Genomic DNA, 55,376 nt, shown 5'->3' with positions numbered 1-55,376 from the left:
GTTTGGTAATCAGTAGCATCATACGGCCTGAGCGGAGCCTGGCCGACGTTTTTGCTGGGAGCCCAGCCATTTCCCGGATGTCGCGTTAAGGAGCGCAGGCGGCAACGGGGCTTCAGTTAACGACACAGTGTGTGACGAGGAAATGAGATGATGCAGATGTTCAAATATCCGCAGGGAGAGGGAGGCCGCTCAGGCCGCATTGGATGCCAGCCAGCTACCGCTTACCGGTCCGTCTTACCCTTTTATCTATGCCTTACCCCTTTGCTAAGCAGGTTTGTCACGCGGACGTTGGGCCCGCAAACTGTTAACAGCAAGGGGGGGATGGGCGATGGCTATTAATCCTCCGGCGCATAACGCCGCTCAGGCGGGCAGACCGCGTCTGCGTAAATCCCTCAAACTCTGGCAAGTGGTGATGATGGGGCTGGCCTATCTGACGCCAATGACGGTGTTTGATACCTTCGGCATCGTCTCCGGCATCAGCAATGGCCACGTTCCGGCGTCTTATCTGCTGGCGCTGGCTGGCGTGCTGTTCACCGCCATCAGCTACGGCAAACTGGTGCGTCAGTTTCCGGAAGCCGGTTCCGCCTATACCTACGCGCAAAAATCCATCAGTCCGCACGTCGGCTTTATGGTTGGCTGGTCGTCGCTGCTGGATTATCTGTTTCTGCCGATGATCAACGTCCTGCTGGCGAAGATCTATCTCTCGGCCTTGTTCCCCGAAGTGCCGCCGTGGGTGTGGGTAGTGACCTTTGTCGCTATTCTGACCGCCGCGAACCTGAAAAGCGTTAACCTGGTGGCCAACTTCAATACCCTGTTCGTGCTGGTGCAGATTTCGATCATGGTGGTGTTTGTCATTCTGGTGGTGCAGGGGCTGCATAAAGGCGAGGGGGTGGGTACCGTCTGGTCGCTGCAGCCGTTTATCAGCCAGAATGCGCATCTGATCCCGATTATTACCGGCGCGACCATTGTCTGCTTCTCGTTTCTCGGTTTCGACGCGGTGACCACCCTGTCGGAAGAGACCCCTGACGCCGCGCGGGTGATCCCGAAGGCAATTTTTCTCACCGCGATGTACGGCGGCATTATCTTTATCGTCGCGTCGTTCTTTATGCAGCTGTTCTTCCCGGATATTCATCGCTTTAAAGACCCCGATGCCGCGCTGCCGGAGATTGCGCTGTACGTGGGCGGCAAGCTGTTCCAGTCGATTTTCCTGTGCACCACCTTTGTTAACACCCTGGCGTCCGGCCTGGCCTCCCATGCCAGCGTCTCCCGTCTGCTGTACGTGATGGGCCGCGACAACGTCTTCCCGGAGCGCATTTTTGGCTATGTGCATCCGAAATGGCGTACCCCGGCGCTGAACGTGATTATGGTGGGCATCGTTGCGCTGTCGGCGCTGTTCTTCGACCTGGTGACCGCCACCGCGTTGATTAATTTCGGCGCGCTGGTGGCCTTCACCTTCGTTAACCTGTCGGTGTTCAACCACTTCTGGCGGCGCAAGGGGTACAACAAAACCTGGAAGGATCGACTGCATTATCTGCTGCTGCCGATGGTCGGGGCGTTGACGGTCGGGGTATTGTGGATCAATCTCGAGGCCACCTCCCTGACGCTCGGCCTGGTGTGGGCGGCGCTTGGTCTGCTGTACCTGACTTATCTGACCCGACGCTTCCGCAAACCGCCGCCGCAGTTTGATGCCGCTAAAGCGGAGCAGGCCTGGGAGTCATAGGTTCTGAGGCATAAACTGAACGAAGGCAGGCCCGCAGGCCTGCCTTCGTGTTGGCTTCGGTAAGGGACAGTACAGGACGGTAAAGAAATCAGCAGAAAACGGTGGGGAACGGAAGGTATTATTTCTTCTTTTTATGGACAGGTAACTGACTGGCGCGCCGCTCTTTGAGGTACGACACCAGGCTGTAGATGGCGACGCCCAGCAGCGCCACCGCGACGATAAAGAGAATAAGACCCGACATAGACCAACCTAATATTCTGTTTGGAAAGGGAAAAAGATACAGGGCTCTGTGTGAAGATAACATCGGGATATGTCTGAAAGATGACGCCTCATCGCGAGAATATCCGGCGGCGGGGTTGTGATAAAATATTTCCCGCAGGGATGTGACCGCCTGGGTTTCACCTGAAATGGCGTAACACTCCGTTAAGTGATTTTACAGAAGTGCGGCCTACAGCGAGTTACGCTGACCGCGAATAAGAACGATCTGAGAGTCAGTCATGTATAAGAAAACCCTCAGCCTGCTGGGCGTAGCGTTGGCGCTGTCTGCCTTCGCCAGTCAGGCTGAAAGTGAACGTCAGGCGAGCCGCGAGCGGATCGTGGAGCAGGTCCTCAAGCCGTGTGAAGGCAAAAAGGCGGGCGATAAGGTGGTGATTACCGATCGCCGCGGCGGCGAGCACGAGGCGATCTGTACCCTGACGGCGGTTCCGCTACCGGAGTAGCGCCCGCCGCACGGTGCCGCTTATCGATACCGCGGCGCAGGCTGTCCGGTTCGCGCGCTGGTAAACAGCGCCAGTCTGGACTGCTCAAAAGTCTCCCACAGTCCCAGGTCATGAACCGGTGGTAAGGTGACCTGTTCCCCCATCTCCAGCCCCCTGAGAGCGGCGTCAACCAGATCCTCGGTGGTCATTACCGTGCCGCTGGGCAGAGCGTCCAGCGCCACGCCGGAGGTCGGCCACAGATCGGTAGCGGTCGCCGCCGGCAATACCGCCTGAATACGCACGCCGCTGTCGGCAAACTCCTCCTGCAGGCCGCGGGTGAAGCTCAACACCCAGGCTTTGCTGGCACTGTAGACTGCGCTGCCCGGCAGCGTATGCAGCGCGAGGATAGAGGCAATATTGATCAGCGTCCCCCGGCGTCGTGGGGTGAAAGCGGCCAGCGCGGCATAGCTCAGACGCAGCAGCGCGGTGGTGTTGAGCGTATGAATCGCCTGGTGCTCGCGTGGCGTACTGGCGAGAAAACCCGCCAATTTCGCGGTGCCGGCGTTGTTAATGAACAGGTCGATGGCGGGATCCTGCTGCAGACGCTGCTCTACGGCGGCAATCCCGTGCTCTTCGCTAAGATCGGCTTTGAGGATGCTTGCCTGGATGGCGTAGCGCGCCTGCAGCTGGTCGGCGAGCGCCTGCAGACGGTCTTCACGACGGGCGGCGAGGATCAGGTTGTAGCCGCGGGCGGCGAGTCGTTCGGCATAGATCGCGCCGATACCTGAGGACGCGCCGGTGATAAAAGCTGTGTGCGATGGTTGGGTCATGAGAAATGCCTCGTAAAAGGTTGCATTATTAAACCAAATTTAGCATGAGATATTAGGTTTAATAATGCAACCATTTTGCCAGGACTTTTTCATTTTTGCCTGTCGCGGGCAGCGTTTAGTCGTTCAGCGGGATAGCGATGGTGATGTCCGCCGGGGCCAGCTCACGGCCATCTGCCGCCTGCAGGACCAGCTTACGCAGGGGCTGGCGCTGCTGGCGGTCAATGAGCCGGGTCGCCGGTTCGTCAGGATCGAACAGATAGTCGTCTGCCCACTGGGAGAGGGCGACCAGCACCGTTTGCAGGGCACGGCCCTTATCGGTCAGGACATACTCCTGCCAGGCGCTGCCGTCGGAGGCCGGCTGCAGGCGCAGGATGCCTTCATCCACCAGCATTTTCAGCCGCCCGGCGAGCATGTTTTTGGCGATACCGAGGTTTTTCTGAAATTCGCTAAAACGGCGCACCCCGCGCAGAGCATCGCGGACGATCAGCAGCGACCACCAGTCGCCGATAACGTCGAGGGAGCGGGCGATAGGGCAACAGCTGTTTTCCAGACGGGTACGTTTCACGAAAGCCTCCAGGTTAATTGTTTCATTATAAAACTCTTTGCCCGGCAGGGGAAATTTTCGGCTACGGTCTAAGTTTGCGAGCGATTACCAGGAAAAATGTCATAAATCCGGCACAATTAACGCGATGATAATAAATGACTAAGGATGAAGGGATGAAAAAACGTCTACTTGCCGCCGCCGTTACCGGCGCGGTGATGTTATCCGCTGGCGCTCAGGCGCAGGACACGGCCGCGCAGGAGGGGTATCAGCTGCAGCAGGTGCTGATCATGAGCCGTCACAACCTGCGTGCGCCGTTGGCCAATAACGGCAGCGTGCTGGAGCAGTCCACCGCCAAGGCCTGGCCGCAGTGGGATGTGCCGGGCGGCCAGCTGACCACCAAAGGCGGTGTGCTGGAGGTGTATATGGGCCACTATATGCGCGAATGGCTGGCGCAGCAGAAGCTGGTGACCAGCGGCGAGTGCCCGCCGGAAAACGCGGTTTATGCCTACGCTAACAGCCTGCAGCGCACCGTCGCCACCGCGCAGTTCTTTATCACCGGCGCGTTCCCGGGCTGCGGCATCCCGGTGCATCACCAGCCGCAGATGGGCACCATGGACCCGACCTTCAACCCGGTTATTACCGACGACTCCCCGGTGTTTCGCGAGAAAGCGCTGCAGGCGATGGAAAAAGAGCGCCAGGGAATGCAGTTGACCGAGAGCTACAAGCTGCTGGAGACGATGATCGATTACCGCAACTCGCCCTCCTGCAAAGAGAAGAAGGTCTGTTCCCTGAGCGAGGGTAAAGATACCTTTAGCGCCGGTTATCAGCAGGAGCCGGGAGTGTCCGGACCGTTGAAGGTTGGCAACTCGCTGGTAGACGCCTTCACCCTGCAATATTATGAAGGCTTCCCGAAAGATCAGGTGGCGTGGGGGGAGATCGCCAGCGATAAGCAGTGGCGAGTGCTGTCGAAGCTGAAAAATGGCTATCAGGATAGTCTGTTTACCTCGGTGGCGGTGGCGCAAAACGTCGCCAAACCGCTGGTTAAATATATCGATAACGCGCTGGTGGGCGAGGGAGCCAGCAAGGCGAAAGTCACGCTGCTGGTGGGACACGACTCGAATATCGCTTCGCTGCTCACCGCCCTGGACTTTAAGCCCTATCAACTGCCCGGCCAGTATGAGCGCACTCCTATCGGCGGCAAACTGCTGTTTCAGCGCTGGCATGACAGCGCCGGCAATCGCGATCTGATGAAGATTGAGTATGTCTATCAAAGTACCGAGCAACTGCGTAACGCCGACGCGTTAACCCTGCAGGCCCCGCCGCAGCGGGTCACTCTGGCGCTTAACGGCTGTCCGGTTGATGACCAGGGATTCTGCCCGCTGGAGACCTTTAAAAAGGTGATCAACGAGGCGGCGAAATAACGAAAAAAACCCGGAGCACTCCGGGTTTTTTTAGCAGGTTAGGGTGAGCCCAGGTGGGGATAAACCTCCTAGACGTTTTTACGCTCAATCGTCTGTTCGCCCCAGAACAGGCTGTCTTTATCGGTTTTGGCAAAGGCCAGCGCCAGCACTTCGTCGCTGCCTTCCTCCCAGATTTGCTCCGCCAGTTTCTCATCGTAGTGGGCGACTTCGAAAATCGCCTCGGCAATTTCCGGTGAGGTGTTACGTAAACTTGCCCATTCGCCGACGCGATGTGCTTTTGCTTCTTGAGTTGGCATAGTGCTCCTCCTGCAGAAGATTAGCCGTGCAGTTTAACGGCCAGTTTGGCGACATGTTCACCCTGATAGCGGGCGATGGCTAACTCTTCCTCGCTCGGCTGCCGCGAGCCGTCGCCGCCAGCGATGGTGGTTGCGCCATAAGGGGTACCGCCGCGTACCTGGGAGATATCGAATAGCTCCTGGGCGCCATAGCCGATCGGGACGATGATCATGCCGTGGTGGGCCAGCGTCGTCCAGGTCGAGGTAATGGTTTGTTCCTGGCCGCCGCCGGTACCGGTTGAGCTAAATACGCTGGCGATTTTGCCATACAGAGCGCCGGACGCCCACAGACCGCCGGTTTGATCGAGGAAAGTACGCATCTGACCGGACATGTTGCCGAAGCGCGTCGGGGTACCAAAGATGATGGCGTCATACTCTGCCAGCTCCTGCGGCGTGGCGACGGGCGCGTTTTGCGTTTTCCCGCCTGCTTTGGCGAATGCTTCAGCCTGCATGGTTTCCGGCACGCGCTTCACAACCACCTCAACGCCGTCCACCCGGTTCGCCCCATCGGCGACGGCGTGAGCCATGGTTTCAATGTGTCCATACATGGAATAATAAAGCACCAGAATTTTAGCCATTTCCATCACTCCTCGGTTGCATTATAAGCCAGCAAAATAGCTGGTACCTTTAAAGATAAAGCCTCCGCCGGAGAGTGCAAATCCAACGGGCATTTGTTTGATTTATAACAAAATGACAAAGCGTTATTTACTTTTCCTTGCACCGCGCGGCCTGAAAGGAAGTGAAGGAGGAAGCGTTGCGTCTGCTATTTTGACCGCTGCGGCGAGGATGTAGCATCAGGATACATTTTTGCTGACTATTTTTTCTTCGACAGCAGAGTCGGTTAGGAGCTGTTGGCGGCGCGAGGAAGCTTTTTTCGCCCGGCTTTGTTTCTGGATATTTCATTCGCCGCCGTCAGCCGTAGTCATTCACTAACCTTATAGATACGCGGCAGGACAGCGGCGTCGCCGCTCCCGCGTAATGCACTATGATGTCTAACCTAATGGAGGTCAGTAATGGCAAACCATCGTGGCGGTTCCGGCAACTTTGCCGAAGACCGTGAAAGAGCATCAGAAGCAGGACGTAAAGGTGGCCAGCATAGCGGGGGGAATTTTAAAAATGACCCTCAGCGCGCCTCAGAGGCTGGCAAAAAAGGGGGTAAAAACAGTCATGGTAGTCGTGAAAGTTAACGCGCGACTCGCACTGTTCTCTTTGATGCGGTGTTAATCTCCCCGACCCAACCGCATCGCCCTCGCCGCCGGCATCTGCCGGCGGTTTTTTTATCTGTCGGTGGTTGCGCTCCCGCCGGGCGGATTGCACACTGGTCGCCCGTTAATCGTCATGGCTGTCTTATGTCTTCGTTAAAATTCTCCGTTAGCCGCCAGGAAGCGCTCCTTATCATGATCACCATGTTCTGGGGAGGGACGTTCCTTGCCGTACAGTACGCGGTGAGCCTCAGCGGGCCGCTGTTTTTTGTCGGTTTGCGTTTTGCGACTGCCGCGCTGGCGGTGGGCCTGCTTTCGCTGCGCACTCTGCGCGGTCTGACGTGGCTGGAGGTGAAGGCCGGGGTAGCGATTGGCGTGGCGATTGCGCTGGGGTATGGCCTGCAGACCTGGGGACTACAGACCATCTCCAGCAGTAAATCTGCCTTTATCACCGCGATGTATCTGCCGCTGGTGCCGCTGCTGCAGTGGCTGTGCCTGGGACGTATGCCGGGGTGATGTCCTGCGTGGGGATTGTGCTGGCCTTTATTGGTTTAATTCTGCTGGCCGGGCCGGAAAATAATCTGCTGGCGCTTGGCGTGGGGGAGATGATCACTCTGGCAAGCGCGGTAGCGATCGCGGCGGAGATTATCCTTATCAGCGCCTGGGCCGGAAAAGTCGATGTCCGCCGGGTGACGGTGGTGCAGCTGGCGACCGCGTCGCTGGTGGCTTTCGCCGCCATGAAGCCGGCGGGTGAATCGGTGCCGTCGTTGACGCCGGCCCTGCTCGGCGTCGCGCTGGGGCTGGGGATTTTCAGCGCGATCATTCAGGTGACCATGAACTGGGCGCAGCGCAGCGTCTCGCCGACGCGGGCCACCCTTATTTATACCGGTGAACCGGTATGGGCCGGTATTTTTGGCCGGCTGGCCGGTGAGCGTCTGCCGCTGCTGGCCCTGCTCGGCTGCGTTTTGATCCTCGCGGGGGTGCTGGTGAGCGAGCTGAAGTGGAAGCGCAAGTCGCCGCCGCAGGTTTCCACAAACGACGATGCGCAGCCGCTCACGGACCTGGCCGATCGCCGCGAGCCATAATATTTTCCTTCTGACCCGACAGCGGCGCTTATCCTGGCTGGTACTCGTCCGGCTCTGATTGTCTCCAGGCCCGCGCAAGCGCAGCGCCGCCGGGCGGTCAGGTTCCGTGCCCGTGGTGGTGCCGGATGGCGGCATAAATGCCTTATCCGGCCTACAGGATCACACCACCCAGGCCCACACCGCACCCTGCGCCAACGCCGCGCTAATGTGGCTTACACCGGCGTTACCCTGGCCTCCTTCGCCTCGCGCGTCCCGCGATGAAGCAGCGCGTGCAGCAGGATCGCCCCGAAGGTGGCCGTGCCAATCCCGCCCAGCGTAAAGCCGCCCAGCGACAGCGCGAAATCGCCGGCGCCCAGCACCAGGGTCACCGACACCATGATCAAATTGCTGTTTTGACTCAGATCCACCCGGTTTTGCACCCAGATCCGCGCCCCGGCGACGGCAATTAAGCCAAAGACCACGATCGAGGCGCCGCCGATCACCGGCCCGGGAATGGTGTGGATTAATGCGCCGAACTTCGGCGAGAAACCCAACAGCATGGAAATCAGCGCCGCGGCGACAAACACCAGCGTTGAGTAGACCTTGGTCACCGCCATGACGCCGATGTTCTCCGCATAGGTAGTGACCCCGCTGCCGCCCACCGAACCGGAGAGCATGGTCGCCAGCCCGTCGCCGACGAAGGCGCGCCCTATGTACGGGTCCATATTGCGCCCGGTCATCCCGGCGACGGCCTTCAGGTGCCCGAGGTTCTCGGCCACCAGGATCACCGCGACCGGCGCAATCAACATCATCGCCTGGCCGTTAAAGGATGGGGTGGTAAAGTGCGGCAGCCCGAACCACGCCGCCTGGGCGAGGGGGGAGAAGTCCAGCGGTTTGCCAAGGCCCAGGCCGTTAGCTAGCAGGGCGTACAGCGCGCAGGCGACGATCAGGCCGACCAGGATCAGCAGTCGCTGCAGCATCCCGCGGGTAAATACCGCCACTATGCCGATGCAGAGCACAGTTAACACCGCCATCCAGCTGTCGAAGGCGCTGGCGGAGACGCTGCGCACGGCAATCGGCGCCAGGTTCAGGCCGATAGCCATCACCACCGCGCCGGTCACCACCGGCGGCATCAGGCGCTCGATCCAGCGGGTGCCGATCTTCATCACCACCAGACCAATCAGGGTGTAGACCAGCCCGCAGGCGATGATCCCGCCAAGGGCGACGCTCAGATGAGGGTTCAGCCCCTGGCCGTTAAAGCCGGTAATGGCGATCACCACCCCGACAAAAGCGGCGCTGGAGCCGAGATAGCTCGGCACCCGTCCGCCGGTAACGACAAAGAACAGCAGGGTGCCGACGCCCGACATCAGAATAGACAGGTTCGGGTCGAGCCCCATCAACAACGGCATCAGCACCGTCGCGCCGAACATCGCAACGGCGTGCTGCACGCCCATCACCAGCGTTTGCCCGGCCGACAAGCGTTCATCGGGGGCGACAACGCCGGATTCGGCGGCAGGAGAGGTCAGCTTCCAGCGAGGAAAATCGAAGAGTGCCATGATGATATCCCGGGTTAAAGGTTAACAAGCGGGTCGCATAAGCGTGTGATAGCCGCGGTCAAACCACATCAGTCCCCGGGGCTCCGGGTGACGGGTAATGGCCACGACGTGACAAAACAGAATGTCGTGCGTCCCGACGCTGACGCGCTGGTCGATGCGGCAGTCAAAGCTGACCAGAGCCGCCTCCAGCCGCGGACAGCCGGTGGCGCCGGTCTGCCAGTCGGCGGCGGCAAAACGCTCGTCCATTGCCGTTTTACCGCCAAACAGCGTCGACAGGGCCTCCTGTCCGGCCGCCAGGGTATTGACGCACAGCGTGTGGTGTTCGCTGAACACCGGCCACACCGAAGCCGAGCGGTTCAGGCAGACCAGCAGGGTCGGCGGCGTGTCGGTAACGCTGCAGACCGCGCTGGCGGTGAATCCCGCCCGGCCCGCCGGGCCATCGGTGGTAATAATGTTAACCGCGGCGCCGACGTGGGCCATGGCGTCACGGAAACTCGTTTTGTCCGTTAACTCCATCGTAAACTCCTTATGCCAGCAGGCAGGCTTCATCAAAGGACAGGCGCGGCAGGCGGCCGTACAGCTTGCCGGGGTCGCCATAGCCGATGTTCACCAGCAGGTTGCTTTTCCAGCCGTTGTCGGCAAAAAATGCCGCGTCGACTTTTTCCCGGTCAAAACCAGACATTGGCCCGGTGTCGAGGCCCAGCGCCCGGCAGGCAAAAATCAGATACGCCGCCTGCAGGGAGCTGTTGCGAAACGCGGTCTCTTCCGCCAGCTGCGGGCTGGAGGTAAACCAGCTGCGGGCGTCACCGTGGGGAAACAGGGTCGGCAGCCGGTCGTAGAAGGCGCTATCCCACGCCACGATGGCGGTCACCGGCGCCTGCATGGTTTTCTGCAGATTGCCGCTGGAGAGCGTCGGGCGAAGTTTCTCTTTGCCTTCCGCGCTGCGCACGAACACGATGCGCGCTGGCGAACAGTTGGCGGAAGTCGGCCCCATTTTCATCAGGTCCCAGACGGCCTGCAGCTGCGCATCGCTCACCGGCTTATCCAGCCAGCCGTTGTGGGTCCGGGCCTGGGTAAACAGCGTCTCGCAGGCCGTGTGGTTTATCGCGTCGTTCATCGGGTCTCCCTGGCGACCGGCAGCATAGCGGACAGCCCGTCGCGTAAAATGGTATTAAAGGTATCGGCGTCGGTGACGTTACAGGCATGGCCGCCCCACGGCATTTCCACGAGCTGGCTGCCGGGGATCGCCGTCTGCAGCACGCGGGAGCAGGAGGCGGGGACCAGCAGGTCGTCAGCGGCGCTGATAATCAGCGTCGGGCAGGCGATGGCCGACGCACGGCGTGAAAAATCAGCCTGCTTCAGGGCCTGCAGCCGCTTCAGCAGATTCTCTTTGCCCTGAAAATGGCTGATGGCAAGCGCATCTTCCGCTTCGAGGCGCGGCAGGCGCGCGGCCATCCATTCCGCCGGGTAGAGAAATAGCGGCTGCGCTTCGACCCACGCCTGCGCGCCGCCGGCATGCAGCAGACGCTCGCGCACCTGGAAGCAGCGGCGGGTATGCGGCGACAGCGACAGCCAGCCGTTGACCAGCGCCAGGGCGCTCACCGCCTCGGGGCGATCGAGCGCCAGCTGCAGGCCAATCAGCGCCCCCAGGGCGTGGCCCACCAGCGCGAAGCGGGCGATCCCCGCCGCCTGCAGAGCGCTGAACAGCTCCCCGGCCATCGTCGCCAGGCTGTAGTCGGCGGGCAGCGGACCGGCGTTCTCCCCGGTCCCGTTATGGTCATAACTCACCAGCTGATACTGTTCCTCCAGCGCCGCGCGCTGCGCCAGCCAGTAGCCGCCGCCCCCGCCCAGACCGGCGCTGAGGACCACCACCGGCGCGCCGGGCCACGGAGCCGGAGCAATATTGAGCCTCATCATGTCGGGGTACCGATATGGGCGACGCTGGCGATTTCCACCAGCGCATCGGGCTTCACCAGTCCGCACTGAATGCAGAAGCGCGCCGGTTTATCGCCGGGGAAGAACTCGGCGTAGACCTCGTTAATCGCGGCGTAATTTGTCCAGTCGGTGATAAAGATGCTGTTGAAAGTCACATCCGCCATACTCCCGCCCGCCGTTTCGATAACGCTCCTGATGGTCTCCAGCACGTGGCGGGTTTGCGCCTTTGGGTCGCCGATGTGCACCACATTGTTTTGCTTATCAAACGGCAGGGTGCCCGAGACGTAGACCACCCCGTCGGCGAGCGTCCCCGGAACAAAGGGGGCAATCGGCGCGGTGGTGCCTGGCGGAATAATCACCTGTTTAGGCATAACGTTTCTCCTTGGCTAAAGCCAGCGGGGCGGCGGGGGAGAGCGCGTGGCAGAAGCTCTCAACGTCGCTGACCCAGCCGAAAAAGGTTTCAATATTGAACAGCGCCGCCTGCTGGGCGAAGGCCGGGCCGGCCTGATGGGTGGCATCCTCCAGCACGATGCCGAAGTATTCGAGAAAGAAGCCATCGCGCAGCGTCGATTCGACGCAGACGTTGGTGGCGATCCCGGTGAACACCAGGTGGCGTATGCCGCGGCTGCGCAAAATGCTGTCGAGCGGGGTGTTAAAGAAGCCGCTGTAGCGCGGTTTCGGCAACACGATATCGCCTTCCTGCGGCGTCAGCTCGTCCACCAGCTGATAATCCCAGCCGCCTTTCGCCAGCAGCTTGCCCTGCAGCTCCGGACGCTGACGCATCGTTTTCAGCGCGTTGGATTTGTGATAGTTCGGCGAGCCCGGGCCGCCGGCTTCAACATACTGGTCATCCCAGCCATTCTGGAACCAGATAATCAACATACCCGCGGCGCGAGCGGCGGCGACGGCGGTATTAATATTGTCGATAACCGGCCGGGTAGCGGAGACGTCAAAGCCGGCGAGATCCAGATAACCGCCCTGGCTGGCGTAGGCGTTCTGCATATCGACCACAATCAGCGCGCTCTGCTGCGGCGCGAAGGTCAGGGATTCCGGGCGAGCGGGAAGGGTAATCATCAGGCCACCTCACGGGTAACAGAAGCAATGTGGTTCCGGCAGCGCATCAGCGGCTGAATGCGTTCGCCAAAGGCGTCAATGCCGGCAAGAAAATCATCAAAGGTCAGCAGCACGCCGTCGGTGCCGGGCACGCTCGCTACTTCATCAAGCATACGGGCGACGCTGGCATACGATCCGACCAGGGTGCCCATGTTAATGTTGACCGCCGAGGTGGGGTCGGCCATCTGGCGCACGTTGGTATCGCTGCCGGAGCGGGTATCTTTCTGACTCTGCTCGGTGAGCCACGCTAGCGCTTCTTCATCGGCGCCCGCTTTGTAATGTTCCCATTTGGCGCGCGCCGCCTCGTCGGTTTCGTCGGCGATCACCATGAACAGCACATAGGACCCCACGTCGCGGCCGGTTTTTTCCGCCGCCTGCATCATGCGTGCGGCGGTCGGGGCAAAGGCCGTTGGCGTGTTGACCCCTTTGCCAAAGCAAAAGTTGTAGTCCGCATGCTGGGCGGAGAAGGCCATCCCGGCATCGCTCTGCCCGGCGCAGATCACCTTCATCGGCTGCGACGGGCGCGGGCTGACCCGGCAGTCGTTCATGGTGAAGTAGTCACCTTTGAAATCGCTGCGCCCGGTGCCCCACAGGTCACGGAGCACCTGGACGTATTCGGTGAGATAGTCATAGCGGCTGGCGAAATAGTCATCTCCCGGCCACATGCCCATCTGGTCATATTCCGGTTTTTGCCAGCCGGTCACCAGATTGACGCCAAACCGGCCGCCGGAGATGGAGTCGATAGTGGAGGCCATCCGGGCGACAATCGCCGGCGGCAGCGTCAGGGTGGCGGCGGTGGCGTAGATCTGGATCTTCGAGGTCACCGCGGCCAGGCCGGCCATCAGGGTGAAGGACTCCAGGTTGTGATCCCAGAATTCAGTTTTCCCGCCGAAGCCGCGCAGTTTGATCATGGAGAGCGCGAAGTCGAAATGGTAGTGCTCGGCCTTCTGCACGATGGCCTTATTCAGTTCAAAGGTCGGCATATACTGCGGGGCATGGGTGGAGATCAGCCAGCCGTTGTTGCCAATGGGAATGAAAACACCAATTTTCATACCTACCTCTCTGCAGTCATGGAAGATGGGTTGCGATGGTGCGGCATCCTGCCTCTCCCTGGACCACCTCGCAGAGAAGGTAAAGCAAAGGCGATGCCAGTTTTATAAATGCTAATGTTATTAATGTGTTACTTTTGAGTTGCTAAAAAGGACGATAAAAAAGTGGACTGGATGGTCAAAATCAGTGCACGAAAAAACGGCAGTCATGCGCAATCAGGGTGCATGGGGTCGTGCCGGCGCAGGGCTTTTGCTATGCTGGTGGCATCAACTGAAGGAGAGGATGTATGGCACAGGGCGCGGTGAAGAAAAGCGGCAAACGTTCACAAGCGGTCAGCGCCAAAAAGGAGGCCATCCTGGCCGCCGCGCTGGAGGCATTTTCGCAATTTGGTATTCACGGTACGCGGCTGGAGCAGGTGGCTGAGCGCGCCGGGGTATCGAAAACCAATCTGCTCTATTACTACCCTTCGAAAGAGGCGCTGTATGTGGCAGTCCTGCAGCAGATCCTCGCCATCTGGCTGGCGCCGCTGAAGGCCTTTCGTGAGGATATCAGCCCGCTGGTGGCGATCCGCGAATATATTCGCCTGAAGCTGGAGGTGTCCCGCGATCACCCCCAGGCCTCGAAGCTCTTCTGCCTCGAGATGCTGCAGGGGGCGCCGCTGCTGATGGGCGAACTGACCGGGGATCTGAAAGCGCTGGTCGACGAAAAATCGGCGATAGTCTCCGGCTGGATCGACCGCGGCAAGCTGGCGCCGGTCGATCCACAGCATTTAATCTTTATGATCTGGGCTACCACCCAGCATTACGCCGACTTCGCCACCCAGGTGGAGGCGGTCACCGGCGCCACGCTGCAGGATGCGGCCTTTTTTGAACAAACGGTCGATAATGTCCAGCGGATGATTATCGAAGGCATTCGCGTCCGTTAATTGGCGGGCGGCAGCGGGCAGCTTTGATCGCCATCCTCGCACTGTAGCAGCGAGGCGAGGAAAGACTCCCGCTCCACGCTCTTATCGGTCATGCACTGGCTGACCAGCATTGGCTGCATGCTGCCGCCTTCGGCGCCGGACGCGAGAAAGGCGCAGTCGGCGTCGCGTAAGGCGATCCATGCCTGCTGCGCCTGCTTCAGTAATGTTTGTTGTTTACCCACCGCCCGCTGCAGGGCCTGCTGCCAGGTGTCGTTCAGTTTTTTATCGGCCGCCTGATACTGCGCAGCCGCGCACTGATTCATTTCGGTTTGGGTGTTGGCGCTGCTGCACTCGTCCGCCAGCGCCGCGCCGCTGGCCAGCAGGGCCATCACGGCAAATAACGTGCGTTTCATTGTTCTGCTCCCATAAAAAAGGCTCCCGTCCGGGAGCCTTAATTAAACACAGCTGACGTCGGCTGTCATTAGCTGATCGCAGCGCAGACTGATTGCCCGGATGGCGGCGCACCGCGCCTTATCCGGGCTACCCTTTGGCGGTGGTAGGTAGCCCCGGTAAGCGCAGCGCCACCGGGGAGCCCGTTTTAGCCGATGGTCATCAGGCTGGCGTTACCGCCTGCCGCCGCGGTGTTAACGCTCAGCGAACGCTCGATATACAGCCGCTCCAGCAGCAGATTGGTTTCGCCGCGGGCGAAGCCCTGCACGGAGACAATCGCCCCGTCGCGCGCCGCCACCTGCTCGCACAGCTCGCGCAGCTGGTCGGAATCGCCGTGGTAGATAACCGCGTCGAAGGCCTGGCCAGGCAACTGCTCCGCTTTGGCAAAGCGAATGCGCTCGCTGACCTCCCGCGGCAGTTTCTTCGCCAGATCGCGCTGCAGGGCGCTGTCCGGCCACAGTACTTCACAACCCACCGCCAGCACAGCCGCCAGCTGGATCAGCGCATCCTGTTCGTTATCCGCTACGCACAGCACGCGCTCGCGCGGCATCAGCGTCAGGGTGTTGCGCTCGCCGGTTGGCCCCGGCAGCAGGCGTTGAGTGCCGCTTTGCGCCTGCTCGCTGTACTGCTGGCACAGCGCCTGCAGCTCAGGACGGCCCGCGGCCCACTGCTGCAGCGCCTGCAGCGGTTTTTCCAGCAGCGTTTTCAGCTGGGCGTCCAGCGGACGCTCCGCATCCTGGCGGGCGAAGGTCACGCCAACCGCGTCCTGCGGACGGCTGGAGAGCAGACGGTACAGATACAGCGGACCGCCGGCTTTCGGACCGGTACCGGACAGCCCTTCGCCGCCGAACGGCTGCACGCCGACCACCGCGCCAACCATATTGCGGTTGACGTACAGGTTGCCCACCTTGGCGCTGCCGGTGACCTGGGCGATGGTTTCGTCGATACGGGTATGCACGCCGAGGGTCAGGCCGTAGCCAGAGGCGTTAATCTGCTCGACCAGTTTGTCCAGCTCGTTACGGTTATAGCGCACCACGTGCAGTACCGGGCCGAAGACCTCTTTTTTCAGCTCGTCGAAGCTGTCGAGCTCGATAAGCGTCGGCGGCACGAAGGTCCCGTGACGCCATTCGCGGGCGTCTTCGCTATTCTCGCGCACCGCCTGGTAGACGGTGCGGCCTTTGGCGCGCATCGCCTGAATATGGCGTTCGATATTCTCTTTCGCTTCCGCATCGATAACCGGACCGATATCGGTGGTCAGGCGCCCCGGATTGCCCATCCGGCACTCGCTCATGGCGCCGCGCAGCATGGTTAAGGTGTGATCGGCGACCTCTTCCTGCAGGCATAGCACGCGCAGGGCGGAGCAGCGCTGGCCGGCGCTGTCGAACGCGGAAGCCAGCACGTCGATCACTACCTGCTCGGTGAGCGCCGACGAATCGACGATCATCGCGTTCATCCCGCCGGTTTCGGCGATCAGCGGCGTCGGGCGGCCCTGGGGATCGAGGCGGCTGGCGATATTGCGCTGCAGCAGGGTGGCCACTTCGGTGGAGCCGGTGAACATCACGCCGCGTACGCGCTCATCGGAGGTTAGCGCGGCGCCCACGGTCTCCCCGCGACCCGGCAGCAGTTGAATTACGCCCGGCGGCACGCCGGCTTCCAGCAGAATCGCCACGCCCTGGGCGGCGATAAGCGGCGTCTGCTCGGCAGGTTTCGCCAGCACGCTGTTGCCGGCCGCCAGCGCGGCGGCAATCTGGCCGGTGAAGATCGCCAGCGGGAAGTTCCACGGGCTGATACAGACCACCGGACCCAGCGGGCGGTGAGTTTCATTATCGAAATCGTCGCGCACCTGGCCGGCGTAATAGTGCAGGAAGTCAACGGCTTCGCGCACTTCAGCGATGGCGTTGCTGAAGGTTTTACCCGCCTCGCGCACCAGGATCCCCATCAGGGTCGGCATCTGGCTTTCCATCAGCACCGCGGCGCGCTCAAGAATGGCGGCGCGCTCCTGCGGCGGAGTGGCGAACCAGATCGGCGCATTGTTGATAGCGCTGGTCAGCGCCTGCTGCACTTCAGCGTCGCTGGCTTCGCGGACGTAGCCGACGATATCTTTCGGCTCTGCCGGGTTAACCACCGGCTGCATTTCGCCTTCGGCCACCGGCTGCTCCAGCATCGGCAATGCCTGCCATTTATGCAGCGCGCTGTTGAGCAGGGAAGAGGAGAGGGAGGCCAGACGGTGCTCGTTCGCCAGATCGAGACCGGCGGAGTTGCTCCGGCCGCTGCCGTAGAGATCGCGCGGCAGAGGGATTTTCGGATGCGGCAGGCCGGCCTGGCCTTCCTGCTGCGCCAGTTTTTCTACCGCGCTGACCGGGTCGGCTACCAGCTCGTCCAGCGGCAGGGTATTGTCCGCGATACGGTTGACGAAAGAGGTATTGGCGCCGTTCTCCAGCAGACGACGCACCAGATACGCCAGCAGCGTCTCGTGGGTGCCCACCGGGGCGTAGATCCGGCACGGACGGTTCAGTTTGCCGTCGGCGACCTTGCCCACCACCTGCTCGTACAGCGGTTCGCCCATGCCGTGCAGGCACTGGAACTCATACTGGCCCGGGTAGTAGTTCTGGCCCGCCAGCTGGTAGATAGCCGCCAGAGTATGGGCGTTATGGGTGGCGAACTGCGGGTAAATCAGGTTCGGCACCGCCAGCAGCTTCTTAGCGCAGGCGAGGTAGGAGACGTCGGTGTAAACCTTGCGGGTGTATACCGGATAGCCTTCGAGACCTTCCATCTGCGCGCGTTTAATTTCGCTATCCCAGTAGGCGCCTTTCACCAGACGGATCATCAGGCGACGGCGGCTGCGGGTGGCGAGGTCAATCAGGTAATCAATGACAAACGGACAGCGCTTCTGGTAGGCCTGAATCACGAAGCCAATCCCGTTCCAGCCGGCCAGTTCCGGCTCGAAGCACAGTTTTTCCAGCAGGTCGAGGGAGATCTCCAGACGGTCTGCCTCTTCGGCGTCAATATTGATGCCGATGTCATACTGGCGCGCCAGCAGGGTCAGCGATTTCAGCCGCGGGTAAAGCTCTTCCATCACCCGGTCATACTGCGCGCGGCTGTAGCGCGGGTGCAGCGCGGAGAGCTTAATGGAGATACCCGGACCTTCATAAATGCCGCGGCCGTTGGAGGCTTTGCCGATGGCATGGATCGCCTGCTGATAAGAAACCATATAGGCCTGGGCGTCAGCGGCGGTCAGGGCGGCTTCGCCGAGCATATCGTAGGAGTAGCGGAACCCTTTTTCTTCCAGCTTGCGGGCGTTGGCCAGCGCTTCGGCGATGGTTTCCCCGGTGACGAACTGCTCGCCCATCAGGCGCATCGCCATATCCACGCCTTTGCGGATCAGCGGTTCGCCGCTCTTGCCGATGATGCGGTTCAGGGAGCGGGAGAGGCTGGTCTCGTTATGGGTCGACACCAGTTTTCCGGTGAACAGCAGCCCCCAGGTGGCGGCGTTGACGAACAGCGACGGGCTGCGGCCGATGTGCGACTGCCAGTTGCCGTTGCTGATTTTGTCGCGGATCAGCGCATCGCGGGTGGCTTTATCTGGAATACGCAGCAGGGCTTCCGCCAGGCACATCAGCGCCACCCCTTCCTGTGAAGAGAGGGAGAACTCCTGCAGCAGGCTCTGCACCATGCCGGCGCGGCCGCTGGCGGTTTTCTGGTTGCGCAGTTTTTCCGCCAGCTGATACGCCAGCTTGTGCGCCTGTTCGCCCAGCGGCTGCGGCAGACGGGCCTGCTCCAGCAGCATCGGTACCGCGTCGGTTTCCGGACGTCGCCAGGCGGCGGTGATCGCCGCGCGGCTCACCGACTGCGGCAGGATCTGCTCGGCGAATTCGAGGAACGGCTGATAGGGCTCTTCCGTTGGTTCGCTGGCGTCATCGCTTTCGTTGGCGGCCCCGGAGAGCAGGGCCGGCAGCTCAGGCAGCGTCTCGTCGTTCTCCAGTTTTTCCAGATAATTAAAGATGGCCTGCTTAATCAGCCAGTGCGGCGTGCGGTCAATACGGCTCGCGGCGGATTTAATGCGCTCGCGGGTTGCGTCGTCAAGCTTAACACCCATGGTGGTGGTGCCCATGCTCAAAACTCCTGTCATTTATCGTTAGGCTTATGCGGTTGCATGGAAATATCCACTATGTTGCAACTTTGTGCAACCTTGTTAATTGTGGCTTGTGACGGAAGCCGTGAAATGGCTAATTTGTTAAAAATAACCCCTAAAATAGCAGAAATTTAACCCCGGGCTCATAGGGTATTTGTATGCGTGAGTTAACACTTTTGTTTGGTGCAACCTTTAAAAACGTGAGAGAGTGCAACCTCTAACAAATTGACGTTTTGCGCCGTCGGTTTTTCGTGTAAATGCTGTGTTAAATCGTTTGTGAAAAACCGAAGCTTCCGTCAGGATACGGTCGCCCAATTAAACAATGCGCCATTACCCCGTTCCGGTAGTGGAAAAAAACGACGAAGTTGGACGCTGTCGATAAAAATTCTGGAGACTTTGCATGGCTATTAGCACACCGATGCTGGTGACATTTATTGTTTATATTTTTGGTATGGTATTGATAGGGTTTATTGCCTGGCGTTCGACCAAAAACTTCGATGATTATATTCTCGGGGGAAGGAGTCTGGGGCCATTTGTGACCGCGCTTTCCGCAGGGGCGTCGGATATGAGCGGCTGGCTGCTGATGGGCCTGCCAGGGGCGATTTTTCTCTCCGGGATTTCCGAAAGCTGGATCGCCATTGGCTTAACGCTGGGGGCGTGGATTAACTGGAAGCTGGTGGCCGGTCGCCTGCGCGTGCATACCGAGGTGAATAATAACGCCCTGACGCTGCCCGATTATTTTACCGGCCGTTTTGAAGATAAAAGCCGGGTGCTGAGAATTATTTCGGCGCTGGTTATTCTGCTGTTCTTTACCATCTATTGCGCTTCAGGAATTGTCGCGGGGGCGCGTCTGTTTGAAAGCACCTTCGGCATGAGTTATGAAACCGCACTGTGGGCCGGGGCGGCGGCGACGATTATCTATACCTTCGTCGGCGGCTTCCTCGCCGTTAGCTGGACCGATACCGTGCAGGCCAGCCTGATGATTTTCGCGCTGATCCTCACCCCGGTGATCGTGATTATTTCCGTCGGCGGCTTTGGCGATTCGCTGGAAGTGATTAAGCAGAAGAGCATCGAAAATATCGACATGCTGAAAGGGCTGAACTTCGTGGCGATTATCTCGCTGATGGGCTGGGGGCTGGGTTATTTCGGTCAGCCGCATATTCTGGCGCGCTTTATGGCGGCGGATTCGCACCACAGTATCGTTCACGCACGTCGCATTAGTATGACCTGGATGATCCTCTGCCTCGGCGGGGCGGTGGCCGTCGGCTTCTTTGGCATCGCCTACTTCAATAACAACCCGAGCCTGGCGGGCGCGGTTAACCAGAACGCCGAGCGCGTGTTTATCGAACTGGCGCAAATCCTGTTTAACCCGTGGATTGCCGGGATCCTGCTGTCGGCGATTCTGGCGGCGGTGATGTCCACCCTGAGCTGTCAGCTGCTGGTCTGCTCGAGCGCAATTACCGAAGACCTGTATAAAGCCTTCCTGCGTAAAAACGCCGGTCAGAAAGAGCTGGTGTGGGTGGGCCGTATGATGGTGCTGGTGGTTGCCTTGGTGGCCATTGCCCTGGCGGCCAATCCGGAAAACCGCGTGCTGGGTCTGGTGAGCTACGCCTGGGCTGGCTTCGGCGCCGCCTTTGGCCCGGTGGTCCTGTTCTCGGTAATGTGGTCGCGCATGACCCGTAACGGCGCGCTGGCCGGGATGGTGATTGGCGCCCTGACCGTGATCGTCTGGAAGCAGTTTGGCTGGCTGGGCCTGTATGAAATTATTCCGGGCTTCGTCTTCGGCAGCATCGGGATTGTGGTCTTTAGCCTGCTGGATAAAGCGCCGTCGGCCAGCATGCAGCAGCGCTTTGCCGAAGCGGATGCCCACTACCATACGCCGCCGCCGGTACGCGCCACGGCTGAGTAAGATCATCTGATGCTCACGAGCCCGCCGCTGGCGGGCTTTTTATTGCCTGGTGCCGTGCCGGAATATTATAACCCTTGCTAATTATCTGAAAATCCGCTGATATTTCCTGACTAATAACAATGAGGATAGCAAAGATGACGTTCAGACAGGGTGCAATGGCGCTGGTGCTGGCAGGGTTACTCAGCGGCTGCGTGGCGGGTGGAAGTTCATCGACCAGCGCGCCGAAGCCCGGCGTCTGCCCGGCGGATAAGTCCATGGTGCAAACCACGCTTTACTTCGGTCTGAGCCGCCCGGCGGGGAAAGACATCACCGCTGAAGAGTGGCAACAGTTTGTCGACCGTGACGTCACGCCGCGCTTTCGCGACGGGCTGACGGTGTTTGATGCCCACGGCCAGTGGCTTGGCCAGAATGGTCAGGTGGTGCGGGAGCAGAGCAAGGCGCTGATGGTGATCCATGGGCATGACGCGCAGAGCGAGGCGGGTATTGAGGCTCTGCGCCAGGGCTATAAATCACGCTTCGCGCAGGAGTCGGTGATGCGTGTCGACCAGCCGGTCTGCGTGCAGTTCTGAGTAAACGGCGGGGGCAGCCCCGCCGTTTGTTTTACAGCACCAGCCCGGCGAAGCTGGCGGAAAGCAGGCTCACCAGCGTGGCGCTATACACCAGCCGCAGGCCGAAGCGGGAGACGATATTGCCCTGCGGTTCATTCAGGCCTTTGATCGCCCCGGCGATAATGCCGATCGAGGCAAAGTTGGCAAACGACACCAGGAATACCGAGAGAATGCCGAGCCCGCGAGGGGTCATGCTGGCGGCAATCTTTTGCAGCTCAATCATCGCCACAAATTCGTTAGCGACCAGTTTGGTGGCCATGATGCTGCCGGCGTTTAGCGCATCGCTCAGCGGGATGCCGATAAGCCACGCCAGCGGATAAAAGACGTAGCCGAGGATCTGCTGGAAGCTGAGACCAAACAGGGTGGCGAATAGCGCGTTAATGGCGCTGATCAGGGCGATAAAACCGATCAGCATCGCCAGAATAATCATCGCCACTTTAAAGCCGGCCAGAATATATTCCCCGAGCATTTCAAAGAAACTCTGCGATTCATGCAGCTTCTCGAGTTTTATTTCCTGCTCGCTGCCCGGCCGCGTCGGGTTAATTACCGACAGCACGATAAAGGTGCTGAACATATTGAGGATCAGCGCTGCGACGACATATTTGGCGTCCAGCATGGTCATATAGGCGCCGACAATCGACAGCGATACGGTCGACATGGCCGTCGCCGCCATAGTGAACAGTCGCCGTGAGGAGAGGTCGCTCAGTACGCCCTTGTAGGCAATGAAGTTCTCCGATTGGCCGAGGATCAGCGAGCTGACGGCGTTGAAAGATTCCAGCTTACCCATGCCGTTTACTTTCGACAGCAGGGTGCCAATCACGCGAATAAAAATCGGCAGGATCCGCCAGTGCTGGAGAATACCAATCAGCGCGGAAATAAACACAATCGGACACAGGACGCCCAGGAAAATAAAGGCTAAGCCTTTTTCGCTCATGCCGCCAAAGACGAAATTGGTCCCTTCGGCGGCAAAGCCTAACAGCGAAGCAAAAAAGCCGGAAATATTTTTTACCAGCCACAGGCCGCTTTCGGCGTGCAGGAAAAAGAAAGCGAGCGCTATTTCGATAATAATCAACTGGAGAATATAATGAATACGAATTTTTTGTCTGTCGTAGCTGACAAGCCAGGCCAGGGCGAGGATCACCGCCAGCGCCAGCAGGAAATGAAAAAATGCAGTCATGTTGTTCTTTTCGCAAGTCAATAAGGCCGCCATTTAGCCATAGCCGCTACGGCGGGTAAATATCTGGCGTAAAAAATCCTTTGTTTATTCTTTCCCTTCATAACAGGCGAATATTTTCATAAGTCATTATTTGTCAGCGATTTATTTACAACTGATCATCATTCTCTGCACATTTCGCTTGTGTTTCTGAGCATTGTAATGATAATCACTATCATAAATATTACCTGTTTTTGCATTCGTTGACGGTGCTTTACATTTAAGGGTGTTGGCATGTTTGTCCCATTTCTCATTATGTTACGCGAAGGCCTGGAGGCGGCGCTGATTGTCAGCCTGATCGCCAGCTATCTGAAACGCACCCAGCGCGGCAACTGGATTGGCGTGATGTGGATTGGCGTGATCCTCGCGGCGGCGCTGTGTCTTGGCTTAGGCATTTTTATCAACGAAACCACCGGCGAATTTCCTCAGCGTGAACAGGAGCTGTTCGAAGGGATCGTCGCGGTCATTGCGGTGGTGATCCTGACGTGGATGGTCTTCTGGATGCGCAATGTCTCACGCAACGTCAAGCAGCAGCTGGAGCAGGCCGTGGACAAGGCGCTGCAGCGCGGTAATCACCACGGCTGGGCGCTGGTGATGATGGTCTTTTTCGCGGTCGCCCGTGAGGGGCTGGAGTCGGTCTTCTTTCTGCTGGCGGCCTTCCAGCAGGATGTTGGCATCTGGCCGCCGCTGGGGGCGCTGCTGGGTCTGGCCACCGCTATCGTGCTGGGCTTCCTGATCTACTGGGGCGGTATCCGCCTTAACCTTGGCGTGTTCTTCAAATGGACCAGCCTGTTTATTCTGCTGGTGGCCGCTGGCCTGGCCGCGGGGGCGATCCGCGCCTTCCACGAGGCGGGCCTGTGGAACCTGTTCCAGGATACCGCCTTCGATCTGAGCAACGTGCTGTCGACGCATACGCTGTTCGGCACGCTGCTGGAAGGGATCTTCGGCTATCAGGAGACGCCGAGCATCAGCGAAGTGGCTGTCTATCTGCTTTATCTGATCCCGGCGCTGGTGCTGTTTGCCCTGCCGCCGCGGAATAATACCACTGCCTCGCGGGCTGCCTGACCGGGCGCTGCGAGCTTATAAGCGACACTCTACTTACCGAAAGGGATGATCATGATGATTCATTTTCGCCGTAATGCGCTGCGGGTGACCGTGGCCGCGCTGCTCAGCTCTGCATTCGGTGCTCAGGCTGCGGATATCCCGCAGGTCAAAGTCACCGTCAACGACAAGCAGTGCGAGCCGATGCAGGTGACCGTTAACGCGGGTAAAACCCAGTTTATTATTCAGAACCACAGCCAGAAAGCGCTGGAGTGGGAGATTCTGAAAGGGGTGATGGTGGTGGAAGAGCGCGAAAACATCGCGCCGGGCTTTACTCAGAAGCTCACCGCGAACCTGCAGCCGGGCGAATATGACATGACCTGTGGCCTGCTCACCAACCCGAAAGGCAAACTGATCGTCACCGGCGCCGCCACCAAAGACGCGGCGAAAGCGGATGCGGTGCTGAGCCTCGGCGACGCGATCACCGCCTATAAAGCCTATGTGACGACGGAAACCGCGCAGCTGGTTAGCGGCACCAAAGCCTTTACCGACGCGGTGAAAGCCGGCGATATCGAAAAAGCGAAAGCGCTGTACGCCCCGACGCGTCAGCATTACGAGCGCATCGAGCCCATTGCCGAGCTGTTCTCTGACCTTGACGGCAGCATCGACGCCCGCGAAGACGACTTCGAGAAAAAAGCGGAAGATCCGAAATTTACCGGTTTCCACCGTCTGGAAAAAGCGCTGTTTGGCGATAACAGCGTCAAGGGGATGGAAAAATATGCCGATCAGCTGAACAGCGATGTGCTGGAGCTGCAAAAGCGTATCAGCGAGCTGGCGTTCCCGCCGTCAAAAGTCGTGGGCGGCGCGGCAGGATTAATTGAGGAAGTCGCGGCCAGCAAGATCAGCGGTGAAGAAGATCGCTACAGCCATACCGATCTGTGGGACTTCCAGGCCAACATTGACGGCGCGCAGAAAATTGTCGACCTGCTGCGCCCGCAGCTGCAAAAAGAGAACAGCGCGCTGCTGGCGAAAGTGGACGCCAACTTTAAGAAAGTGGACAGCATCCTCAGCAAATATCGCACCAAAGACGGTTTCGAAACCTACGATAAGCTGACCACCGCCGACCGTAATGCGCTGAAAGGGCCGATCACCACCCTGGCGGAAGATCTGGCTCAGCTGCGCGGGATCCTGGGGCTGGACTAAGTCGATGGCACAGCAGAAACCCCACGACGTGAACGAGCCGTCACGTCGTCGCTTACTGAAAGGGATCGGCGCGCTTGGCGGCGCGCTGGCCATCACCGGTGGCTGCCCGGTAGCGCATGCGGCAAAAGCGGAAAGTTCCCCGGGGACGCTCACACCCGACGCGCGCCAGGAAAAGCAGCCATTCTATGGCCGGCATCAGGCGGGCATTCTGACGCCGCAGCAGGCTTCGATGATGCTGGTGGCCTTCGATGTGCTGGCGGCTGATAAAGCCGACCTCGAGCGGCTGTTTCGACTGCTGACCCAGCGTATCGCCTTTTTAACCCAGGGCGGCCCGGCGCCGGACACGCCGAATCCGCGGCTGCCGCCGATGGATTCCGGCATCCTGGGGCCGTGGATTGCGCCAGATAACCTGACCATCACCGTCTCGGTCGGCCATTCGCTATTTGATGAGCGCTTTGGCCTGGCGGATAAAGCACCGAAAAAGCTGCAGCCGATGACCCGCTTCCCCAACGATTCGCTGGATGCCGCGCTGTGCCATGGCGACCTGCTGCTGCAGATCTGCGCCAATACTCAGGATACGGTGATCCACGCCCTGCGTGATGTCATCAAACATACGCCGGATCTGCTGAGCGTGCGCTGGAAGCGGGAAGGGTTTATCTCCGACAGCGCGGCGCGCAGTAAAGGCAAAGAGACCCCCATCAACCTGTTGGGGTTTAAGGACGGCACCGCTAACCCGGCGAGCCACGACAGCGCGTTGATGGATAAGGTAGTGTGGGTGACAGCCGATCAGGACGAGCCGGCCTGGACCGTGGGCGGCAGCTATCAGGCGGCGCGAATTATCCAGTTTCACGTGGAGTTCTGGGATCGGACGCCGCTCAAGGAGCAGCAGACGATCTTTGGTCGCGACAAGCACACCGGTGCGCCGCTGGGGATGAAAAACGAACACGATACCCCGGATTACAGTAAAGATCCTAACGGCGAAGTCATTGCGCTGGATAGCCATATTCGTCTGGCCAATCCCCGCACGCCGGAAACCCAGTCCAGCCTGATGATGCGCCGCGGCTACAGCTATTCGCTGGGGTTACTAACGCCGGACAACTGGATATGGGGCTGTTATTCGTTTGCTATCAGCACGATCTGGAAAAGGGTTTTCTGACGGTGCAGAAACGGCTTAACGGCGAGGCGCTGGAGGAGTATGTCAAACCGATCGGCGGGGCTACTTCTTTGTTTTACCCGGCGTAGTGGATGAAAAACACTATCTGGGAGAGTCGCTGCTGCAGGCCTGATACCGACCCTGCCCGTAAGGGCAGGGCGTTTTCTGCTGTTTTTCTCATTTTTCTTATATTTCCTGCCATGTGTTATATTTCTGTAATACAAATGACCGATAGTCTCCTACACTTGCTTAAGAACTATTTGTTGCGTCATTGTGAAAAATAAGTTGCATTAAGAATCTTTTTTGATGTACTTATTACATACGCGGTAGTTCCCGGCAGTGTGACGTTTCACTATGGAGATCGCGAATGGTAAGGTCCCGTACCGGACAACGTAAAACCTCAGACCGTACTCTTCAGCACGGAAGCCCCGCTTCCGGCAGCGATTTTCTTACTCTTTCTCTCTCCGCTTCGCATTATTACAACCTTGGCAGGGTACGCGGTGCGCGTAGCCGCGACTCGTTGTCAGTTCTACCGGCAAGCAATGGCTTACAAGGAAGCCAAACCTCAATCGTTCGTGCGCATAGTCGCGTCGATGTTGACGCGTGTGATGTAAACCAACAACGCAAGGTGCTATCCATGGGAAGACAAAAAGCAGTGATCAAAGCTCGTCGTGAAGCAAAACGTGTGCTGAGACGGGATTCACGCAGCCATAAGCAGCGTGAAGAAGAATCGGTCACATCGCTTGTGCAAATGAGTGGCGTAGAAGCAATTGGCATGGCGCGGGACAGCCGTGATACTTCCCCAATTGAGGCGCGCAATGAGGCTCAGGCGCATTATTTGAATGCCATCGACAATAAGCAGCTGATTTTCGCTACCGGCGAAGCTGGATGCGGCAAGACCTGGATCAGTGCGGCGAAGGCAGCTGAAGCCCTGATCCATAAGGATGTGGACAGAATTATTGTTACCCGTCCCGTTCTGCAGGCCGACGAAGATCTCGGCTTCTTACCGGGAGATATCGCCGAGAAGTTCGCTCCCTATTTCCGACCGGTTTACGATGTGCTGGTGAAAAGGCTGGGGGCTTCCTTTATGCAGTACTGCCTGCGTCCGGAAATCGGCAAGGTGGAAATCGCGCCGTTCGCCTATATGCGCGGACGTACCTTTGAAAATGCGGTGGTGATTCTGGACGAGGCCCAGAACGTGACCGCAGCGCAAATGAAGATGTTTTTAACCCGCCTCGGGGAGAACGTGACGGTCATCGTCAATGGCGATATCACCCAGTGCGACTTGCCCTCTGGCGTGAGATCTGGCCTGAGCGATGCGCTGGCGCGTTTTGAGGAAGACGAGATGATCGGCATTGTGCGTTTCACCACCGATGACTGCGTGCGCTCGGCTCTCTGCCAGCGGACGCTGAAAGCCTATTATTAATCGTCATACTGTGAGTAAGGCCCGGGCTAGCCCGGGCTTTGTTGTTTTGATCCTTGCGACAGTCTGAAGTGCGGATAAAATTTCTGTTTTGAGGGATCCATCGCTGTATGTGATAGAATTTCTTCTCTGTAATACAAGAATATCTGCTTTGCTATACATAAGCGCCTTTCTAATAATTTCTTTCGTCTTACGCCGTTTTACTCATTTAATTGTATGGATACTTGTAAGGGAAGCACAATGGTCGTACATGGGAAAGTTATCAAGTTATTAATTACTATTTTGATGGTGGGGTTGTCATCCGCTGCTTATAGTAAAGATTATCAGGCAGGGAAAAACTTCACTGTTATTCATTCTACTGTTAAGCAACCGCCGCCACTGGTTGAGTTTTTTTCCTTCTACTGCGGACCTTGTTATGCGTTTGCAGAGCGCATCAATGTTGATACAGCTATCAGAAAGCGCCTGCCCGACGATATGAAACTGGAAAAATACCATGTCAGCCAGATGGGGCCTTTAGGACCAGCATTAACAGAAGCATGGGCCGTAGCACAATATGCTGGGGTAGATGGCAAGGTGGAAAAGTTATTGTTTGAGGGTTTACAGGTTAAGCGTGATATTAAAACGGCAGCTGATATTGTTAAGGTGTTTAATCAACTTGGCATTACGTCAGAGAAATATGCCGAAATGCAAAGTAACTTTATGGTAAAAGCTTTAATTGCCAGACAGGATAATCTGGTCGAAAAAATGAAAGTGCATGGCACGCCTTCTTTTTATGTTTCAGGAAAATATCATATTAACAATGCATCACTCGCGCAAGATGACTATGATACCTATGCAGAGGATATGGCTAATCTGGTTTTATTTTTGCTTAACAAGCCCCTGTAACACGAAGTGAGAAAGTATCATTAGGTTTGTCTTTTTCGTTCTGTCCGGGTGGCGTTGCCACTCGTCGAACCCCGGTCGGGGTTCTCATCCCCCCGGCGGGTGCCACATGCGAAAAAAAAGCCCGTACTTGCGTACGAGCTCTTCTTAAAATATGGCGGTGAGGGGGGATTGACTCGCTTCGCTCGCCGTTACTCGGCCCATCCCTGGGCCTCGCCCTGCGGGCCAACGCAGGCGTTGTTCAAAAACGCTCCCGGCGTTTTTGTCGGGCAGCCCGCTTACTGCGTGCGCGGTCTGTCCAACTGGCGTTGCCAGTTGTCGAACCCCGGTCGGGGATTCTCATCCCCCGGCGGGTGCCACATGCGAAAAAAAGCCCGTACTTGCGTACGAGCTCTTCTTAAAATATGGCGGTGAGGGGGGATTGACTCGCTTCGCTCGCCCCTGCGGGCAGCCCGCTCGCAGGCTCGCGATCTGTCCAACTGGCGTTGCCAGTTGTCGAACCCCGGTCGGGGTTCTCATCCCCCCGGTGGGTGCCACATGCGAAAAAAAAAGCCCGTACTTGCGTACGAGCTCTTCTTAAAATATGGCGGTGAGGGGGGATTGACTCGCTTCGCTCGCCCCTGCGGGGCAGCCCGCTTACTGCGTGCGCGGTCTGTCCAACTGGCTGCGCCAGTTGTCGAACCCCGGTCGGGGTTCTCATCCCCCGGCGGGTGCCACATGCGAAAAAAAAGCCCGTACTTGCGTACGAGCTCTTCTTAAAATATGGCGGTGAGGGGGGATTCGAACCCCGATACGTTGCCGTATACACACTTTCCAGGCGTGCTCCTTCAGCCACTCGGACACCTCACCATATTGTCTTGCTGCTCACCTTGGGTGGGCAACGGGGCGCTACTATAGGGAGTTGCGTTAAAACGGTCAAGCATATTTTCTTCTTTCTTTGCCGTTCGCTCACGCAATGAACAATGCCCCGCTGCGGCTCAGCGGGGCGGGCGTTTTAGCGCTGGGAATCCAGCTGTTCGTTATTCTTCACGACGTCCTGCGCTTTGCTGTAGCTTTCGATCAGCAGCTGGTAGGCCGGGAAGACTTTGGTGTACACCTCCGCCCATTCTGCGGCGTCCGGGCGATTCCAGGTGCGCTGCAGCTCAGAGGCGACGGCGGCGGTATCCATTGGCACTACGCCGGCCTGTACCACGCGAGCCAGGGTGATCTCCTGCGCCATTTTGCTGTAGGTGCCGGAAGCGTCAATCACGGCAAACACTTTATAACCGTCGGCGACAGCGGCGATAGCCGGGAAGGCCATGCAGACGCTGGTGATGGTCCCGGCGATAATCAGCGTTTTACGGCCGGTCGCTTTCACCGCGGCGACGAATTCCGGGTTATCCCAGGCGTTAATCTCACCTTTACGGGCGATGTATTTCGCATGCGGCGCGTTTTCATGAATCTCCGGGATCAGCGGACCGTTCGGCCCCTGCGGCACGGAGGCGGTCGTGATCACCGGGATCCCGGCAAGCGACGCCATCTTGGCCAGCGCGGCGGCGCGAGCGCGCAGTTCTGGCATCGGCATATCGCCGACGGTCTGGAACAGACCGCTCTGATGGTCAATCAACAGCATTGCGGTATCGTTAACATCAATCACCGGACGAGCACCGTTAAAGTTAGCGGGAGTAGACATAGTATTCACCTCAATCAGTTAGATTTGGCCAAAGCGGCCGCTGTTAAAATCGCGTACAGCTTCTGCGATCTGCGTTTTGTTATTCATGACAAACGGGCCATAGCCCACAATCGGCTCCTGTAGCGGTTCTCCGGCCATCAGCAGAACTTTTGCCGGGGCGGTCGCCTCCAGATGCACTGCGTCACCTGCCTGGCTCAGGACGGCCAGCTGGCCTTCGCGAGCAGATTCGGAACCGTTAATGATCACTTCCCCTTCCAGCACCACCAGCGCGGTACTCCAGCCCTCCGGTTGGCGCAGCGTGAGGTCGTGCCCCTGATTCAGCTGCAGATCCCACACGTTAAGCGGTGAAAAGGTATGGGCCGGACCGCTGACGTCGTCATACTGGCCGGCAATAACCCGAACCTGTCCGGCGCCGTTCGCCAGCGCCACGGTGGGGATCGTCCCAGCGGTAATGCTCTGGTAGCCGGGGGTCGCCATTTTGTCTTTCGCGGGCAGGTTGACCCACAGCTGGATCATCTTCAGCTCGCCGCCGCTGCGGGTGAAGGCCTCCGAGTGGAACTCTTCGTGCAGGATCCCGGCGCCCGCCGTCATCCACTGCACGTCGCCTGGACCAATCACCCCGCCGCGTCCGGTGGAGTCGCGATGCTCTACTTCACCGGCGTAGACGATGGTGACGGTTTCAAATCCGCGATGCGGATGCTCACCGACGCCGCGTTTTTCGCTGCCTGCCGGGAAGGTGTACGGCCCGGCATAGTCGAGCAGTAAGAAGGGGCTCAGCTGCTGGCCGTGCGTCTGATAGGAAAACATCGAGCGAACCGGGAAGCCGTCGCCTACCCAATGCTGCGCAGGCGCGGTGTAGACTCCTGTGATCTGTTTCATGGCTTTCTCCTGTGTATCGGTATCTGATGTGAATAAGCTTATATCCGGGACGACGTATGCGGTAGTGAGCAAAAATGACCTATACTGTTCCAAAAATGGAACAATGGAGGAAGGATGCAGGATCTCAATGACTTCGCCTGGTTTGTCCAGGTGGTAGACCATGGCGGTTTCGCCGCGGCGGGGCGAGCGCTTGACCAGCCGAAATCCAAACTCAGCCGTCGCATTGCGCAACTCGAGGAGCGGTTGGGCGTGCGTTTGATTCAGCGAACCACCCGTCAGTTCGCGGTCACCGAGGTCGGGCAGACCTTTTATCAGCATTGCAAAGCGATGCTGATTGAGGCCGAGGCGGCGCAGCAGGCGGTCGAGACGCTGCGCGCCGAGCCGCGCGGTAGCGTCAGGATCACCTGTCCGGTCACCTTGCTGCATGTCCATATCGGACCGATGCTGGCGCGATTTATGGCGCGCTATCCTGGGGTAACGCTGCATCTTGAGGCGACCAACCGCCGGGTGGATGTGGTCGGGGAGGGCATTGATGTGGCGATCCGCGTCCGTCCCCGGCCCATCGAGGATAGCGACCTGGTGATGCGCGTGCTGGCGGACCGCGGGCACCGGCTGGTGGCCAGCCCGGATCTCATTTCCCGGCTCGGACGTCCGCAGGCGCCGTCCGAGCTGAGCGCCTGGCCGGGGCTCAGCCTGGGTGCGAACAAGCATCAGCATAAATGGCAGCTCACCGGGCCCGGGGGAGCGAGAGCGGAAGTGTATTTCACGCCGCGAATGGTGACCACCGATATGCTGGCGCTGCGCGAGGCGGCGATGGCCGGCGTAGGCGTGGTGCAGCTTCCTTTACTAATGGTGCGCGATCAGCTGGCGTCAGGGGAATTAGAGGTGGTTCTGGACGAGTGGCAGCCGCGGCGGGAAGTGATCCATGCGGTATTTGCCTCACGGCGCGGGCTGCTGCCCTCCGTCAGGGCGCTGGTGGACTACCTCAGCGAAGAGTATCAGCGGATGGAGGAGGATTAGCTTCGGGATTGGCTTTTCTCGAGGGGCTCCCCCCCCGGCAGAGAATATAAAAGAAAAGAGCCCGTACTTGCGTACAGGCTCTCATCTTGAATATGGCGGTGAGGGGGGATTGACTCGCTTCGCTCGCCGTTACTCGGCCCATCCCTGGGCCTCGCCCCTGCGGGGCCAACGCAGGCGTTGTTCAAAAACGCTCCCGGCGTTTTTGTCGGGGCAGCCCGCTTACTGCGTGCGCGGTCTGTCCAACTGGCTGCGCCAGTTGTCGAACCCCGGTCGGGGTTCTCATCCCCCCTGCGGAGAATATAAAAGAAAAGAGCCCGTACTTGCGTACAGGCTCTCATCTCGAATATGGCGGTGAGGGGGGGATTCGAACCCCCGATACGTTGCCGTATACACACTTTCCAGGCGTGCTCCTTCAGCCACTCGGACACCTCACCATATTGTCTTTCCCGTTGTTGTCGGGAACGGGCGCTAATGTAGGGAAATACGTATCGCCCGTCAATCAACTTTTTGCAAAAAAAGCGCGTTTAGACAAACTTCGAGCAACTTGCTCCTTAAACGTGCGAAATCCGTTTTTTTTGTCGCCAGTAGCTTTTCCCTTTTCGCTCGGGGAAATTTGTTATGCTGGCAAACCAATAGAAAACAATGAGTAAAATAAGACGCCAGCGTTAATCGGCCAAAGGCGTCTGCTATCAGGAGCCCCTATGGAGATTATTTTTTACCATCCGACCTTTGATACCCAATACTGGATCTGTGAGCTGGAAAAGCAGTTACCCGGCGCGCGGGTGCGCGAGTGGAAAGCGGGCGATAACCGGCCGGCGGACTACGCCCTGGTCTGGCATCCGCCGGTAGAGATGCTGCAGGGCCGGGCGCTGAAGGCCGTGTTCGCCCTCGGGGCAGGGGTGGACTCTATTCTCAGCAAGCTGCGTGACCATCCGGATATGCTGCCGCTGTCGATTCCGCTGTTTCGTCTCGAAGATACCGGTATGGGACGGCAGATGCAGGAGTATGCCGTGAGCCAGGTGCTCCACTGGTTCCGCCGCTTTGATGACTATCAGGCGCTGAAGCTGGCGTCCCGCTGGCAGCCGCTGCCCGAGTACCGCGCCGACGAATTCACCGTCGGGATTATGGGCGCCGGCGTGCTGGGGGCGAAGGTTGCGGAAAGTCTGCAACCCTGGGGGTTCCCGCTTCGCGTCTGGAGCCGTAGCCGCAAATCCTGGCCGCAGGTGCAGAGCTTCGCCGGCCAGGCCGAGCTGGGCGAATTCCTGCAGGGCACTCGCGTGCTGATCAACCTGCTGCCGAATACCGCCGAAACCGCCGGCATTATTAACCAGACGCTGCTGGCGCAGTTGCCGGATGAGAGCTATGTCCTCAACCTTGCTCGCGGCGTGCATGTCGTTGAAGAGGATCTGCTGGCGGCGCTGAACAGCGGTAAGCTCAAAGGGGCGATGCTCGATGTCTTCAGTCGCGAACCGCTGCCGCAGGAGAGCCCGCTATGGGCGCATCCGCGGGTGGCCATGACCCCCCATGTGGCGGCAGTGACCCGTCCAATGGAAGCTATCACCTACATTGCGGAGACCATTAGCCGGCTTGAGCGAGGGGAGCCGGTAAGCGGTCAGGTCGACCGCCAGCGCGGTTATTAAGACGAGAGAACCCCGCCACGGCGGGGTTTTTGCTAATCAATAGCCCGGTTTCCTGCTATTCTTGCGGCAAACAGAAGAGGAGAATGTGATGTATCCCGTTGACCTGCACATGCATACCGTCGCCAGCACCCATGCCTACAGCACCCTGCACGATTATATTGCGGAAGCAAAGCGTAAAGGGATCAAACTCTTCGCCATCACCGACCACGGCCCGGACATGGCGGATGCTCCGCACTACTGGCACTTCGTTAATATGCGCATCTGGCCCCGCCTGGTAGACGGGGTGGGGATCCTGCGCGGTATTGAGTCGAATATTAAAAATATTGAAGGCGAGATCGACTGTTCCGGACCGATGTTGACTTCCCTCGATCTGATCATCGCCGGATTTCATGAGCCGGTGTTTCCGCCGCAGGATCGTGACACCCATACACAGGCGATGATAGCCGCGATGGCCAGCGGTAAAGTGCATATGATTAGCCATCCGGGTAATCCGAAATTCCCGGTGGATATCCCGGCGATTGCCGAAGCGGCGGCTCGCTACCAGGTGGCGCTGGAGATTAATAACTCCTCGTTCGTATCATCGCGCGTGGGCAGTGAAGACAACTGCCGGGCCATCGCCGCCGCAGTGCGTGATGCCGGGGATGGGTGGCGCTGGGCTCGGACTCTCACACCGCCTTTACCCTCGGGAGTTTACCGAATGCCGCAAGATCCTTGATGCGGTCGATTTCCCGGAGGACAGGATCCTCAACGTTTCTCCGCGTCGCCTGCTTAACTTCCTCGAGTCGCGGGGCATGCCGGCGATCCCGGAATTTGCTGACCTTTAATTTGTATAACTGGAATAACTGAATGAACGAGTTTTCAATCCTCTGCCGCGTGCTGGGTTCGCTGTATTACCGTCAACCGCAGGACCCGCTGCTGGTGCCGTTGTTTACCCTGATCCGCGAGGGCAAACTGGCCGCCAGCTGGCCGCTTGAGCAGGACGAGCTGCTGGCGCGTCTGCAGAAAAGCTGTGAAATGCAATCCCTGGCGACGGACTATAATGCGCTGTTCGTCGGTGAAGCCTGCAGCGTCCCGCCGTACCGTAGCGCGTGGGTGGAGGGTTCCTCGGAAGCGGAAGTTCGGGCTTTTCTGAGCGAACACGGCATCCCGACAGGGGAAGGTCCGGCGGATCATCTCGGCTCGCTGCTGCTGGCCGCCTCCTGGTTGGAGGATCATGCCGCAGAAGACCAGAGCGAGACGCTGGAGCTCCTGTTCGCCGACTATATCCTGCCGTGGTGCGGGACGATGCTGGGGAAAGTCGAAGCCCATGCGCACACGCCGTTCTGGCGCACCATGGCGCCGTTGACCCGCGACGCCATCGCCGCGATGTGGGACGAGCTTCAGGAAGAAGATGAGCAATAATATGTGATGTAAATCACTGTTTGAATGAAACTGAAAGAAAGTTCATTCATATACTGTGTTTTAGATCGCATTCTTCCGGCGCGTATCTGCTAGGATACGCGCCATGAACATACTCTTCGCAATCGCATTAACGACAGGCATCCTCTCCGGGATTTGGGGGTGGGTGGCGGTCGCTCTCGGCCTGCTGAGCTGGGCCGGATTCCTCGGCTGTACGGCCTATTTCGCCTGCCCGCAGGGCGGCTTGAAAGGGCTGGCCATCTCGTCCTGCACGGTGATGAGCGGCGTGGCCTGGGCGTTAGTGATTATCCACGGTAGCGCGCTGGCGCCACAGGTGCAGATCCTCAGCTATATGATGACCGGTGTGGTCGCCTTCCTGATGTGCATTCAGGCGCGACGGACGCTACTGTCGTTTGTCCCGGGCACCTTTATCGGCGCCTGCGCGACCTTCGCGGCAGACGGCGACTGGCGTCTGGTGATCCCTTCCCTGGCGCTGGGTCTGGTCTTTGGCTATGCCATGAAAAATAGTGGCCTGTGGCTGGCGGCCCGTGCGGATAAGCATAAATCGTTCGCCAACGACAACGCCTGATCGGCGGGACGACTAAAAAACAGGACCTTACGGGTCCTGTTTTTTTATCTTCTCGTCACCGGACAAAGCGATAATCTTGCTCCCGCAGGCGAGAATGCCCTAGTATCGGCAGAAAGCCGTATCCACACGCTATGCCGACAGGAGGAGAAATGGCTGTTAAACCTGAGGTAATTCTCGGCGATATTACGACACTTGATGTCGATGTGATTGTTAATGCGGCAAATCCCTCGCTGCTGGGTGGTGGCGGAGTAGACGGGGCCATCCACCGGGCGGCCGGTCCCGCGCTGCTGGCGGCTTGCAAGCAGGTGCTGCAGCAGCAGGGCGAATGCCCTCCCGGGCATGCGGTAATTACTATTGCCGGCAATCTGCCGGCCAGCGCGGTGATCCACACCGTGGGCCCGGTCTGGCACGGCGGCGACCGCATGGAGGCGCAAACCCTGGCCGATGCTTACAAAAACAGTCTGCAGTTGGCCTCGGCAAACAACTATCGCTCCATTGCGTTTCCGGCGATAAGCACCGGCGTGTATGGCTATCCGAGAGAGGAAGCGGCGGCGATCGCCGTGCGCACCGTCACCGCGTTTCTCACTCGCTATAATCCTCTTGAGCGCGTCCTGTTCGTCTGTTTTGACGAGGAAACGGCGGCTATTTATCGCCGCCTGCTGGCGTCATACCCCTGATTCAACAGAATAGGCTATGATAACCGCCAGTCTTGACGGGAATGATGGGTAGCAGGAGGGAGCAGGGTGTCAGAAGGAAAAGTCCAGCAGAAACAGCAGGCGCGCCGCGCGGAGATCGTTGTCGCCGCGCAAAAATGTTTCGCTGAAAAGGGGCTGCACGGCGCTTCCGTCGCCGATATCGCCCGGGAAGCGGGCCTGAGCGTCGGTCAGCTATATCGCATTTTTGCCAGCAAGGAAGCGATCATCGAAGCGATTGTTAGCGAAATCGTCAACGCCAGAGTCGGGGAGATGATCGATGAGAACCACAATCTGGCGCGTAAAGCGGCGGTTTTGGCTGGCAGGATCCCGACGTCGGCAGCCACCAAAAGCGATAATTATCTGCTGATGGAGATCAATGCCGAGGCCTCGCGTAACCCACGCTTGCGTGAGATCCTGATGCAGGCCGATCGGCGGTTGAAAGAGGAGGGCGGTCGCCTGTCGCAGCGCTACCATCCCGGGCTCAGCGATGCGCGACGCAATGCCGCATCAGAGCTCATCGCCGTTCTGACAGAGGGGGCAGCCTACCGCTGTGAGCTGAGCGCCTCCACCCCGGTCGATAAGGCAGATTTAGAAGCCCTGTACAATATGATTTTCGACCGGCTTTTTGACGAGCAGGCATAATACGGCACGCCTGGCGTGCCGCACAGGCTAATGGTTAGCTGGCCGAGGCTGGGGTTTTGGCCGGTTTGTTCATCGGTTTACCGGAGAACAGGAAACGCAGCAGCGGAATGCGCAGGTGAATTTCATACAGGATCAGGGCAATACCCACCACAAAAACCAACCCGCCAATAAAGCCTAAGGTATTGGACTTAATGACCGGGGTGATCCACGCCCCGTACAGCAGCGTCAGCGGATGGTGCACCAGGTAAATAAACAGCGAAGCATTGACGAAATAGGTTACGCGCGCCGACTGGAAGTTCAGCAGGCGATGGCCGAGCGAAAAAACCACATTGACCATCCACAGCCCAAGCACCATGGTGATCACCGATTCCGTTTCATACATCCAGCCGTCGCCGGAGCCGTACTGCTGGTTCAGCCGGTAGGCGATAAATCCCAGCAGCGCCGCTGCGCAGCACCATGGTGACGGGGTGGTAAACATCGCCTTCAGACGCGGATTAATAAAGGTCTGCGCCCCCAGCACAAAGAAGGGAAGATAGAACAGCGTCTGCATCACCACAAAGTTAAACAGACCATTGCTAAGCAGCGGCGGGTAAATCAGGAACAGCGATCGGCGGATCAGCGCGTAAAGCACCCCCAGCGCAAGGAAAATCATCGTTAGCTGGCCCATAGTGACAGTGTCACCAAAGGCTGAGGCGCCCCCTGCCGGGCGGCGCGTCAGCCATTTAAACAGCACCACGCCCAGCGAGGTCAGCACCACCAGCACCAGTAAAAACCACAGGTGGGAAATAAGCTCCCACGCCAGGGTGTTAAATTTGTCGTACCCGGAAAGGGTGTGCCAGTTTTCCGCCTTGCCGTTGACGTACTGCAGCATAATAAACTGCGGCAGCGTCAGCAGTGGGATAGCGGTCAGCATCGGAATACCGACCCGTTCGACGCGCACTTTCCACCACTTTTTCAACGGGTAGCGCAGGAACAGCATGTAGGAGAAATAGCCGGAGATGACGAAAAAGACCTGCATCCGGAAGGCATGGATGAAGTCATTAAACAGCGTCAACCACCACGAGGGCTCAGCGCTGTTGACATGCCAGCTGTGGCTGGAATAGATCAGCGAAATGTGGAAAGGGATCCCCAGCAGCATCAGCCAGGCGCGGATGCTGTCGAAGAAATATTCACGCTGTACCGGAGTATTATTCATACGATTCACGACAATCTCAGATAATTCGTCTTATCACTCAAGATGATAACGCTTACATTATCAGCAACCCTACATGAACTCGGGATACCTGTCTCCAGGATAAGCACGCAAAGTGCAAACGGGATAGCGAACTGTTTATTCCCTGCGCCGCTACGCTGAACAAAGCAGGGATTATGTTGTCGGATTGCCTGAGTTTCCATTAAAATAGATCGGATCGATTTAAGCACACAAAGGGGGAAGTGCTTACTTATATGAAACATAAACCACAGATGATGAAAATGCGTTGGTTAAGCGCAGCCGTAATGTTGTCCCTGTGTACTTCATCTGCATGGGCATTTAGCATTGATGACGTTGCAAAAGAGGCCAAAACGTTAGCCGGGAAAGGCTATGAAGCGCCGAAGAGTAACCTGCCCTCCGCTTTCCGCGACATGAAATACGCGGATTACCAGCAAATTCAGTTTAATCACGATAAAGCTTACTGGAATAACCAGAAAACCCCATTCAAGCTTGAATTTTACCATCAGGGTATGTACTTCGACACGCCGGTCACCATCAATGAAGTGACGGCCACCAGCGTGCGCAAAATTAAATATAGCCCGGACTATTTTAACTTTGGTAACGTTCAGCACGATAAAGACACGGTGAAAGACCTCGGTTTCGCCGGCTTCAAAGTACTGTATCCGATCAATAGCAAAGATAAGAACGATGAGATCGTCAGCATGCTCGGTGCCAGCTACTTCCGCGTGCTGGGTCAGGGTCAGGTTTACGGCCTGTCCGCGCGCGGCCTGGCTATCGATACCGCGCTGCCGTCCGGCGAAGAGTTCCCGCGTTTTCGCGAGTTCTGGATCGAGCGTCCTAAAGCCTCCGACAAACGTCTGACTATCTATGCGCTGCTGGACTCCCCGCGGGCAACCGGCGCTTATCGCTTTGTCATCATGCCGGGACGCGACACCGTGGTAGATGTCCAGTCCAAAGTTTACCTGCGTGACAAAGTGGGCAAACTGGGCGTGGCGCCGCTGACCAGCATGTTCCTGTTCGGTTCCAACCAGCCTTCTCCGGCGCTTAACTATCGTCCGGCGCTACACGACTCCAATGGTCTGTCGATCCTGGCCGGTAACGGCGAGTGGATCTGGCGTCCGCTGAACAACCCGAAACACCTTGCCGTTAGCAGCTATGCGATGGAAAACCCGCAAGGGTTCGGCCTGCTGCAGCGCGGCCGTCAGTTCTCGCGCTTCGAGGATCTCGACGATCGTTATGACCTGCGTCCGAGCGCCTGGATCACCCCGAAAGGGGAGTGGGGCAAAGGGAAAATCGAACTGGTTGAAATCCCGACCAACGATGAAACCAACGATAACATCGTGACTTACTGGACGCCGGATCAGCTGCCGGAGCCGGGCAAGGAGATGAACTTCAAGTACACCATCACCTTCAGCCGCGATGAAGACAAGCTGCATGCGCCGGATAACGCTTACGTTATGCAGACCCGCCGCTCTACCGGCGACGTGAAGCAGTCGAACCTGATCCGCCAGCCGGACGGCACCATTGCTTTCATTGTCGACTTCACCGGCGCCGATATGAAAAAACTGCCGGCGGATACCCCGGTCGCCGCCCAGGCGAGTACCGGCGATAACGCTGAAATCGTTGAAAATACCGTGCGTTACAATCCGGTGACCAAAGGCTGGCGAATGATCCTGCGTTTGAAGGTGAAAGATCCGAAGAAAACGACGGAAATGCGCGCCGCGCTGGTTAACGGTGATGACACGTTGAGCGAAACCTGGAGCTATCAGCTGCCTGCCAATGAATAAGATAACAAAGTACATTGACGCATTGCCGCTGTCGGACGCCGAGAAATCGGCGCTGCCGGACACCAGCCTGCAGGCCGTTCATCAGGCCCTGGATGACGACCATCAGACCTTCGCCCGCGAAGACGACTCCCCGCTGGGGTCGGTCAAGGCACGGCTGGCGCACAGCTGGCCGGATTCGCTGTCTGGCGATCAGCTGGTGAAGGACGATGAAGGCCGTACTCAGCTGCATGCGATGCCTAAAGCCAAGCGCTCCTCAATGATCCCGGACCCGTGGCGTACCAACCCGGTCGGCCGCTTCTGGGACCGTCTGCGCGGACGCGATGTCACGCCGCGCTATCTCTCCCGTCTGACGCAAGAAGAGCGCGAGAGTGAGCAAAAATGGCGTACCGTCGGCACCATTCGTCGCTATATCCTGCTGCTGCTGACGCTGTCGCAGACCGTAGTGGCCACCTGGTATATGAAAACCATTCTGCCTTATCAGGGCTGGGCGCTGATCAACCCGGCCGACATGGTGGGGCAGAACCTGTGGATCTCGTTCATGCAGCTGCTGCCGTACGTGTTGCAGAGCGGCATTCTGATCCTCTTCGCGGTGCTGTTCTGCTGGGTTTCCGCCGGCTTCTGGACCGCGTTAATGGGCTTCCTGCAGCTATTGATCGGCCGCGATAAGTACAGTATTTCCGCCTCGACGGTCGGTGACGAACCGTTGAACCCGGCGCACCGTACGGCGCTGATAATGCCGATCTGTAACGAAGACGTTGACCGCGTTTTCGCCGGCCTGCGGGCGACCTGGGAGTCGGTGAAAGCGACCGGTAACGCCGCTCATTTCGACGTCTATATCCTCAGCGATAGCTATAACCCCGATATCTGTGTGGCTGAGCAAAAGGCGTGGATGGAGCTGATTGCCGAAGTGCAGGGCGAAGGGCAGATCTTCTACCGCCGCCGTCGTCGTCGAGTGAAGCGTAAGAGCGGCAACATCGATGACTTCTGCCGCCGCTGGGGCAGCCAGTATAGCTATATGGTGGTGCTGGACGCTGACTCGGTGATGACCGGTGAGTGTCTGAGCAGCCTGGTGCGCCTGATGGAAGCGAACCCGAATGCCGGGATCATTCAGTCTTCCCCGCGCGCCTCGGGCATGGACACGCTGTATGCGCGTTGCCAGCAGTTTGCCACCCGGGTGTACGGTCCGCTGTTTACGGCGGGTCTGCACTTCTGGCAGTTGGGGGAGTCCCACTACTGGGGCCACAACGCCATTATCCGCGTGAAGCCGTTCATTGAGCACTGCGCGCTGGCGCCGCTGCCGGGCGAGGGCAACTTTGCCGGGTCGATCCTGTCGCACGACTTCGTCGAAGCCGCGCTGATGCGCCGTGCCGGCTGGGGGGTGTGGATTGCCTACGATCTGCCGGGCTCCTATGAGGAGCTGCCGCCGAACCTGCTGGACGAGCTGAAACGCGACCGTCGCTGGTGTCAGGGCAACCTGATGAACTTCCGCCTGTTCCTTGTCAGAGGGATGCACCCGGTTCACCGGGCGGTGTTCCTTACCGGCGTGATGTCCTACCTGTCGGCGCCGCTGTGGTTTATGTTCCTTGCCCTGTCGACGGCGTTGCAGGTGGTGCATGCCCTGACCGAACCGCAGTACTTCCTGCAGCCGCGTCAGCTGTTCCCGGTGTGGCCGCAGTGGCGGCCTGAGCTGGCCATCGCGCTGTTCGCCTCGACCATGGTGCTGCTGTTCCTGCCGAAGCTGCTGAGTATTATTCTGGTGTGGTGTAAAGGGCCGAAAGAGTACGGCGGATTTATCCGCGTCACGCTTTCACTGCTGCTGGAGGTCCTGTTCTCGGTCCTGCTGGCGCCGGTCCGTATGCTGTTCCACACCGTCTTCGTGGTCAGCGCCTTCCTCGGCTGGGAGGTGGTATGGAATTCGCCGCAGCGTGATGATGACTCCACGCCGTGGGGGGAAGCCTTTATGCGCCACGGCTCGCAGCTGCTGCTGGGGCTGGTGTGGGCGGTCGGGATGGCATGGCTGGATCTACGCTTCCTGTTCTGGCTAGCGCCGATTGTTGTCTCGCTGATCCTCTCGCCGTTCGTGTCGGCGATTTCCAGCCGGGCGACAGTGGGCCTGCGCACCAAGCGCTGGAAGCTGTTTCTGATCCCGGAAGAGTATTCGCCGCCGCAGGTGCTCAAGGATACCGATGCGTACCTGACGATGAACCGTCAGCGTTCGCTGGACGATGGCTTTATGCACGCGGTGTTTAATCCGTCGTTTAACGCCCTCGCCACCGCAATGGCCACTGCGCGCCACCGTCAGGGGCATATCCTGGAGATCGCCCGCGAGCGCCATGTCGAGCAGGCGCTGAATGAAACGCCGGATAAGCTGAACCGCGATCGCCGACTGGTGCTGTTGAGCGACCCGGTAACCATGTCGCGTCTGCACTATCGCGTATGGGCCGCGCCGGAGAAATACTCTTCATGGGTGAACGCCTATCAGCAGTTGGCGCTTAACCCGCTGGCGCTGAAAACGAAATAAGCCGTACGTTAAGGAAAATACCGGCAGCGATGCCGGTATTTTTTTATCTGAAATACGAGGATGTGGATGCGAATACTACCGATCATTGCCATGGCGCTGCTGCTCAGCGGCTGCGGCAGCATTATCAGCCGTACGGTGCCCGGGCAGGGGCATGGCAATCAATATTACCCGGGCGTACAGTGGGATGTTCGCGATTCGGCATGGCGCTATCTCACCATTCTCGACCTGCCGTTCTCGCTGGTATTTGATACGCTTCTGCTGCCTCTGGACGCCAGCCACGGACCCTATAACTGATTAACGCTCGTCCCACTCGTCGGCTGCCGTCTGCCCCTCTTCGGTGTCCAGCGAGGGCTCGAGCTGAAATTCGCCTTCATCCCATTCGTGGAGCGTATTTTCCTCCAGCCACTCCTGACGCAGCTCTATCTCATCATAATCCCCGTCGAAGACGCTCTGCGCGGCTTCGCCGCTGAGCATCGGGAGGCATTCGCCTTGTTCCTCTTCGTCAGCAAAAAATTCGGCCTGCCAGGCGATATCGCCATCCTGCAGCACATACTTTTGAATGTTGAGCTGCTCAACGTTGGCGCTCTCTTCATCGCTGTCAGGGTTGTTGGCGAGAAATTCTTCACGTGCTGCATCAATAGCTTCTTCAAGCGTGGCGTAGAACATCGAATCCTTTGGCATAGCGAATCTCCTGAGAAGAATATGAATTGAACACGATTCAATCTATAGAAGGCGGTACGCACGGCGTCAAGGGACAGAGCCACTCTCGACGTTAATTTACTGAATGCGAAGTATCCGCGGCTGGCCGACGCAGGCTGAGGGTGGAGTAGATCGCATTAAACAATACCACCCCTGCGGTGACCAGAAATACAGCGCGGAAGCCATAGTTAGCGGAAACCGACGCGCCAATCAGGGGGCCGGTAACGTTGCCAATATCGCGGAACGACTGGTTATAGCTGAAGATTCGCCCGGAGATCTGACTGGTGGAGTTGTACACCAGCAGGGTTTGCACCGCCGGCAGCAGCGCGCCGTCCGCGGCGCCGAGCAGGAATCGCAGGATACCTAACTGCAGCGGGGTCTGAACGAACGACATCGGGATCAGGAGTAGCACCGAGATAATCAGCGCCACGATGAGGATTTTTTCCGGCCCGATGCGATCCCCCAGTTTGCCCAGCCGCGGGGCGCTCATCAGCGCGGCAATGCCCGGCACCGAGGCGATCATTCCGCTGATAAAGGCGATGTAACTGACGTTGCCCGCGAGATCGCGTACATAAAGCGTCAGGATCGGCGCAATGGAACCGGTGGCCACCTGGATTATCAGCGAGGTCACAAACAGGCTGAGCACCAGTTTGGGATTCTGCAGCGAGGAGAACACCTCTCTGGCACTGAGCATCTCTTTCCTGGCGATCGGCACAAAATTTTCGCGGATTAAAAACAGGGTAAACAAGAAACAGATAAATAGTACCGCCGCGGTCATAAAGAAGACGGTGCGCAATCCCCAGTGGTCGGCCAGGAAGCCACCTGCCAGCGGGCCGAGCAGGGCGCCGCTTACCGCGCCGGTAGACAGTGTCCCCAGCGCCCAGCCGCTTTTATGGCGCGGGATCTGGGTGGCGATCAGGGCGTTGGCGTTAGGAATAAAACCGCCCAGCAGGCCGAGCAATGCGCGCAGCAGCAGAAACTGCCAGATATTCTGCGCCATTCCCATCAGCATCATCACGATGGCCATCCCGAGGGCGGAACGCAGCAGCATGATTTTTCTCCCCTTGCGATCAGCAAGCCCCCCCCAGAACGGCGAGGCGATGGCGGAGAAAAGAAAGGTAATACTAAAGACCAGCCCGGACCACATGTTCAGGGCGCTATGCCCGGTGACGCCGAGCTGTTCGACGTAGAGTGGCAGAAAGGGCATGACCAGGCTGAAGGCGGCGCCGGTTAAAAAGCAGCCAAGCCAGGTCACGGTCAGGTTTCGTTTCCAGTTAATGGGGGTTTCAGCAGACGACATAGGGTTCCACTGGCCTGCGCGGCAGGTCAAATTAAGAGAAAATATGAGCCTGCTAATTATGCGCCTGAGAAATAGATGCCGCAATGGAGGAGAGCTTTTAAAGCTAAAGGAGAGCCTAAAGCCTGAGCGGCGAAGCTTCCCGGCCGGGATGAGCGCGGCCGGGAAAAGGGATCAGTAGCGGGAGGGCATGCCTTCGGGGCGGGTTTTGAAGCGACGATGGAGCCACATATACTGTTCCGGGGCCATCATGATGCACTGCTCAACGATCTTGTTCATCCACGCGGCGGTGGTTTCCGCGTCGTCCAGCGGCGGGGAACACTCTGGCGGCAGGATAATCAGTTCATAACCTTTACCGTCCGGTTTGCGGCGCGGGACGAAGGGCACGATGCAGGCTTTGGACATTTTCGCCAGCATCCAGGTGCCGGAGGTGGTCGCCGCCTGGTCGACCGCAAACAGTGGGGCAAAGACGCTGGCGGTCGGGCCGTAATCGTGATCCGGTGCGTACCACACCACTTCGCCTTTTTTCAGTGCCCGGATCATGCCTTTCAGATCCTTACGGTCAATCATATCCTTATTGGAGCGCAAGCGGCCCCAGGTCTGCAGCCAGTCGATCACCGGGTTGTCGTTGGGGCGATAGACGCCAATCCCCGGCTCGTTCATACCGAACATCCGCGCACCCATCTCGAGAGTGAGGAAATGAATACCGATCAGCAGAATGCCGCGCTGCTGCGCCTGCACATCGCGGATATGCTCAAAGCCGATGGTGTCGGTCCAGCGGGCGATACGACAAACCGGCCAGAACCAGGCCATCCCCGTCTCCATCAGTCCCATACCCACCGATTCAAAGTTCATCACCACCATTCGGTGACGTTCCTGCTCGCTTTTGTCGGGGAAGCAGAGCTCAAGGTTGCGATAGGCGATCTTCGCCCGACGCTTCATAAAGCGCATGGCCAGCCGGCCGATGGCGTTCCCGAGGCGGTAGATCAGCGGGTAGGGCAGTTGGACAACCAGCCACAGCAGGCCGATACCCAGCCACAGCAGCCAATAGCGCGGATGCAACAGCGCCGGAGAAAATTTAGGCAAATGAGTCATTTCATACCCGTATCAGTGAGCAACGTCTTATATTATCGCATTTTTTTACCGGCCAGCCAAAGGCGGCGACAGTCAGCTCGTTTTGTTAAGAGGGGCGCGACCGGGTGAGAGAAATGTAGCGTAAAATGTAGGGATGTAAATTAAACAGCTTTGCTATATCATGCCCGCCGTTTATTTCCTCATTTCTATGTCGAGCAGGTACACCATGCCAGTGTTACACAACCGCATTTCAAATGAGACGTTAAAGGCGCAAATGCTGGCTGAAACCGAGCCGCGCACGACGATCTCATTCTATAAATATTTCACCATTGTCGACCCGCAGGCGACCCGTGATGCGCTGTGGGTTGCCTTAACCCAGCTGAAGGTCTTTGGCCGCATCTATCTGGCCCGGGAAGGGATCAACGCGCAAATCAGCGTGCCGCAAAGCAACGTTGAGGCTCTGCGTGAGTTTCTCTATGGCTTCGATCCGGCGCTGGCGGGGCTGCGTTTCAATATCGCCGTGGAGGACGATGGTAAGTCTTTCTGGGTGCTGCGCCTGAAAGTTCGCGATCGTATCGTCGCCGACGGCATCGACGATCCCTCGTTTGACGCCTCCAATGTGGGGGAGTATCTCAAGGCGGCGGAAGTCAACGCGATGCTTGACGATCCGGATGCCGTGTTTATCGATATGCGCAACCACTATGAATATGAGGTGGGCCATTTCGAAAACGCGCTGGAGATCCCGGCGGATACCTTCCGCGACCAGCTGCCGAAAGCCGTGGAAATGATGCAGGACCATAAAGACAAGAAAATTGTCATGTATTGCACCGGCGGCATTCGCTGTGAAAAAGCCAGCGCCTGGATGAAGCATAACGGCTTCAATAAGGTCTGGCACATCGAGGGTGGCATCATCGAGTACGCCCGTCGCGCCCGCGAGCAGGGGCTACCGGTGCGCTTCATTGGCAAAAACTTTGTCTTTGATGAGCGGATGGGCGAGCGGATCTCCAATGACGTTATCGCGCACTGTCATCAGTGCGGCGCGCCGTGCGACACCCATACTAACTGCCTGAACGATGGCTGCCATCTGCTGTTTATCCAGTGCCCGAGCTGCGCCGAGAAGTTTGCCGGCTGCTGTAGCGAAGCCTGCATGGAAGAGCATAAGCTACCGGAAGAGGAGCAGCGTAAGCTGCGCGCCGGGCGTGAAAACGGCAACAAAATCTTTAATAAATCCCGTGGCCGGCTGAATACCAAACTCGGGATCCTCGATCCGGAGCCGTCAGAAAAACCATAACCAGACGAGATCGATGATCGCCAGCAGCAGCCAGAGCGCCAGGTAGATCATAAAATGCTCGCGCACGTTGTTGACCAGCATATTAAACAGGCGACGCATAACCGCTCTCAATCACTAACGGCCTCAGCAGAGGCCGTTTCTTTACCCGACGGCAAAAGTGCCGCATTCCATTACGCGTTAAAGCGCGCCAGAGAAAAGGGGGCCAGATTGAAGCTCGATGCTTCGCCCTGAGCAAACTGACTGGCAATTTCGCCCAGCACCGGCGCAAACTTAAAGCCGTGGCCGCTCAGCCCGGTGATCAGCAGCGTGTCTGGCCTGCCTGGCAACGTATCGATAATAAAGTCCTCATCGACGGTATTGTCGTAGGTACAGGAGGCACCGTGCAGGCAGCCGCCGATGCCAGGCAGGACGTTACGCAAAAACGGGAAGGATTCGGAACCATCGCTGGCGACAGCGCCAAACGCTACCCGTTCCTGCGGGGTGGAGATCGGCTGGCCGCCGTTATGCTTGCCAATCTTCAGTTCATTATCTTCCGCCGGGAAGCCGTAATATTGATCGCCGTTGGGCATCTCACCGGTGAATGCCGGGAAATGATTTTTGCTGCTGTAACGGCCATCGGCCTGGTACCAGGCGAAGACCTTGCGTACCGGCTGGATGGGGAGATCCGGCAGCAGGCGGGTAACCCAGGTGCCGGCGCTGACCAGCAGCTTTTTACCATGATATTCACCGTCGAGGGTATCGATGGTGATCCCGTCAGCATGGTGATGAATAGCCGAGACCGGACAGTTGAATAGCTGCGCGCAGCCTGCTTCCCGCGCCAGACGGATCCAGGTTTCGACGGCCAGTTCGCTGCGCAGTACGCCGGAAGCGGGTTCGAAAATCGCCCGATAGTCATCGGGGAGGCGTATCTCCGGCCAGCGCTGCATCACGGCCTGGGCATCCAGCTCTTCCACCTCAAGCTGGAACGCACGGGCGCTGGCGGCGACGTTGGCGAGAAAAGCGGAGCTGGCGGGGCCGAGGTTAATGACGCCGGTGCGTTCAAACACGGCTTCGCCACTGATCTCTGCCAGTTCATCCCATAGCTGCTGGGCACGCAGCACCAGCGGAACATATTTCTCACCTTCGCCATAGGCGTGACGGATAAGACGGCTGCTGCCGTGATGGCTGCCTTCCTGGTGGGGAGGTTGATGGGCATCGGTCATCAGAACATTGAGTCCGGCACGGCGCGCATAATAGCCAGCGGCGGCGCCGACGGAGCCGCTGCCAATAATGATAAGATCGTATTGCATGGTGAGTTCCGGGTAATTGCCTTGTTAGCAGGGTAATTAACTCCCTGTGCTTATACAAGCCCGAAAATAATTCAGGCACCCGCAGGTGCCTGTTAAGTTTAATGTTAAGTCATTCGCAAGCCGCGTTAATGTCGGCGATACTCGTTTTCCTGGTATTCGCCAGATTCAATCTTCGCAATGCCTGCTTCCAGGATTGAAATAAACTGACGTGCGACGTCCGTCGTTAGCCATAGCGTCTGGCCGATCTCAGCATCATTACTGTTTTCTTGAGTGGGGTTCTGGTAGTGCAGGCGCAACATCAGCGCATCGTAGCTATCAACGGTGCTGATGTCCCATCCAACGAGGGGATGGGTCTGAATGACTTCATTATTTTTTTCCATCATAACCCCTTATTCATATGTTAAAAGACAACAATTCTCGAGGTTTAATGCATATTTTTTGAAGCAAGTTAATTATATCAGGGATCAAGAATAAACTCGAGAAATTAAATGAAAGGCAGCATGATTTTCTTCTTTTGCCGCTTTTTTACTCAAGATAAGCGCGTAAAATGGCCACTTTAGTCGATATTGAGCAGAATAATCAGGACTATTCTGAACAGAAGAGGGGATAAAAAAAGCCGGGGCGACCCGGCAAAAAAAGCACAATGAGGGAGCAAACCAGAGTAACTGGATCCCGCCATGCTTCAGGAGATATCGTGGACAAACCAGTCGTCCGCGCTTTCCCATGTTTCCTGCAGGATTTCGCTTATCCGGTCTTTGTCTTCTTTCAGGGCGCCAAACACCGAGAGCTGATTGCCGCTGGCGTAGCGGACGCTCACCTGGCTATCGATGGCCGGGAATTGCTCGGCGATACGGCGAGAGAGTTCGTTATTCAGCGCTTCCAGCGCGCCGTTAGGTAAGGCGGTCGTTTTGGCGATAGACACTTCAATGCGCATAATTGCCCCCTGCGTTCGATACTGGTTATTTATACAGTATCCGGTTAGCGTTGACAACAGGGGGCTGCGTTTTTATTTCTTCACGGTCCAGCGAACGGTTTCACCCGCCAGGAAGGGCACCAGGGTGTCATTAGGCAGGGAAATGCTGTCCACAACGGTCGTCTCTTCACGCACCAGTTCAACGTAGCTCTCATTGACCGGCAGACCGTAGAAGCGCGGGCCGTTCAGCGAGCAGAAAGCCTCAAAGTGCTGCAGAGCGTTCATTTCTTCAAACACGGTGGCGTAGCTGCCGAGGGCGGTCGGGGCGTTAAAGCAGCCGGCGCAGCCACAGCTGGCTTCCTTACGGTGGCGGGCGTGCGGCGCGGAGTCGGTGCCGAGGAAGGCGCGGCTGAAGCCGCTGGCGACCAGCTCCCGCAGAGCCTGCTGATGAATATTGCGTTTAAGTACCGGCAGACAGTACAGGTGAGGGCGAATGCCGCCCACCAGCATATGGTTGCGGTTGAACATCAGATGCTGCGGGGTGATGGTAGCAGCCAGCAGTTCATTACCGTCACGCACGTACTCGGCGGCGTCTTTGGTGGTGATATGTTCAAAAACCACTTTCAGGCCGGGCAGGCGCTGGCGCAGGGGCTCCATCACCGTCTCAATAAAGCGCGCTTCACGATCGAAAATATCAATCTCGGCGTGAGTGACTTCGCCGTGAACGAGCAACGGCATCCCCAGTTTTTCCATCCGCTCCAGCACTGGCATAATGGCGTCGGTGCTGGTGACGCCGTGGCTGGAGTTAGTAGTGGCATTGGCCGGGTAGAGCTTGGCGGCGGTGAACACCCCTTCGTTAAAGCCGCGTTCCAGCTCCGCTGGGTCGAGAGAGTCTGTCAGATAGCAGGTCATCAGCGGGGTAAAATCATGCCCGGCCGGCACGGCGTCCATAATGCGCTGGCGGTAAGCGATAGCCGCCGCGACGGTGGTGACAGGCGGCACCAGATTCGGCATCACGATCGCCCGGCCATAAAACTCACTGGTATAAGGCACGACGGTTTTCAGCATATCGTCATCGCGCAGATGGATATGCCAGTCGTCTGGGCGGCGGATTTTCAATACCTGGGATTGTGCTGTCATGGAAGGCTCCGGCTAATAGGTTCAGTCATCAGGGCTGTTTTTTGCCGGGCACTAAGGATAAGCGTAAACGTTTTCCTTTGCACTCATTTCCGTAAAAAATTCAGGGCGCCGTAGCGCCCTGGAGATTAATTGGTAAAGGGGATGACAATCTCGCCTGGCTTCACCTCTATACCTTTGGCGTATTTCTTCGCCAGCGCTTCGCCGGTGCTGGCGTCCTCACGCAGGACATAAGCCGGCTGCTGGCTGAAGTAGCTGCGCAGAGACTGATTCAGGTAGGGGAGCAGGGCCTGAATAACCGACTGCAGCTTCTCCGGCGCCACTTTGGCATCGACCACTTCCATTTCCTGCAGGAAGATGGCGCCTTTCTCTCGGTCAAAGGTTGGCAGCGCTTTGAGCTTCAGATCGATCGTCGCTTTCTGCGTGCCGAACAGGGAGTTAAGATCGACGTTGGCGATCCCGCTCAGGGTGACTTTGCCCGGCTCCTCGCGCCCGATAGCGCTGGTCAGGTTCTGCAGTTCAATATGGGCGTCGGCAACGCCTTTCAGACCAATATCTTTGGCGAAATGGTTTCGCTTCTGCAGGGCCTGGTTAATCTCCTGTTCGCTTACCGTGTATTGGGTCAGCTGATTACAGCCGCTCAGCAGGCCGCTGACAATTAGCGCGGCGGCGATCAATATCTTTTTCATGGGGTTCCTCAAGCTCATACCTTCCTTCATCCTGACACAAAGCATCATGACCTGTCAGCACCCATCGCGCCAGCAGAATAGGCTGAAAGCAGGAGAAACCGCCGCCGCGCGCATCAGGTGCGCGGCTCCAGCATACCGGAGGCAGAGCGTTTCGGACTGAATTGCCACCATAGCGCCAGGAAGGTGATAACCCCGATGGCGCCGAGCATCAGCCACGGCAGTTCGGGCTGGCCGACGGCTTTCCCGGCATCAAACAGCCAGCCGCCGCCCGCGTAACCCAGCGCGCCGCCGAAGGCGAGCCCCAGACGGCTGAAACCCATATAGCTGCCACGCGCCCGGGCGTCCGCCAGCGAAGCGCCCAGCGTCTCGCGGGCGGGTTCGGCAATGATAGAGCCGATGTAAAACAGGCAAATCAGGGTAAACAGCTGCTGTAAACTGCTGGTCATCCCGATGGGGAGCATGGCCAGGGTCATCACCAGCAGACCGGCCATCAGCCGGTGCTCAAGGCGGAAGCGTTTTTCGCTCCAACGGGCAATAGGATAGAGCAGGGTGAGCGAAATGGTGGCTTCGATGGCGTACATCCATTTCACTGCGGCCGGCGAGCCGGCGATATCATTCACCATGATCGGCAGCATCAGCATCACCTGTACCGCCAGCATATAATAGCCGGTCAGCGTCAGGACATAGGTGACGAAGCGTTTGTCCCGCAGCACCCGGCCCAGCCCCTCACGAATCGGCGTTTTCACCGTCGAGAGCTTCCATGCCGGCAGATACCAGGCGTTAAACGCGGCGCAGGCGATAAACAGCGCGGCGCCGGCGCTGCACACCAGGCGAAAATCATACTGCAGCAGCCAGCTGCCCAGCAGCGCGCCAATCACCGCGCCGGCGCTATCCTGCATCATCAGGATGGAGAAAAAGCGGCCGCGCTGATGCGGACGCACCAGCTTAACCACCAGCGCCGCCCGCGGCGGATCGAACAGTGTACCGCCGAGTCCGGAGAGTATGCACGAGAACCACAGCACCCACGGCTCATGGGCGACGGCCATCGCCGCGAAACCGCCGGCACGCATCAGCATACCGGTGACGATCATCGGTTTCGCGCCGAAGCGGTCGGCGATGGCGCCGCCAAAGATGCCTAATCCCTGCTGTACCAGCTGGCGCAGGCCGAGCGCAATGCCGACCATCAGCGCTGCCCAGCCCATCTGATCGACAAAGCGGATGGAAATCAGCGGAAAAACGACAAAAAAGCCCAGCACGACCAGCATGTTATCGACTAACAGGAAATATTTACCCAGGCTCCTTGCCTGCGAGACGCGGGACATTTCCCCTCCAGGGAAAAATAGAGATAAGCGAGGATATTCTGCGGGCAATCTGCTGCTTTTCCCAGCACCCTTGCGACAATATTTTTTTATCAAAAAGCAAGATCGATTGAGCCTATTCATCGAAAAGAGGAGATGGCGCAGAAAATGGTATGTTGCTGTTTTCACACTATCGTGCAGGAAAGGTATAGTGATGAAAGCAAGAGTGAAGTCAGGGGGACTGAAAAAGGAAATGTTTGGCTATCGCAGTAACGTGCCGAAGGTGCGTTTGACGACGGACCGGCTGGTGGTGCGCCTGGTTCACGATCGTGACGCCTGGCGTCTGGCCGATTATTACGCCGAAAATAAAGCGTTCTTAAAACCCTGGGAGCCGGTTCGTGACGACAGCCACTGCTATCCCTCCGGATGGCAGGCGCGTCTGTCGATGATCGCTGAGTTTCATAAGCAGGGGTCAGCTTTTTATTTCGCGCTGCTCGACCCTGAGGAAAAAGAGATCATCGGTGTGGCGAATTTCTCCAACGTGGTGCGCGGATCTTTCCATGCCTGTTATCTTGGCTATTCCATTGGCGAGAAGTGGCAGGGGCAGGGGCTGATGTTTGAAGCGCTGACGTCGGCGATTCGCTATATGCAGCGCACGCAGCATATTCATCGCATTATGGCCAACTACATGCCGCATAATCAGCGCAGCGGCGCGCTGCTGGCGCGGTTGGGGTTTGAAAAAGAGGGTTACGCCAAAGATTATCTGCTGATTGACGGGCAGTGGCGTGACCATGTACTGACGGCGCTAACGACGCCGGACTGGTCTGCGGGACGTTAAGGAGAGAGGATGAAATATCAGTTAACTGCGCATGAAGCGCGCGTCATTGGCTGCCTGCTGGAAAAGCAGGTCACCACCCCCGAGCAGTATCCGCTGTCGGTAAATGCTGTGGTGACCGCCTGCAATCAGAAAACCAACCGCGAGCCAGTGATGTCGCTGAGCGAAAGCGAGGTCCAGGCCCTGCTGGATACGCTGGTGAAACGGCACTATCTGCGCACGGTCAGCGGATTCGGTAATCGCGTCACCAAGTATGAACAGCGCTTTTGCAACTCCGAATTTGGCGATCTGAAGCTTAGCGCCGGCGAGGTTGCGGTGGTCACGACGCTGCTGCTGCGCGGTGCTCAGACGCCGGGCGAACTACGCAGCCGGGCGCAGCGGATGTATGAGTTCAGCGATATGGCGGAAGTGGAAAGCGTGCTGGAAGGGCTGACGACGCGCGAAGATGGCCCCTTCGTCGCCCGGCTGCCCCGGGAGCCGGGAAAACGGGAAAGCCGCTATATGCATCTGTTTTGCGACGATATGGACACGCTGATCACCACAGTGGAAGCTCTCGCGCCGCTGGACGATGACGGCGATCTGCGCGCCAGGGTTGAAGCGCTGGAGGGCGAGGTGGCGGAGCTGAAAGCGCGCCTCGATTCGCTGTTACACCATCTGGGAGACTAAAACGTGGGGACAAGATTGCGCATTGGGGTGGTCGGCTTAGGCAGCATTGCGCAGAAAGCGTGGCTGCCGGTGCTGGGGGCGGCGGAAAGCTGGACGCTGCAGGCGGCCTGGTCGCCGGGTAAAGAGAAGGCGCTGCGGATCTGCGAAACCTGGCGGATGCCATACGCTGATTCCCTCGATGCCCTGGCGGCACAGTGCGATGCGGTCTTTGTCCATACCTCGACGGCTTCACATTATGAAGTAGTGAATCACTTACTGAATGCCGGGGTTCATGTTTGTGTGGATAAACCATTGGCGGACAAGCTGAGTGAGGCGGAGACGCTGGTCGAGCTGGCGGCGCGACGTCGACTGACGTTGATGGTCGGTTTTAATCGCCGCTTCGCGCCGCTCTATCGGGAGCTGAAGGGGCGGCTGGGCGAGGCGGCCTCGCTGCGGATGGATAAGCATCGTAGCGATAGCGTCGGCAACGATCTGCGCTTTACGCTGCTTGATGACTATCTGCATGTGGTGGATACCGCGCTATGGCTGGCCGACGGTCAGGCACGTCTGCGCGGCGGCGCGCTGAAGATCACCCCGCAGGGCGAAATGCTCTATGCCGAACATCAGTTCAGTTCGCCCCGGCTGCAGGTCACCACCAGCATGCATCGTCGCGCAGGCAGCCAGCGCGAGTGGGTGCAGGCGGTCACGGATGGCGGGCTATATGCCGTCAGCGAGATGCGCGAATGGCAGGAGGAGTGCGGTCATGGCGTGGTCCAGCGCCCGGTTGCCGGCTGGCAAACCACCCTTGAGCAGCGCGGCTTTGTCGGCTGCGCGCGCCATTTTATCGAATGCGTGCAAAATCAGACAGTTCCTGAAACTGCAGGCGAACAGGCGCTGCTGGCTCAGCGGATCGTTGAGAAACTGTGGCGCGACGCCATTAGCGAATAATCCATTGTAACAACTGACAGTAGTAATTCATGTTGAACCCGGTAGACTATCGCCACTTTCCAGCGCCCGCATTTGCGGGCGTTTTACTCCAGGGTTTGGAATAACAGCGTAATGAACCTTTTAAAATCACTGGCGGCAGTCAGTTCGATGACCATGTTTTCGCGCGTGCTGGGCTTTGCCCGCGATGCGATTGTGGCGCGTATTTTTGGCGCCGGGATGGCGACCGATGCCTTTTTTGTCGCCTTCAAACTGCCTAACCTGCTGCGGCGTATTTTTGCCGAAGGCGCCTTCTCACAGGCGTTTGTGCCGATCCTTGCCGAATATAAAAGCAAGCAGGGCGAAGATGCCACCCGCGTGTTTGTCTCATACGTCTCCGGGCTGCTGACCCTGGCCCTGGCTATCGTTACCGTTATCGGGATGCTGGCGGCGCCGTGGGTAATCACCATTACTGCGCCCGGCTTTGCCGATACCGCCGATAAGTTTGCGCTAACCACCCAGCTGCTGCGTATTACCTTTCCCTATATTTTGCTGATCTCCCTGGCTTCGCTGGTGGGGGCGATCCTCAATACCTGGAACCGCTTCTCGGTGCCGGCCTTTGCGCCGACGTTCCTCAACGTCAGTATGATTGGCTTTGCGCTGTTTGCCGCGCCGTATTTCCATCCGCCGGTGCTGGCGCTGGCCTGGGCGGTGACGGTCGGCGGCGTGCTGCAGCTGGCTTACCAGCTGCCGCATCTGAAGAAGATTGGCATGCTGGTCCTGCCGCGAATTAATCTGAAAGATGCCGGCGCGATGCGGGTGGTGAAGCAGATGGGGCCGGCG

General features: G+C 58.2%; 54 protein-coding genes, 2 tRNA genes and 3 pseudogenes (1 of these 59 only partly in view). 28 read left to right on the top strand and 31 right to left on the bottom strand.

What is annotated here, in order from left to right; translation table 11 throughout:
• Positions 1-328 precede the first annotated feature (328 nt).
• A complete protein-coding gene (locus LPQ25_RS16620) occupies positions 329-1,720 on the top strand; it encodes an APC family permease (RefSeq protein ID WP_004141463.1) in 1,392 nt (463 codons plus the stop codon).
• A 118-nt stretch (positions 1,721-1,838) separates the two neighbouring features.
• Here the strand turns inward: LPQ25_RS16620 and LPQ25_RS16615 are convergent, their stop codons facing one another.
• Positions 1,839-1,961, bottom strand: a complete 123-nt coding sequence (locus LPQ25_RS16615) for a small membrane protein (protein WP_002898600.1) — start codon at positions 1,959-1,961, stop codon at positions 1,839-1,841.
• 256 nt (positions 1,962-2,217) lie between these two features.
• Here LPQ25_RS16615 and LPQ25_RS16610 point away from each other — a divergent pair, with 256 nt between their 5' ends.
• Positions 2,218-2,439 carry a hypothetical protein gene (locus tag LPQ25_RS16610; RefSeq protein ID WP_002898602.1) on the top strand — a complete coding sequence of 74 codons (222 nt, stop codon included), beginning with the start codon at positions 2,218-2,220 and terminating at the stop codon, positions 2,437-2,439.
• A 20-nt stretch (positions 2,440-2,459) separates the two neighbouring features.
• Here the strand turns inward: LPQ25_RS16610 and LPQ25_RS16605 are convergent, their stop codons facing one another.
• Together LPQ25_RS16605 and LPQ25_RS16600 are read right to left on the bottom strand one after the other, a co-directional pair.
• The gene (locus tag LPQ25_RS16605; protein WP_004150831.1) at positions 2,460-3,248 is read right to left on the bottom strand and encodes an SDR family NAD(P)-dependent oxidoreductase; all 789 of its coding nucleotides are present in this window, start codon (positions 3,246-3,248) and stop codon (positions 2,460-2,462) included.
• Between the two features lie 115 nt (positions 3,249-3,363).
• Entirely contained in the window at positions 3,364-3,813 is a 450-nt protein-coding gene (locus LPQ25_RS16600; RefSeq protein WP_004141456.1) for a winged helix-turn-helix transcriptional regulator, read from the bottom strand.
• A 152-nt stretch (positions 3,814-3,965) separates the two neighbouring features.
• On the opposite strand from LPQ25_RS16600, the gene agp reads away from it, so the two are divergent.
• The gene (gene agp / locus LPQ25_RS16595; protein ID WP_041168979.1) at positions 3,966-5,213 is read left to right on the top strand and encodes a bifunctional glucose-1-phosphatase/inositol phosphatase; all 1,248 of its coding nucleotides are present in this window, start codon (positions 3,966-3,968) and stop codon (positions 5,211-5,213) included.
• Positions 5,214-5,281: 68 nt separating this feature from the next.
• On the opposite strand, the gene LPQ25_RS16590 is transcribed toward agp, so the two are convergent.
• The 3 genes from LPQ25_RS16590 to LPQ25_RS16580 form a co-directional block, all read right to left on the bottom strand.
• Positions 5,282-5,509, bottom strand: coding sequence for a YccJ family protein (locus tag LPQ25_RS16590; RefSeq protein WP_002898701.1), 228 nt, complete (start codon positions 5,507-5,509; stop codon positions 5,282-5,284).
• Positions 5,510-5,529: 20 nt separating this feature from the next.
• A complete protein-coding gene (gene wrbA / locus LPQ25_RS16585) occupies positions 5,530-6,126 on the bottom strand; it encodes an NAD(P)H:quinone oxidoreductase (protein WP_002898704.1) in 597 nt (198 codons plus the stop codon).
• A gap of 216 nt (positions 6,127-6,342) precedes the next feature.
• Positions 6,343-6,444 carry a hypothetical protein gene (locus LPQ25_RS16580; protein WP_053087803.1) on the bottom strand — a complete coding sequence of 34 codons (102 nt, stop codon included), beginning with the start codon at positions 6,442-6,444 and terminating at the stop codon, positions 6,343-6,345.
• 117 nt (positions 6,445-6,561) lie between these two features.
• Here LPQ25_RS16580 and LPQ25_RS16575 point away from each other — a divergent pair, with 117 nt between their 5' ends.
• Both LPQ25_RS16575 and LPQ25_RS16570 read left to right on the top strand, forming a co-directional pair.
• Positions 6,562-6,735, top strand: coding sequence for a con-10 family general stress protein (locus LPQ25_RS16575; RefSeq protein WP_002898708.1), 174 nt, complete (start codon positions 6,562-6,564; stop codon positions 6,733-6,735).
• 162 nt (positions 6,736-6,897) lie between these two features.
• Positions 6,898-7,835 (top strand): annotated as a pseudogene (locus LPQ25_RS16570) (DMT family transporter).
• Between the two features lie 212 nt (positions 7,836-8,047).
• Here LPQ25_RS16570 and rutG read toward each other — a convergent pair.
• From rutG to rutA, 7 genes are read right to left on the bottom strand one after another with little or no spacing between them, the layout of a single operon-like run.
• Positions 8,048-9,370, bottom strand: a complete 1,323-nt coding sequence (gene rutG, locus LPQ25_RS16565) for a pyrimidine utilization transport protein G (RefSeq protein WP_014907863.1) — start codon at positions 9,368-9,370, stop codon at positions 8,048-8,050.
• Positions 9,371-9,391: 21 nt separating this feature from the next.
• Complete coding sequence (gene rutF, locus LPQ25_RS16560) at positions 9,392-9,886, bottom strand: NADH-dependent FMN reductase RutF (RefSeq protein WP_014907862.1); 495 nt, start codon at positions 9,884-9,886, stop codon at positions 9,392-9,394.
• Positions 9,887-9,896: 10 nt separating this feature from the next.
• Complete coding sequence (locus LPQ25_RS16555; protein WP_002898814.1) at positions 9,897-10,487, bottom strand: malonic semialdehyde reductase; 591 nt, start codon at positions 10,485-10,487, stop codon at positions 9,897-9,899.
• The gene (gene rutD / locus LPQ25_RS16550) at positions 10,484-11,287 is read right to left on the bottom strand and encodes a pyrimidine utilization protein D (protein WP_004179289.1); all 804 of its coding nucleotides are present in this window, start codon (positions 11,285-11,287) and stop codon (positions 10,484-10,486) included. Before rutD ends, LPQ25_RS16555 begins: the two co-directional genes overlap by 4 nt.
• On the bottom strand, positions 11,284-11,676 hold the full coding sequence (rutC, locus tag LPQ25_RS16545) for a pyrimidine utilization protein C (protein ID WP_002898877.1): 393 nt from the start codon (positions 11,674-11,676) through the stop codon (positions 11,284-11,286). Before rutC ends, rutD begins: the two co-directional genes overlap by 4 nt.
• On the bottom strand, positions 11,669-12,379 hold the full coding sequence (rutB, locus tag LPQ25_RS16540) for a pyrimidine utilization protein B (protein ID WP_004176609.1): 711 nt from the start codon (positions 12,377-12,379) through the stop codon (positions 11,669-11,671). Before rutB ends, rutC begins: the two co-directional genes overlap by 8 nt.
• Positions 12,379-13,470, bottom strand: a complete 1,092-nt coding sequence (gene rutA, locus LPQ25_RS16535) for a pyrimidine utilization protein A (protein ID WP_014907861.1) — start codon at positions 13,468-13,470, stop codon at positions 12,379-12,381. Before rutA ends, rutB begins: the two co-directional genes overlap by 1 nt.
• Positions 13,471-13,754: 284 nt before the next feature.
• Here rutA and rutR point away from each other — a divergent pair, with 284 nt between their 5' ends.
• Complete coding sequence (gene rutR / locus LPQ25_RS16530; protein ID WP_002898883.1) at positions 13,755-14,393, top strand: HTH-type transcriptional regulator RutR; 639 nt, start codon at positions 13,755-13,757, stop codon at positions 14,391-14,393.
• Here rutR and LPQ25_RS16525 read toward each other — a convergent pair.
• Together LPQ25_RS16525 and putA are read right to left on the bottom strand one after the other, a co-directional pair.
• Positions 14,390-14,785, bottom strand: coding sequence for a lysozyme inhibitor LprI family protein (locus LPQ25_RS16525; protein WP_002898886.1), 396 nt, complete (start codon positions 14,783-14,785; stop codon positions 14,390-14,392). The genes rutR and LPQ25_RS16525 overlap by 4 nt on opposite strands.
• 185 nt (positions 14,786-14,970) lie before the next feature.
• Positions 14,971-18,933: a trifunctional transcriptional regulator/proline dehydrogenase/L-glutamate gamma-semialdehyde dehydrogenase gene (gene putA / locus LPQ25_RS16520; protein ID WP_004183621.1), complete on the bottom strand. Its 3,963-nt coding sequence runs from the start codon at positions 18,931-18,933 to the stop codon at positions 14,971-14,973.
• A 421-nt stretch (positions 18,934-19,354) separates the two neighbouring features.
• Between putA and putP the strand changes: the two genes are divergently transcribed.
• Both putP and LPQ25_RS16510 read left to right on the top strand, forming a co-directional pair.
• Positions 19,355-20,863, top strand: coding sequence for a sodium/proline symporter PutP (putP, locus tag LPQ25_RS16515; protein ID WP_004147889.1), 1,509 nt, complete (start codon positions 19,355-19,357; stop codon positions 20,861-20,863).
• 134 nt (positions 20,864-20,997) lie between these two features.
• Complete coding sequence (locus LPQ25_RS16510) at positions 20,998-21,432, top strand: DUF3574 domain-containing protein (protein ID WP_004150827.1); 435 nt, start codon at positions 20,998-21,000, stop codon at positions 21,430-21,432.
• A 31-nt stretch (positions 21,433-21,463) separates the two neighbouring features.
• Here the strand turns inward: LPQ25_RS16510 and LPQ25_RS16505 are convergent, their stop codons facing one another.
• Positions 21,464-22,648: a NupC/NupG family nucleoside CNT transporter gene (locus tag LPQ25_RS16505; protein ID WP_015874627.1), complete on the bottom strand. Its 1,185-nt coding sequence runs from the start codon at positions 22,646-22,648 to the stop codon at positions 21,464-21,466.
• Positions 22,649-22,918: 270 nt separating this feature from the next.
• Here LPQ25_RS16505 and efeU point away from each other — a divergent pair, with 270 nt between their 5' ends.
• The 5 genes and pseudogenes from efeU (at position 22,919) to LPQ25_RS16480 (ending at position 28,389) form a co-directional block, all read left to right on the top strand.
• Positions 22,919-23,749 (top strand): iron uptake transporter permease EfeU, encoded by an 831-nt coding sequence (gene efeU, locus LPQ25_RS16500; protein ID WP_014907858.1) that lies wholly within the window; start codon positions 22,919-22,921, stop codon positions 23,747-23,749.
• Positions 23,750-23,800: 51 nt separating this feature from the next.
• Positions 23,801-24,928, top strand: a complete 1,128-nt coding sequence (gene efeO, locus LPQ25_RS16495; RefSeq protein WP_014907857.1) for an iron uptake system protein EfeO — start codon at positions 23,801-23,803, stop codon at positions 24,926-24,928.
• Positions 24,929-24,932: 4 nt separating this feature from the next.
• Positions 24,933-26,214: pseudogene (gene efeB / locus LPQ25_RS16490) on the top strand (iron uptake transporter deferrochelatase/peroxidase subunit).
• A 504-nt stretch (positions 26,215-26,718) separates the two neighbouring features.
• Entirely contained in the window at positions 26,719-27,507 is a 789-nt protein-coding gene (gene phoH, locus LPQ25_RS16485) for a phosphate starvation-inducible protein PhoH (protein WP_002898923.1), read from the top strand.
• A 237-nt stretch (positions 27,508-27,744) separates the two neighbouring features.
• On the top strand, positions 27,745-28,389 hold the full coding sequence (locus LPQ25_RS16480; RefSeq protein WP_004183625.1) for a DsbA family protein: 645 nt from the start codon (positions 27,745-27,747) through the stop codon (positions 28,387-28,389).
• A gap of 760 nt (positions 28,390-29,149) precedes the next feature.
• Here the strand turns inward: LPQ25_RS16480 and LPQ25_RS16475 are convergent.
• The 3 genes from LPQ25_RS16475 to LPQ25_RS16465 all read right to left on the bottom strand — a co-directional run bounded on the left by LPQ25_RS16475 (position 29,150) and on the right by LPQ25_RS16465 (position 30,937).
• Positions 29,150-29,235, bottom strand: a tRNA-Ser gene (locus LPQ25_RS16475).
• A 145-nt stretch (positions 29,236-29,380) separates the two neighbouring features.
• Positions 29,381-30,058: an isochorismatase family protein gene (locus LPQ25_RS16470; RefSeq protein WP_002898927.1), complete on the bottom strand. Its 678-nt coding sequence runs from the start codon at positions 30,056-30,058 to the stop codon at positions 29,381-29,383.
• Positions 30,059-30,076: 18 nt separating this feature from the next.
• Positions 30,077-30,937 carry a pirin family protein gene (locus LPQ25_RS16465; RefSeq protein WP_004199757.1) on the bottom strand — a complete coding sequence of 287 codons (861 nt, stop codon included), beginning with the start codon at positions 30,935-30,937 and terminating at the stop codon, positions 30,077-30,079.
• Positions 30,938-31,051: 114 nt separating this feature from the next.
• On the opposite strand from LPQ25_RS16465, the gene LPQ25_RS16460 reads away from it, so the two are divergent.
• Positions 31,052-31,957 (top strand): LysR family transcriptional regulator, encoded by a 906-nt coding sequence (locus tag LPQ25_RS16460; protein ID WP_004141420.1) that lies wholly within the window; start codon positions 31,052-31,054, stop codon positions 31,955-31,957.
• A gap of 346 nt (positions 31,958-32,303) precedes the next feature.
• Here LPQ25_RS16460 and LPQ25_RS16455 read toward each other — a convergent pair.
• Positions 32,304-32,391 (bottom strand) — tRNA-Ser (locus LPQ25_RS16455).
• Positions 32,392-32,658: 267 nt separating this feature from the next.
• On the opposite strand from LPQ25_RS16455, the gene ghrA reads away from it, so the two are divergent.
• The 6 genes and pseudogenes from ghrA (at position 32,659) to LPQ25_RS16425 (ending at position 36,921) form a co-directional block, all read left to right on the top strand.
• A complete protein-coding gene (gene ghrA, locus LPQ25_RS16450) occupies positions 32,659-33,597 on the top strand; it encodes a glyoxylate/hydroxypyruvate reductase GhrA (protein ID WP_002898938.1) in 939 nt (312 codons plus the stop codon).
• A gap of 88 nt (positions 33,598-33,685) precedes the next feature.
• Positions 33,686-34,421 (top strand): annotated as a pseudogene (locus LPQ25_RS16445) (phosphatase).
• A 22-nt stretch (positions 34,422-34,443) separates the two neighbouring features.
• A complete protein-coding gene (locus LPQ25_RS16440) occupies positions 34,444-34,998 on the top strand; it encodes a TorD/DmsD family molecular chaperone (protein WP_004140758.1) in 555 nt (184 codons plus the stop codon).
• A gap of 103 nt (positions 34,999-35,101) precedes the next feature.
• Positions 35,102-35,584: a DUF1097 domain-containing protein gene (locus LPQ25_RS16435; RefSeq protein WP_002898950.1), complete on the top strand. Its 483-nt coding sequence runs from the start codon at positions 35,102-35,104 to the stop codon at positions 35,582-35,584.
• A gap of 149 nt (positions 35,585-35,733) precedes the next feature.
• Complete coding sequence (ymdB, locus tag LPQ25_RS16430) at positions 35,734-36,261, top strand: O-acetyl-ADP-ribose deacetylase (RefSeq protein WP_002898953.1); 528 nt, start codon at positions 35,734-35,736, stop codon at positions 36,259-36,261.
• 66 nt (positions 36,262-36,327) lie between these two features.
• Positions 36,328-36,921, top strand: coding sequence for a TetR/AcrR family transcriptional regulator (locus LPQ25_RS16425; RefSeq protein WP_004179313.1), 594 nt, complete (start codon positions 36,328-36,330; stop codon positions 36,919-36,921).
• A 34-nt stretch (positions 36,922-36,955) separates the two neighbouring features.
• On the opposite strand, the gene mdoC is transcribed toward LPQ25_RS16425, so the two are convergent.
• Positions 36,956-38,116 (bottom strand): glucans biosynthesis protein MdoC, encoded by a 1,161-nt coding sequence (gene mdoC, locus LPQ25_RS16420; protein ID WP_002898962.1) that lies wholly within the window; start codon positions 38,114-38,116, stop codon positions 36,956-36,958.
• 251 nt (positions 38,117-38,367) lie between these two features.
• On the opposite strand from mdoC, the gene mdoG reads away from it, so the two are divergent.
• From mdoG to LPQ25_RS16405, 3 genes are all read left to right on the top strand, one after another.
• On the top strand, positions 38,368-39,921 hold the full coding sequence (gene mdoG, locus LPQ25_RS16415) for a glucans biosynthesis protein MdoG (protein WP_004183630.1): 1,554 nt from the start codon (positions 38,368-38,370) through the stop codon (positions 39,919-39,921).
• Positions 39,914-42,442, top strand: a complete 2,529-nt coding sequence (gene mdoH / locus LPQ25_RS16410) for a glucans biosynthesis glucosyltransferase MdoH (RefSeq protein ID WP_002898967.1) — start codon at positions 39,914-39,916, stop codon at positions 42,440-42,442. Before mdoG ends, mdoH begins: the two co-directional genes overlap by 8 nt.
• Positions 42,443-42,508: 66 nt before the next feature.
• Complete coding sequence (locus LPQ25_RS16405) at positions 42,509-42,736, top strand: YceK/YidQ family lipoprotein (RefSeq protein WP_002898978.1); 228 nt, start codon at positions 42,509-42,511, stop codon at positions 42,734-42,736.
• On the opposite strand, the gene LPQ25_RS16400 is transcribed toward LPQ25_RS16405, so the two are convergent.
• From LPQ25_RS16400 to LPQ25_RS16390, 3 genes are all read right to left on the bottom strand, one after another.
• On the bottom strand, positions 42,737-43,123 hold the full coding sequence (locus tag LPQ25_RS16400; RefSeq protein ID WP_002898981.1) for a MysB family protein: 387 nt from the start codon (positions 43,121-43,123) through the stop codon (positions 42,737-42,739).
• A gap of 91 nt (positions 43,124-43,214) precedes the next feature.
• The gene (mdtG, locus tag LPQ25_RS16395; protein ID WP_015874631.1) at positions 43,215-44,441 is read right to left on the bottom strand and encodes a multidrug efflux MFS transporter MdtG; all 1,227 of its coding nucleotides are present in this window, start codon (positions 44,439-44,441) and stop codon (positions 43,215-43,217) included.
• Positions 44,442-44,612: 171 nt separating this feature from the next.
• The gene (locus tag LPQ25_RS16390) at positions 44,613-45,533 is read right to left on the bottom strand and encodes a Kdo(2)-lipid IV(A) acyltransferase (RefSeq protein ID WP_234599477.1); all 921 of its coding nucleotides are present in this window, start codon (positions 45,531-45,533) and stop codon (positions 44,613-44,615) included.
• Between the two features lie 205 nt (positions 45,534-45,738).
• On the opposite strand from LPQ25_RS16390, the gene trhO reads away from it, so the two are divergent.
• Complete coding sequence (trhO, locus tag LPQ25_RS16385) at positions 45,739-46,803, top strand: oxygen-dependent tRNA uridine(34) hydroxylase TrhO (protein ID WP_002898987.1); 1,065 nt, start codon at positions 45,739-45,741, stop codon at positions 46,801-46,803.
• Here trhO and LPQ25_RS16380 read toward each other — a convergent pair.
• From LPQ25_RS16380 to mdtH, 7 genes are all read right to left on the bottom strand, one after another.
• Positions 46,789-46,902, bottom strand: coding sequence for a DUF2770 family protein (locus LPQ25_RS16380; RefSeq protein ID WP_002898988.1), 114 nt, complete (start codon positions 46,900-46,902; stop codon positions 46,789-46,791). The two genes, trhO and LPQ25_RS16380, sit on opposite strands and share 15 nt — an antisense overlap.
• A 71-nt stretch (positions 46,903-46,973) precedes the next feature.
• On the bottom strand, positions 46,974-48,092 hold the full coding sequence (solA, locus tag LPQ25_RS16375) for an N-methyl-L-tryptophan oxidase (RefSeq protein ID WP_014907855.1): 1,119 nt from the start codon (positions 48,090-48,092) through the stop codon (positions 46,974-46,976).
• Positions 48,093-48,217: 125 nt separating this feature from the next.
• The gene (gene bssS, locus LPQ25_RS16370; RefSeq protein ID WP_002898992.1) at positions 48,218-48,472 is read right to left on the bottom strand and encodes a biofilm formation regulator BssS; all 255 of its coding nucleotides are present in this window, start codon (positions 48,470-48,472) and stop codon (positions 48,218-48,220) included.
• 302 nt (positions 48,473-48,774) lie between these two features.
• Entirely contained in the window at positions 48,775-49,026 is a 252-nt protein-coding gene (gene dinI, locus LPQ25_RS16365; protein WP_004179321.1) for a DNA damage-inducible protein I, read from the bottom strand.
• 72 nt (positions 49,027-49,098) lie between these two features.
• On the bottom strand, positions 49,099-50,145 hold the full coding sequence (gene pyrC, locus LPQ25_RS16360; protein ID WP_004893020.1) for a dihydroorotase: 1,047 nt from the start codon (positions 50,143-50,145) through the stop codon (positions 49,099-49,101).
• 125 nt (positions 50,146-50,270) lie between these two features.
• Entirely contained in the window at positions 50,271-50,831 is a 561-nt protein-coding gene (locus LPQ25_RS16355; RefSeq protein WP_004150824.1) for a lipoprotein, read from the bottom strand.
• A 113-nt stretch (positions 50,832-50,944) separates the two neighbouring features.
• Complete coding sequence (gene mdtH, locus LPQ25_RS16350; RefSeq protein ID WP_002899096.1) at positions 50,945-52,153, bottom strand: multidrug efflux MFS transporter MdtH; 1,209 nt, start codon at positions 52,151-52,153, stop codon at positions 50,945-50,947.
• A gap of 229 nt (positions 52,154-52,382) precedes the next feature.
• Between mdtH and rimJ the strand changes: the two genes are divergently transcribed.
• The 4 genes from rimJ to murJ all read left to right on the top strand — a co-directional run.
• A complete protein-coding gene (gene rimJ / locus LPQ25_RS16345; RefSeq protein WP_002899099.1) occupies positions 52,383-52,967 on the top strand; it encodes a ribosomal protein S5-alanine N-acetyltransferase in 585 nt (194 codons plus the stop codon).
• A 9-nt stretch (positions 52,968-52,976) separates the two neighbouring features.
• On the top strand, positions 52,977-53,630 hold the full coding sequence (locus tag LPQ25_RS16340) for a YceH family protein (RefSeq protein ID WP_004179323.1): 654 nt from the start codon (positions 52,977-52,979) through the stop codon (positions 53,628-53,630).
• A 15-nt stretch (positions 53,631-53,645) separates the two neighbouring features.
• The gene (locus tag LPQ25_RS16335; protein WP_004140718.1) at positions 53,646-54,557 is read left to right on the top strand and encodes a Gfo/Idh/MocA family protein; all 912 of its coding nucleotides are present in this window, start codon (positions 53,646-53,648) and stop codon (positions 54,555-54,557) included.
• Between the two features lie 111 nt (positions 54,558-54,668).
• On the top strand, positions 54,669-55,376 hold the beginning of the coding sequence (gene murJ, locus LPQ25_RS16330; protein WP_002899104.1) for a murein biosynthesis integral membrane protein MurJ. The gene runs 828 nt beyond the window's last position; 708 of the gene's 1,536 nt are visible here — the first part of the coding sequence; its start codon is at positions 54,669-54,671; its stop codon lies off the right edge, out of view.

It is taken from the genome of Klebsiella sp. KPN54798 (assembly GCF_021184225.1).
Taxonomy (GTDB): domain Bacteria; phylum Pseudomonadota; class Gammaproteobacteria; order Enterobacterales; family Enterobacteriaceae; genus Klebsiella; species Klebsiella pneumoniae.
Note: the sequence above shows the minus strand (reverse complement) of the source record. Positions and strands in the feature narration are given on the sequence as shown.

What these genes read in the sequence shown, in the direction of transcription:
- LPQ25_RS16620 (WP_004141463.1), top strand. Translation starts at nt 329, where the DNA reads ATGGCTATTAATCCTCCGGCGCATAACGCCGCTCAGGCGGGCAGACCG.
- LPQ25_RS16615 (WP_002898600.1), bottom strand. Translation starts at nt 1,961, where the DNA reads ATGTCGGGTCTTATTCTCTTTATCGTCGCGGTGGCGCTGCTGGGCGTC.
- LPQ25_RS16610 (WP_002898602.1), top strand. Translation starts at nt 2,218, where the DNA reads ATGTATAAGAAAACCCTCAGCCTGCTGGGCGTAGCGTTGGCGCTGTCT.
- LPQ25_RS16605 (WP_004150831.1), bottom strand. Translation starts at nt 3,248, where the DNA reads ATGACCCAACCATCGCACACAGCTTTTATCACCGGCGCGTCCTCAGGT.
- agp (WP_041168979.1), top strand. Translation starts at nt 3,966, where the DNA reads ATGAAAAAACGTCTACTTGCCGCCGCCGTTACCGGCGCGGTGATGTTA.
- LPQ25_RS16590 (WP_002898701.1), bottom strand. Translation starts at nt 5,509, where the DNA reads ATGCCAACTCAAGAAGCAAAAGCACATCGCGTCGGCGAATGGGCAAGT.
- wrbA (WP_002898704.1), bottom strand. Translation starts at nt 6,126, where the DNA reads ATGGCTAAAATTCTGGTGCTTTATTATTCCATGTATGGACACATTGAA.
- LPQ25_RS16575 (WP_002898708.1), top strand. Translation starts at nt 6,562, where the DNA reads ATGGCAAACCATCGTGGCGGTTCCGGCAACTTTGCCGAAGACCGTGAA.
- rutG (WP_014907863.1), bottom strand. Translation starts at nt 9,370, where the DNA reads ATGGCACTCTTCGATTTTCCTCGCTGGAAGCTGACCTCTCCTGCCGCC.
- rutF (WP_014907862.1), bottom strand. Translation starts at nt 9,886, where the DNA reads ATGGAGTTAACGGACAAAACGAGTTTCCGTGACGCCATGGCCCACGTC.
- LPQ25_RS16555 (WP_002898814.1), bottom strand. Translation starts at nt 10,487, where the DNA reads ATGAACGACGCGATAAACCACACGGCCTGCGAGACGCTGTTTACCCAG.
- rutD (WP_004179289.1), bottom strand. Translation starts at nt 11,287, where the DNA reads ATGATGAGGCTCAATATTGCTCCGGCTCCGTGGCCCGGCGCGCCGGTG.
- rutC (WP_002898877.1), bottom strand. Translation starts at nt 11,676, where the DNA reads ATGCCTAAACAGGTGATTATTCCGCCAGGCACCACCGCGCCGATTGCC.
- rutB (WP_004176609.1), bottom strand. Translation starts at nt 12,379, where the DNA reads ATGATTACCCTTCCCGCTCGCCCGGAATCCCTGACCTTCGCGCCGCAG.
- rutA (WP_014907861.1), bottom strand. Translation starts at nt 13,470, where the DNA reads ATGAAAATTGGTGTTTTCATTCCCATTGGCAACAACGGCTGGCTGATC.
- rutR (WP_002898883.1), top strand. Translation starts at nt 13,755, where the DNA reads ATGGCACAGGGCGCGGTGAAGAAAAGCGGCAAACGTTCACAAGCGGTC.
- LPQ25_RS16525 (WP_002898886.1), bottom strand. Translation starts at nt 14,785, where the DNA reads ATGAAACGCACGTTATTTGCCGTGATGGCCCTGCTGGCCAGCGGCGCG.
- putA (WP_004183621.1), bottom strand. Translation starts at nt 18,933, where the DNA reads ATGGGCACCACCACCATGGGTGTTAAGCTTGACGACGCAACCCGCGAG.
- putP (WP_004147889.1), top strand. Translation starts at nt 19,355, where the DNA reads ATGGCTATTAGCACACCGATGCTGGTGACATTTATTGTTTATATTTTT.
- LPQ25_RS16510 (WP_004150827.1), top strand. Translation starts at nt 20,998, where the DNA reads ATGACGTTCAGACAGGGTGCAATGGCGCTGGTGCTGGCAGGGTTACTC.
- LPQ25_RS16505 (WP_015874627.1), bottom strand. Translation starts at nt 22,648, where the DNA reads ATGACTGCATTTTTTCATTTCCTGCTGGCGCTGGCGGTGATCCTCGCC.
- efeU (WP_014907858.1), top strand. Translation starts at nt 22,919, where the DNA reads ATGTTTGTCCCATTTCTCATTATGTTACGCGAAGGCCTGGAGGCGGCG.
- efeO (WP_014907857.1), top strand. Translation starts at nt 23,801, where the DNA reads ATGATGATTCATTTTCGCCGTAATGCGCTGCGGGTGACCGTGGCCGCG.
- phoH (WP_002898923.1), top strand. Translation starts at nt 26,719, where the DNA reads ATGGGAAGACAAAAAGCAGTGATCAAAGCTCGTCGTGAAGCAAAACGT.
- LPQ25_RS16480 (WP_004183625.1), top strand. Translation starts at nt 27,745, where the DNA reads ATGGTCGTACATGGGAAAGTTATCAAGTTATTAATTACTATTTTGATG.
- LPQ25_RS16470 (WP_002898927.1), bottom strand. Translation starts at nt 30,058, where the DNA reads ATGTCTACTCCCGCTAACTTTAACGGTGCTCGTCCGGTGATTGATGTT.
- LPQ25_RS16465 (WP_004199757.1), bottom strand. Translation starts at nt 30,937, where the DNA reads ATGAAACAGATCACAGGAGTCTACACCGCGCCTGCGCAGCATTGGGTA.
- LPQ25_RS16460 (WP_004141420.1), top strand. Translation starts at nt 31,052, where the DNA reads ATGCAGGATCTCAATGACTTCGCCTGGTTTGTCCAGGTGGTAGACCAT.
- ghrA (WP_002898938.1), top strand. Translation starts at nt 32,659, where the DNA reads ATGGAGATTATTTTTTACCATCCGACCTTTGATACCCAATACTGGATC.
- LPQ25_RS16440 (WP_004140758.1), top strand. Translation starts at nt 34,444, where the DNA reads ATGAACGAGTTTTCAATCCTCTGCCGCGTGCTGGGTTCGCTGTATTAC.
- LPQ25_RS16435 (WP_002898950.1), top strand. Translation starts at nt 35,102, where the DNA reads ATGAACATACTCTTCGCAATCGCATTAACGACAGGCATCCTCTCCGGG.
- ymdB (WP_002898953.1), top strand. Translation starts at nt 35,734, where the DNA reads ATGGCTGTTAAACCTGAGGTAATTCTCGGCGATATTACGACACTTGAT.
- mdoC (WP_002898962.1), bottom strand. Translation starts at nt 38,116, where the DNA reads ATGAATAATACTCCGGTACAGCGTGAATATTTCTTCGACAGCATCCGC.
- mdoG (WP_004183630.1), top strand. Translation starts at nt 38,368, where the DNA reads ATGAAACATAAACCACAGATGATGAAAATGCGTTGGTTAAGCGCAGCC.
- mdoH (WP_002898967.1), top strand. Translation starts at nt 39,914, where the DNA reads ATGAATAAGATAACAAAGTACATTGACGCATTGCCGCTGTCGGACGCC.
- LPQ25_RS16405 (WP_002898978.1), top strand. Translation starts at nt 42,509, where the DNA reads ATGCGAATACTACCGATCATTGCCATGGCGCTGCTGCTCAGCGGCTGC.
- LPQ25_RS16400 (WP_002898981.1), bottom strand. Translation starts at nt 43,123, where the DNA reads ATGCCAAAGGATTCGATGTTCTACGCCACGCTTGAAGAAGCTATTGAT.
- mdtG (WP_015874631.1), bottom strand. Translation starts at nt 44,441, where the DNA reads ATGTCGTCTGCTGAAACCCCCATTAACTGGAAACGAAACCTGACCGTG.
- LPQ25_RS16390 (WP_234599477.1), bottom strand. Translation starts at nt 45,533, where the DNA reads ATGACTCATTTGCCTAAATTTTCTCCGGCGCTGTTGCATCCGCGCTAT.
- trhO (WP_002898987.1), top strand. Translation starts at nt 45,739, where the DNA reads ATGCCAGTGTTACACAACCGCATTTCAAATGAGACGTTAAAGGCGCAA.
- LPQ25_RS16380 (WP_002898988.1), bottom strand. Translation starts at nt 46,902, where the DNA reads ATGCGTCGCCTGTTTAATATGCTGGTCAACAACGTGCGCGAGCATTTT.
- solA (WP_014907855.1), bottom strand. Translation starts at nt 48,092, where the DNA reads ATGCAATACGATCTTATCATTATTGGCAGCGGCTCCGTCGGCGCCGCC.
- bssS (WP_002898992.1), bottom strand. Translation starts at nt 48,472, where the DNA reads ATGGAAAAAAATAATGAAGTCATTCAGACCCATCCCCTCGTTGGATGG.
- dinI (WP_004179321.1), bottom strand. Translation starts at nt 49,026, where the DNA reads ATGCGCATTGAAGTGTCTATCGCCAAAACGACCGCCTTACCTAACGGC.
- pyrC (WP_004893020.1), bottom strand. Translation starts at nt 50,145, where the DNA reads ATGACAGCACAATCCCAGGTATTGAAAATCCGCCGCCCAGACGACTGG.
- LPQ25_RS16355 (WP_004150824.1), bottom strand. Translation starts at nt 50,831, where the DNA reads ATGAAAAAGATATTGATCGCCGCCGCGCTAATTGTCAGCGGCCTGCTG.
- mdtH (WP_002899096.1), bottom strand. Translation starts at nt 52,153, where the DNA reads ATGTCCCGCGTCTCGCAGGCAAGGAGCCTGGGTAAATATTTCCTGTTA.
- rimJ (WP_002899099.1), top strand. Translation starts at nt 52,383, where the DNA reads ATGTTTGGCTATCGCAGTAACGTGCCGAAGGTGCGTTTGACGACGGAC.
- LPQ25_RS16340 (WP_004179323.1), top strand. Translation starts at nt 52,977, where the DNA reads ATGAAATATCAGTTAACTGCGCATGAAGCGCGCGTCATTGGCTGCCTG.